The sequence below is a fragment of the Gordonia sp. YY1 genome, from assembly GCF_009872315.1.
Taxonomy (GTDB): Bacteria; Actinomycetota; Actinomycetes; order Mycobacteriales; family Mycobacteriaceae; genus Gordonia; species Gordonia amicalis.
The window spans coordinates 1-56,864 of sequence record NZ_WXYI01000015.1 but is presented as its reverse complement, the minus strand read 5'-3'; the positions used below and the strand labels follow the sequence as shown (position 1 = coordinate 56,864).

At 68.3% G+C, this 56,864-nt stretch carries 51 protein-coding genes and 1 riboswitch (1 of these 52 running past the window's edge); of the genes, 25 read left to right on the top strand and 26 right to left on the bottom strand.

The window, feature by feature from the left end; translation table 11 throughout:
- A protein-coding gene (locus tag BPODLACK_RS17785; protein WP_159405852.1) for a TrmH family RNA methyltransferase crosses the window boundary here: on the bottom strand, positions 1 to 708 show its 5' portion. 147 nt of this gene lie to the left of the window's left edge; 708 of the gene's 855 nt are visible here — the first part of the coding sequence; its start codon is at positions 706 to 708; its stop codon lies off the left edge, out of view.
- 96 nt (positions 709 to 804) lie between these two features.
- Between BPODLACK_RS17785 and BPODLACK_RS17780 the strand changes: the two genes are divergently transcribed.
- Positions 805 to 2,055, top strand: coding sequence for a GNAT family N-acetyltransferase (locus BPODLACK_RS17780; RefSeq protein ID WP_024499906.1), 1,251 nt, complete (start codon positions 805 to 807; stop codon positions 2,053 to 2,055).
- Positions 2,056 to 2,099: 44 nt separating this feature from the next.
- Here the strand turns inward: BPODLACK_RS17780 and BPODLACK_RS17775 are convergent, their stop codons facing one another.
- Entirely contained in the window at positions 2,100 to 2,564 is a 465-nt protein-coding gene (locus BPODLACK_RS17775; RefSeq protein ID WP_024499905.1) for a MarR family winged helix-turn-helix transcriptional regulator, read from the bottom strand.
- A gap of 97 nt (positions 2,565 to 2,661) precedes the next feature.
- Positions 2,662 to 4,248, bottom strand: coding sequence for an NCS2 family permease (locus BPODLACK_RS17770; protein ID WP_024499904.1), 1,587 nt, complete (start codon positions 4,246 to 4,248; stop codon positions 2,662 to 2,664).
- Between the two features lie 24 nt (positions 4,249 to 4,272).
- On the opposite strand from BPODLACK_RS17770, the gene BPODLACK_RS17765 reads away from it, so the two are divergent.
- The gene (locus BPODLACK_RS17765; RefSeq protein WP_006436051.1) at positions 4,273 to 4,521 is read left to right on the top strand and encodes a DUF2530 domain-containing protein; all 249 of its coding nucleotides are present in this window, start codon (positions 4,273 to 4,275) and stop codon (positions 4,519 to 4,521) included.
- Here BPODLACK_RS17765 and BPODLACK_RS17760 read toward each other — a convergent pair.
- From BPODLACK_RS17760 to BPODLACK_RS17735, 6 genes are all read right to left on the bottom strand, one after another.
- A complete protein-coding gene (locus BPODLACK_RS17760) occupies positions 4,518 to 5,186 on the bottom strand; it encodes a hypothetical protein (RefSeq protein WP_024499903.1) in 669 nt (222 codons plus the stop codon). The two genes, BPODLACK_RS17765 and BPODLACK_RS17760, sit on opposite strands and share 4 nt — an antisense overlap.
- Positions 5,187 to 5,265: 79 nt before the next feature.
- Positions 5,266 to 6,432, bottom strand: a complete 1,167-nt coding sequence (locus BPODLACK_RS17755; RefSeq protein ID WP_236577710.1) for an MFS transporter — start codon at positions 6,430 to 6,432, stop codon at positions 5,266 to 5,268.
- Positions 6,433 to 6,475: 43 nt separating this feature from the next.
- Positions 6,476 to 7,549: a phosphotransferase family protein gene (locus BPODLACK_RS17750; protein ID WP_024499902.1), complete on the bottom strand. Its 1,074-nt coding sequence runs from the start codon at positions 7,547 to 7,549 to the stop codon at positions 6,476 to 6,478.
- A gap of 48 nt (positions 7,550 to 7,597) precedes the next feature.
- Positions 7,598 to 8,848: an acyl-CoA dehydrogenase family protein gene (locus BPODLACK_RS17745; protein ID WP_159405850.1), complete on the bottom strand. Its 1,251-nt coding sequence runs from the start codon at positions 8,846 to 8,848 to the stop codon at positions 7,598 to 7,600.
- A 35-nt stretch (positions 8,849 to 8,883) separates the two neighbouring features.
- A complete protein-coding gene (locus tag BPODLACK_RS17740) occupies positions 8,884 to 11,559 on the bottom strand; it encodes an outer membrane protein assembly factor BamB family protein (protein WP_159405849.1) in 2,676 nt (891 codons plus the stop codon).
- A gap of 62 nt (positions 11,560 to 11,621) precedes the next feature.
- Complete coding sequence (locus BPODLACK_RS17735) at positions 11,622 to 12,203, bottom strand: phosphatase PAP2 family protein (RefSeq protein ID WP_159405848.1); 582 nt, start codon at positions 12,201 to 12,203, stop codon at positions 11,622 to 11,624.
- A gap of 218 nt (positions 12,204 to 12,421) precedes the next feature.
- Here BPODLACK_RS17735 and BPODLACK_RS17730 point away from each other — a divergent pair, with 218 nt between their 5' ends.
- Positions 12,422 to 13,141: a hemerythrin domain-containing protein gene (locus BPODLACK_RS17730; RefSeq protein ID WP_024499898.1), complete on the top strand. Its 720-nt coding sequence runs from the start codon at positions 12,422 to 12,424 to the stop codon at positions 13,139 to 13,141.
- Between the two features lie 422 nt (positions 13,142 to 13,563).
- On the opposite strand, the gene BPODLACK_RS17725 is transcribed toward BPODLACK_RS17730, so the two are convergent.
- A complete protein-coding gene (locus tag BPODLACK_RS17725; RefSeq protein ID WP_006438224.1) occupies positions 13,564 to 14,703 on the bottom strand; it encodes an acyl-CoA dehydrogenase family protein in 1,140 nt (379 codons plus the stop codon).
- Positions 14,704 to 14,814: 111 nt separating this feature from the next.
- Between BPODLACK_RS17725 and BPODLACK_RS17720 the strand changes: the two genes are divergently transcribed.
- A complete protein-coding gene (locus BPODLACK_RS17720; RefSeq protein WP_024499897.1) occupies positions 14,815 to 15,393 on the top strand; it encodes a TetR/AcrR family transcriptional regulator in 579 nt (192 codons plus the stop codon).
- 346 nt (positions 15,394 to 15,739) lie between these two features.
- Here the strand turns inward: BPODLACK_RS17720 and BPODLACK_RS17715 are convergent, their stop codons facing one another.
- The gene (locus BPODLACK_RS17715; RefSeq protein WP_159405847.1) at positions 15,740 to 18,493 is read right to left on the bottom strand and encodes a sacsin N-terminal ATP-binding-like domain-containing protein; all 2,754 of its coding nucleotides are present in this window, start codon (positions 18,491 to 18,493) and stop codon (positions 15,740 to 15,742) included.
- Between the two features lie 17 nt (positions 18,494 to 18,510).
- Positions 18,511 to 19,299 (bottom strand): DUF3027 domain-containing protein, encoded by a 789-nt coding sequence (locus BPODLACK_RS17710; protein ID WP_096273343.1) that lies wholly within the window; start codon positions 19,297 to 19,299, stop codon positions 18,511 to 18,513.
- Between the two features lie 233 nt (positions 19,300 to 19,532).
- On the opposite strand from BPODLACK_RS17710, the gene BPODLACK_RS17705 reads away from it, so the two are divergent.
- Positions 19,533 to 21,359 carry an MFS transporter gene (locus BPODLACK_RS17705; protein WP_232513074.1) on the top strand — a complete coding sequence of 609 codons (1,827 nt, stop codon included), beginning with the start codon at positions 19,533 to 19,535 and terminating at the stop codon, positions 21,357 to 21,359.
- A complete protein-coding gene (locus BPODLACK_RS17700) occupies positions 21,356 to 21,889 on the top strand; it encodes a DUF2771 family protein (RefSeq protein ID WP_024499893.1) in 534 nt (177 codons plus the stop codon). Before BPODLACK_RS17705 ends, BPODLACK_RS17700 begins: the two co-directional genes overlap by 4 nt.
- A 21-nt stretch (positions 21,890 to 21,910) precedes the next feature.
- On the opposite strand, the gene BPODLACK_RS17695 is transcribed toward BPODLACK_RS17700, so the two are convergent.
- On the bottom strand, positions 21,911 to 22,324 hold the full coding sequence (locus tag BPODLACK_RS17695) for a cold-shock protein (protein WP_006438218.1): 414 nt from the start codon (positions 22,322 to 22,324) through the stop codon (positions 21,911 to 21,913).
- Between the two features lie 236 nt (positions 22,325 to 22,560).
- Between BPODLACK_RS17695 and BPODLACK_RS17690 the strand changes: the two genes are divergently transcribed.
- From BPODLACK_RS17690 to BPODLACK_RS17670, 5 genes are all read left to right on the top strand, one after another.
- Positions 22,561 to 22,770: a hypothetical protein gene (locus BPODLACK_RS17690; RefSeq protein ID WP_024499892.1), complete on the top strand. Its 210-nt coding sequence runs from the start codon at positions 22,561 to 22,563 to the stop codon at positions 22,768 to 22,770.
- Between the two features lie 5 nt (positions 22,771 to 22,775).
- Positions 22,776 to 23,321, top strand: coding sequence for a flavin reductase family protein (locus tag BPODLACK_RS17685; protein WP_006438215.1), 546 nt, complete (start codon positions 22,776 to 22,778; stop codon positions 23,319 to 23,321).
- A gap of 13 nt (positions 23,322 to 23,334) precedes the next feature.
- The gene (gene moaA / locus BPODLACK_RS17680; protein ID WP_024499891.1) at positions 23,335 to 24,423 is read left to right on the top strand and encodes a GTP 3',8-cyclase MoaA; all 1,089 of its coding nucleotides are present in this window, start codon (positions 23,335 to 23,337) and stop codon (positions 24,421 to 24,423) included.
- 12 nt (positions 24,424 to 24,435) lie between these two features.
- Positions 24,436 to 24,684 (top strand): MoaD/ThiS family protein, encoded by a 249-nt coding sequence (locus tag BPODLACK_RS17675; RefSeq protein ID WP_024499890.1) that lies wholly within the window; start codon positions 24,436 to 24,438, stop codon positions 24,682 to 24,684.
- Between the two features lie 251 nt (positions 24,685 to 24,935).
- Positions 24,936 to 25,136, top strand: a riboswitch (cyclic di-AMP (ydaO/yuaA leader).
- Positions 25,137 to 25,141: 5 nt separating this feature from the next.
- The gene (locus BPODLACK_RS17670; RefSeq protein ID WP_024499889.1) at positions 25,142 to 25,777 is read left to right on the top strand and encodes a transglycosylase family protein; all 636 of its coding nucleotides are present in this window, start codon (positions 25,142 to 25,144) and stop codon (positions 25,775 to 25,777) included.
- A gap of 188 nt (positions 25,778 to 25,965) precedes the next feature.
- On the opposite strand, the gene BPODLACK_RS17665 is transcribed toward BPODLACK_RS17670, so the two are convergent.
- The 4 genes from BPODLACK_RS17665 to BPODLACK_RS17650 are packed head-to-tail and all read right to left on the bottom strand — an operon-like array spanning position 25,966 to position 27,700.
- On the bottom strand, positions 25,966 to 26,397 hold the full coding sequence (locus BPODLACK_RS17665) for a molybdenum cofactor biosynthesis protein MoaE (RefSeq protein WP_006438211.1): 432 nt from the start codon (positions 26,395 to 26,397) through the stop codon (positions 25,966 to 25,968).
- Between the two features lie 28 nt (positions 26,398 to 26,425).
- Complete coding sequence (locus BPODLACK_RS17660) at positions 26,426 to 26,929, bottom strand: MogA/MoaB family molybdenum cofactor biosynthesis protein (protein ID WP_024499888.1); 504 nt, start codon at positions 26,927 to 26,929, stop codon at positions 26,426 to 26,428.
- On the bottom strand, positions 26,922 to 27,464 hold the full coding sequence (gene moaC / locus BPODLACK_RS17655) for a cyclic pyranopterin monophosphate synthase MoaC (RefSeq protein WP_159405846.1): 543 nt from the start codon (positions 27,462 to 27,464) through the stop codon (positions 26,922 to 26,924). Before moaC ends, BPODLACK_RS17660 begins: the two co-directional genes overlap by 8 nt.
- Positions 27,465 to 27,469: 5 nt before the next feature.
- The gene (locus BPODLACK_RS17650; RefSeq protein ID WP_006438208.1) at positions 27,470 to 27,700 is read right to left on the bottom strand and encodes a hypothetical protein; all 231 of its coding nucleotides are present in this window, start codon (positions 27,698 to 27,700) and stop codon (positions 27,470 to 27,472) included.
- 88 nt (positions 27,701 to 27,788) lie between these two features.
- Here BPODLACK_RS17650 and BPODLACK_RS17645 point away from each other — a divergent pair, with 88 nt between their 5' ends.
- The gene (locus tag BPODLACK_RS17645) at positions 27,789 to 30,032 is read left to right on the top strand and encodes an RCC1 domain-containing protein (RefSeq protein WP_159405845.1); all 2,244 of its coding nucleotides are present in this window, start codon (positions 27,789 to 27,791) and stop codon (positions 30,030 to 30,032) included.
- A gap of 122 nt (positions 30,033 to 30,154) precedes the next feature.
- Positions 30,155 to 32,566 carry a protein kinase domain-containing protein gene (locus tag BPODLACK_RS17640; protein WP_159405844.1) on the top strand — a complete coding sequence of 804 codons (2,412 nt, stop codon included), beginning with the start codon at positions 30,155 to 30,157 and terminating at the stop codon, positions 32,564 to 32,566.
- A gap of 15 nt (positions 32,567 to 32,581) precedes the next feature.
- On the opposite strand, the gene BPODLACK_RS17635 is transcribed toward BPODLACK_RS17640, so the two are convergent.
- Positions 32,582 to 33,343 carry an IclR family transcriptional regulator gene (locus BPODLACK_RS17635; RefSeq protein WP_006438205.1) on the bottom strand — a complete coding sequence of 254 codons (762 nt, stop codon included), beginning with the start codon at positions 33,341 to 33,343 and terminating at the stop codon, positions 32,582 to 32,584.
- Positions 33,344 to 33,492: 149 nt separating this feature from the next.
- On the opposite strand from BPODLACK_RS17635, the gene BPODLACK_RS17630 reads away from it, so the two are divergent.
- The 4 genes from BPODLACK_RS17630 (at position 33,493) to BPODLACK_RS17615 (ending at position 37,357) form a co-directional block, all read left to right on the top strand.
- Positions 33,493 to 34,767, top strand: coding sequence for a DUF6986 family protein (locus BPODLACK_RS17630; RefSeq protein WP_159405843.1), 1,275 nt, complete (start codon positions 33,493 to 33,495; stop codon positions 34,765 to 34,767).
- Positions 34,768 to 34,816: 49 nt separating this feature from the next.
- Positions 34,817 to 35,629, top strand: coding sequence for a bifunctional allantoicase/(S)-ureidoglycine aminohydrolase (locus BPODLACK_RS17625; RefSeq protein ID WP_006438203.1), 813 nt, complete (start codon positions 34,817 to 34,819; stop codon positions 35,627 to 35,629).
- Positions 35,630 to 35,670: 41 nt separating this feature from the next.
- Positions 35,671 to 36,576 carry an alpha/beta hydrolase gene (locus BPODLACK_RS17620; RefSeq protein WP_081598273.1) on the top strand — a complete coding sequence of 302 codons (906 nt, stop codon included), beginning with the start codon at positions 35,671 to 35,673 and terminating at the stop codon, positions 36,574 to 36,576.
- Positions 36,577 to 36,739: 163 nt separating this feature from the next.
- Complete coding sequence (locus BPODLACK_RS17615; protein ID WP_159405842.1) at positions 36,740 to 37,357, top strand: TIGR03086 family metal-binding protein; 618 nt, start codon at positions 36,740 to 36,742, stop codon at positions 37,355 to 37,357.
- Positions 37,358 to 37,412: 55 nt separating this feature from the next.
- Here BPODLACK_RS17615 and BPODLACK_RS17610 read toward each other — a convergent pair whose 3' ends face one another.
- Both BPODLACK_RS17610 and BPODLACK_RS17605 read right to left on the bottom strand, forming a co-directional pair.
- Complete coding sequence (locus BPODLACK_RS17610) at positions 37,413 to 38,135, bottom strand: aspartate/glutamate racemase family protein (protein ID WP_159405841.1); 723 nt, start codon at positions 38,133 to 38,135, stop codon at positions 37,413 to 37,415.
- Between the two features lie 20 nt (positions 38,136 to 38,155).
- A complete protein-coding gene (locus BPODLACK_RS17605; RefSeq protein WP_159405840.1) occupies positions 38,156 to 39,709 on the bottom strand; it encodes an NCS1 family nucleobase:cation symporter-1 in 1,554 nt (517 codons plus the stop codon).
- Between the two features lie 248 nt (positions 39,710 to 39,957).
- On the opposite strand from BPODLACK_RS17605, the gene allB reads away from it, so the two are divergent.
- The 5 genes from allB to BPODLACK_RS17580 all read left to right on the top strand — a co-directional run bounded on the left by allB (position 39,958) and on the right by BPODLACK_RS17580 (position 48,197).
- Positions 39,958 to 41,352, top strand: coding sequence for an allantoinase AllB (gene allB, locus BPODLACK_RS17600; protein WP_159405839.1), 1,395 nt, complete (start codon positions 39,958 to 39,960; stop codon positions 41,350 to 41,352).
- Between the two features lie 235 nt (positions 41,353 to 41,587).
- On the top strand, positions 41,588 to 43,936 hold the full coding sequence (locus tag BPODLACK_RS17595; protein WP_159405838.1) for a helicase-associated domain-containing protein: 2,349 nt from the start codon (positions 41,588 to 41,590) through the stop codon (positions 43,934 to 43,936).
- Between the two features lie 339 nt (positions 43,937 to 44,275).
- A complete protein-coding gene (locus BPODLACK_RS17590; protein ID WP_159405873.1) occupies positions 44,276 to 45,403 on the top strand; it encodes an IS30 family transposase in 1,128 nt (375 codons plus the stop codon).
- 141 nt (positions 45,404 to 45,544) lie between these two features.
- On the top strand, positions 45,545 to 46,471 hold the full coding sequence (locus BPODLACK_RS17585; protein WP_159405837.1) for an oxygenase MpaB family protein: 927 nt from the start codon (positions 45,545 to 45,547) through the stop codon (positions 46,469 to 46,471).
- Positions 46,472 to 46,526: 55 nt separating this feature from the next.
- Positions 46,527 to 48,197, top strand: a complete 1,671-nt coding sequence (locus BPODLACK_RS17580; RefSeq protein ID WP_328511999.1) for a DNA repair helicase XPB — start codon at positions 46,527 to 46,529, stop codon at positions 48,195 to 48,197.
- A 58-nt stretch (positions 48,198 to 48,255) separates the two neighbouring features.
- Here the strand turns inward: BPODLACK_RS17580 and BPODLACK_RS17575 are convergent, their stop codons facing one another.
- Together BPODLACK_RS17575 and BPODLACK_RS17570 are read right to left on the bottom strand one after the other, a co-directional pair.
- Entirely contained in the window at positions 48,256 to 50,019 is a 1,764-nt protein-coding gene (locus BPODLACK_RS17575; protein ID WP_159405835.1) for a serine/threonine-protein kinase, read from the bottom strand.
- Positions 50,020 to 50,160: 141 nt separating this feature from the next.
- Positions 50,161 to 50,718 carry a hypothetical protein gene (locus BPODLACK_RS17570; RefSeq protein WP_040004991.1) on the bottom strand — a complete coding sequence of 186 codons (558 nt, stop codon included), beginning with the start codon at positions 50,716 to 50,718 and terminating at the stop codon, positions 50,161 to 50,163.
- Between the two features lie 101 nt (positions 50,719 to 50,819).
- On the opposite strand from BPODLACK_RS17570, the gene BPODLACK_RS17565 reads away from it, so the two are divergent.
- The gene (locus BPODLACK_RS17565) at positions 50,820 to 51,986 is read left to right on the top strand and encodes a pyridoxal phosphate-dependent aminotransferase (protein ID WP_006438192.1); all 1,167 of its coding nucleotides are present in this window, start codon (positions 50,820 to 50,822) and stop codon (positions 51,984 to 51,986) included.
- Between the two features lie 391 nt (positions 51,987 to 52,377).
- Here BPODLACK_RS17565 and BPODLACK_RS17560 read toward each other — a convergent pair whose 3' ends face one another.
- A complete protein-coding gene (locus tag BPODLACK_RS17560) occupies positions 52,378 to 53,361 on the bottom strand; it encodes an LLM class F420-dependent oxidoreductase (RefSeq protein WP_159405834.1) in 984 nt (327 codons plus the stop codon).
- A 167-nt stretch (positions 53,362 to 53,528) separates the two neighbouring features.
- Here BPODLACK_RS17560 and BPODLACK_RS17555 point away from each other — a divergent pair, with 167 nt between their 5' ends.
- Positions 53,529 to 54,161 carry a histidine phosphatase family protein gene (locus BPODLACK_RS17555; protein ID WP_159405833.1) on the top strand — a complete coding sequence of 211 codons (633 nt, stop codon included), beginning with the start codon at positions 53,529 to 53,531 and terminating at the stop codon, positions 54,159 to 54,161.
- Between the two features lie 33 nt (positions 54,162 to 54,194).
- Here BPODLACK_RS17555 and BPODLACK_RS17550 read toward each other — a convergent pair whose 3' ends face one another.
- Positions 54,195 to 55,064: a TIGR03619 family F420-dependent LLM class oxidoreductase gene (locus tag BPODLACK_RS17550; protein ID WP_159405832.1), complete on the bottom strand. Its 870-nt coding sequence runs from the start codon at positions 55,062 to 55,064 to the stop codon at positions 54,195 to 54,197.
- Positions 55,057 to 55,542 (bottom strand): nuclear transport factor 2 family protein, encoded by a 486-nt coding sequence (locus BPODLACK_RS17545; RefSeq protein WP_159405831.1) that lies wholly within the window; start codon positions 55,540 to 55,542, stop codon positions 55,057 to 55,059. The genes BPODLACK_RS17550 and BPODLACK_RS17545 overlap by 8 nt, the downstream gene beginning before the upstream one ends.
- A gap of 740 nt (positions 55,543 to 56,282) precedes the next feature.
- Between BPODLACK_RS17545 and BPODLACK_RS17540 the strand changes: the two genes are divergently transcribed.
- Positions 56,283 to 56,435, top strand: a complete 153-nt coding sequence (locus tag BPODLACK_RS17540) for a hypothetical protein (RefSeq protein WP_157228345.1) — start codon at positions 56,283 to 56,285, stop codon at positions 56,433 to 56,435.
- Between the two features lie 211 nt (positions 56,436 to 56,646).
- Here the strand turns inward: BPODLACK_RS17540 and BPODLACK_RS23620 are convergent.
- Positions 56,647 to 56,864: hypothetical protein (locus tag BPODLACK_RS23620; protein ID WP_236577709.1), on the bottom strand; the 218-nt coding region annotated here is incomplete at its 5' end.

The window sequence follows — 56,864 nt, the reverse complement described above, 5'->3', positions numbered from 1 at the left end:
TTCGGCGCCCACCAGGAATCCGATCTTCTCGGCGTCGACCGCCTCGGCGAGCGTCACCGCGTCGGGGTCCGGGGTCATCGAGACGAGACGGAAGTCGCGGGAACGCAGTTCGTCGAGACCACGGGGCCACTCGTCGAACTTGGCGAACGGCACCAGCAGGGCATGACCCATCGAGACGCGAACGCAACGCCGGTACAACGGGTCGGCGCAGCCCTGACCGAACAGGACGGCGTCGACGCCGAGGCCGGCGGCGTTGCGGAAGATCGAGCCGATGTTCTCGTGATCGTTGACGCCTTCGAGGATCGCCACGGTGCGCGCGGTCTCGACGATGTCCGGCACCGAGAGCACCTCGGGGCGTCGCGAGACGGCGAGGACGCCGCGGTTGAGGTGGAAGCCGACGATCTCCGCCATCACCTCGGCCGAGGCCCGGAAGAACGGGACACCCGACAGCGACGGGTCGCGCAGATCGTCGTCGAGTTCCTTCAGACGCTTGTCGACGCCGAGAAAGGCGTGGGCGGAGAACCTCGAGGCGATCATGCGCTGCGCGACGAGCACGCCTTCGGCGATGACCAGACCGCGTCCGGGGCGTCCGCCGGGCAGAACCGGGAGGTCGGGTCGGCGGTCCACCGAGTTGAGGTCACGGAAGTCCTCGACCCGGGGATCCTGCGGGTCGTCGATGTCGATCACTTCCACTGCGAGCCCGGGCACCGGAACAGTGTGCCACCCGGGCCGTACGTGACCTGCGACACCCGTTCGAACACCCGATGAGTACCCCGGCCTCGCCGATGTGGAAATGTTGAGCCCGTGACCAACAGCGTCTCGACCCCGACGTCACGTCTGTCCCTCCAGCGCGCCACCGACGCCGACTGGGACGACATCATCACCACCGATGCCCGTGCGTTCGCCATGCGCAATCCACTGCCCGACGACGAGCGCGCCGACCTTCGCGGCAAGGTCGCCGACGACGACATCGTCCTGGTGCGCGACACCGGCCTCCCGTCGAAGCCGCTCGTCGGGGTGTCGATGTTCTACCGGATGTCGATGTCGTTACCCGGCGCCGGTGTGGCCGACGCCGCCGGACTGTCGTGGGTGTCCGTGGCGTCGACGCATCGTCGTCGTGGAATCCTGCGCACGATGCTGACCGAGATGTTCGGGCAGTGGGAGGCCGAGAACTACACGTTCGCGATCCTGACCGCGAGTGAGGGCACCATCTACGAACGCTTCGGGTTCGGTCCGGCGTGCTTCTCCAACACCGTGTCCATCACGCCCGGGCATGCACCGATGCGCGGCGATCAGCCGAAGGACGCGACCGTGCGCTTCGCCGACGTCGACGAGATCGCCGCTGCCGTACCCGATCTCCATGCACGCTGGACGCTCACCACCCCCGGCGCGCTCACCCGGACCCCCGCCTGGTGGGCACCGATCCTCGCCGACCGGCCGTCGGAGCGTCCGCTGCCCGCGAGCGGACTGCATTACCTGCTGCACGACGACGGCTACGCCAGTTACCGCATCTACAAGAACGAGAACGGTGGCGTGCGGGGCGAGGTGAACGAGGTCTTCGCGGTCACCGACGACGCCCACTCCGACCTGTGGCGGGTACTGACCAACCTCGACCTGATCCCGTCACTGACCGCCACCATCCCGGTCGACGACCCGTTGCGGCACAAGCTGATCAACGCGCGAGATGTGTCGATCACCGGCCTGCGCGACGAGATGTGGCTACGCATCCTCGACATCCCGGCCGCGTTGGGATCGCGGAAGTACGCCGCCGACCTCGATGCCGTCATCGAGGTCACCGACGAGTTCCGTGGTCACGGAGGGGTTTTCACGGTGTCCGCGCGCGGCGGCGACGCGATCGTCGCACCGGCGGCCGAAACCGCAACGCCCACAGTGAAAATGGACACCTCGGTGCTGTCGAGCATCTACCTCGGCGGCATACGACCGTCGGCCTTCGCGGCGGCCGGCCGGCTCAGCGTCGACTCCCCGACAACGCTTCGAGCTCTGGACCAGGCCTTCACCACCGATCGGGCACCGTTCTCCGGCACGTTCTTCTGACCCCGCAAGCTCCGGGACTCATTCTGGAGCGGGCAATGACCGCGTCAGACCGCCCGGGTGTGCGGCACGTCGGTGTCCGGCTTACCGAGGATCTTGTTGAAGATGATCACACCCTCGCGCAGGGCGTCCCGTTCGTCCGGCGACAGTTCGCGCAGCCGGTCGCTCAGCCAGGCCTCGCGGGCCGCCAGCTCTTCCTTGATGACCTCCACCCCGTCCTGCGAGAGCGTCACGATGGCCTGACGCCCGTCAGTCGGATGAGGTTCGCGCTTGATCATGCCCAGATCCGACAGCGACGCGATCACCCTCGTCATCGACGGCGGGCGCACCCGCTCAGCCGCGGCGAGGGCACCAGGGGTCATCGGACCTTCGTGATGGAGCGTGTAGAGGGCGGAGAGCTGCGTCAGCGAGACCAGCTTGTTCTCGCGCCGCCCCCTCAGGCGTCGCGCGAGACGTACGACGGCGAGGGACAGGTCGCCGGATAGACTTCCGTAACCATACGGTGAATGCATTACCCCAGAGTAGGACAGCTAACGACCTCCAGATCTCTAAGCAAAGCAAATTGACCCGGGTGGATGACAAACCGGTCGCAAAATTTGACTACAGGCGTTAGCTGATGAGGTCGGAGATCGGTCCACGCGCGAAGTAGGCGACGAAGACCGCGGCCACCAGCCACAGCAGCGGATGAACCGTGCGGGCCTTGCCGGCCGCGGTGGCCATGACCACCCAGCTGATGAAGCCGATCCCGATGCCGTTGGCGATCGAGTACGTGAACGGCATCGACACGACGGTCAGGAAGGCCGGCAACGCGAAGTCGAAGCGACGGAAGTCGACGGCCGTCAGCTGGCCGATCATCATCGCACCGACCACCACGAGGGCCGGCGCCACCGCCTCGAGCGGGATCACCTCGTAGATCGGCGTCAGGAACATCGCGACCAGGAACAGCACGCCGGTGACCACATTGGCCAGGCCGGTGCGGGCACCTTCGGCGATGCCCGACGCCGACTCGACGAAGACCGTGTTCGACGATGCCGAGCCGACGCCGCCGGCGATGGCGCCCGTCCCCTCGACCACCAGCGCGCGGCCGATACCGGGCAGGTTGCCCTTCTCGTCGGCCAGGCCGGCCTCCTTGCCGAGGCCGGTCATCGTTCCCATGGCGTCGAAGAAGTTGGAGAGCACGAGCGCGAACACCAGCACCGACGCCGCCAGCACACCGATCCGGGTGAACGCGCCGAACAGGTCGACATCTCCGACGAGGCTCAGGTCGGGCAACCCGCCCAGCGCGGTAGGGATGTCGGGCACGGTCAGTCCCCAACCGGACGGGTCGTCGACGCTGGAGCCGTAGTCGAAGATGCGCTCGAGCACGACCGACAGGACGGTGGTGATCGCGATGCCGATCAGCAGACCGCCCGGGACCTTCCGTACCACCAGGACACCCATGATCAGGACACCGAGGGCGAAGATCAGCGTCGGGATGGTGGCGATCGAGTTGTCGCTGCCCAGCTGGACCGGAACGGTGGTTCCGGCGGCGTCCGGGATGCGTTTGACGAAGCCGGCGTCGACGAAGCCGATGAACGCGATGAACGCGCCGATGCCGGCGGCGATGGCCGCCTTGAGTTCGGCCGGCACCGCGTTGAACACCGCCGTGCGGAATCCCGTCACCGCCAGCAGCACGATGATGATGCCGTCGACCACGACGAGACCCATCGCCTCCGGCCAGGTCACCTCGGGCGCGATCGAGACCGCGAGAAGACTGTTGATCCCGAGACCGGCGGCGATCGCGAACGGATAGTTGGCGATGAGACCGAAGATGATCGACATCACGCCCGCTACCAGTGCGGTGACCGCGGCGACCTGCGCCAGCGGCAGCACGTTGCCGAGCACGTCGGCGTTCTTGTCGCCGCCGGGGATGCCGCCGATGATGATCGGGTTGAGCACCACGATGTAGGCCATCGTGAAGAACGTGACCAGGCCGCCGCGGAACTCGCGGTTGATCGTCGATCCGCGCTCGGAGATCTTGAAGAAGCGGTCGAGTCGACCGTTGGGCGTCGTGGACGCAGGGCCTGCGGTGGTCGCGGGGCCGATGTCGACCGTTGCCGGGTCGGCAACACCTGCGTCGGCCGCTTCGGTCGCCTCCGCGGTCGAGGTGTCGGCGGGTGTCAGGTCGCGGGCCTCACTCGGGACATCTTTGGGCACCTGTGGAAAGCTACCCTTTGTCTCATGGCCGATACAGTCGACGTCCCCGAAATACCGCGCGTGCTGCGTGCTCCCGAGCCGGTGATCGTGGTCGGGATGGTGGCCTGGCTGGTGGCGACGGTGGTCGTCGCGGTCAACGATGTGGGCGGCGGCAATGCACTCCGGATCTGTCTGGTCGGGCTCGGCGTCGGCCTTCTCGGCACCACGATCGTGCTGGTCCAGCGGGCCGGCGTCCGCCGAGGCGCCCGCGGCGCGCAGGAGGGTCTGGACTAGATCGGGTCCTCGATTCCCGACGCGCGGCCGCGGTTCTCCCCTGCGCTCGGACGCCGGAACGGCTTGAGCCGGAGGACGTGACGCAGGACAAATCCGAGCACCGGCCGGATGAACGGCACACCCCATCGCCAGGGCAGCCAACCGACCCACCGCGGCGATCCGGCGATCTCCCACGTCACCGTGACGGTGTCGAGCCGAGCGCCGTCGGTGATGGTGAATCGCTCGGCGAAGTTCTTGATGGCGAACGGCAGCGAGATGCCGGTGCCGACCAGGACGAGTTGCTCGCGCTCGGTGACCGCGGCGACCCGCTGCTCGACCGACAGGATGGTGCCCGACATCGTCCGCCGCGATCCGACGCCGACGACACCGGACCCGCGCGTCGTCCACTGCGGCCCGGTGAGGAACGGCAAGCTCGAGAGGTACTCGGCCTCGGTGAGCCGCTCCCACACCTCACGGCGTGACAGCGGCGTCGTCTCCTGCAGGGTGATCGCGAACGACGCCCGACGGTCGATGTAGTCATCGACCTCGTCGAGCGACATGTCCCGCACCGCGAATCGGCTGGGGTTGCCCGCGAGCCCGTGGAGCACGAACAGCGCGATGATCCCGAGCACGCCGAGCACCACCAACACCCCGAGAACGATCAGCAGGATCGTCGTTGCACTCACCCAGGCCCCCAATCAGGTTTCATATATGAGTATCAGAGCGCACGGTGTCGACACGAGCGAATCCGGGGACGAGTGAAACCTACGTGGCCTCGCCGACCGGGCGCAGGGCTTGTCGCCCGGTCGCCCCGACGCCGAGGGCCACCACCGCGAGGGCGAGCAGCGCGATGGGCAGGGTCGCGAAGGTGGCGATGGCCCCGACCATCAGCGGCCCGCCCGCGTCACCCACCTCGCGTCCGAGTTCGGCGTTGCCCATCGTGCGACCCATCCGTTCGTCGGGCGTCGAGTCGGCCAGATGGGCGAAGGCCAACGGCGTGACGCTCCCGACCATCACCCCGATCGCCGCGGACGCGATCAGCAGCGTCACGGCGTGCGGCACGAACGCAACGAGTATCAGTGCGGCCGCGCCGACGGTCATCCCCGCCAGGGCTCCGGTTCGGATGGTCAACCGACCTTCGTCCCGGTACCGGCCGACCAACGGCTGGACGACGGCGGACACCAGGGCGAGAACCGCTACCGACGCCGCGCCGACGAACGACGGCAGACCCTCGCGCGAGGCCAGTAGCGGCAGGAAGCCCACGGCGACACCGAGAATCGCGGTCGTGGTCGCGAGCAGCATCGTGGGGACGAGGAAGCCGCGTTCGGTCGTCTGACGGGCCAGGTCGGCGAGGGTGTATCGCTGCCGGGGCAGCACGGGCGGTGCGGGCAGTGCGACCGCCACCCAGATGGCGGCGGCAAGGCCGAGGACCGCGAGTGCCGCGTACAGCGACCGAATCCCACCCAGGTACACGAGTCCGACGCCGAGCAGGGGTCCGAACACATAGCCCAGGCTCTTCCAAGCGCCGTAGCGACCGAAGTAGTGCCCCAACCGTTCTCGTCCCGCCAGGCGGGCCACCGCCGCCGACGAAGCGGGCGAGAACGCGGACGCTGCGGCGCCCTGACCGAACCGGGCGAGCGCGAGAGCCAGCGGCGTCGCGGTCGCCACGCCGATCAACGACGCCACCGCGAAGGCGACCAGCCCGCCGAGGATCACCGGTTTGGCCCCGATGCGATCACTCAACGCCCCGAACAGCGGTTTGAGAACCACCTCGGCGAGGTCGTACAACGCGAGCACGAGGCCCAGGCCCAGCAGCGACAGTCCGATGTCGTCGCTCTCGGAACCGAGAACCGTCGCGACGCCGTGCGCGCCGAACGCCGTGGTGAAACCGGCGAGATACAGGGGCGCGATCGAACGCGGCGAGGCCGTCACGTCATCACTGTAGAAGCCCGCGACGGCGGGTCGTCCCGGCCGGTCAGACGGCGACGATCTCATTCAGCCGGTTGCCGATGATCCCCACCGCGAAACCCAGCCGTTCGAACTCCTTGTTGGTGGTCTGCCCGTGGTAGTAGCGGTAGTAGATCTGCTGGGCGATGACCACGGCCCGGAAGAGTCCGAACGCCTCGTACCACCGCCACCGCTCCGGCGACATCTCGAAACCCATACGCTCGCAGTATCGTTCGACGAACTCCGCCCGCGTGATCATCCCCGGCAGGTTCGTCGGGACGCGGCGCATGAGCTGCAGCTCGTCGGAGTCGTCGGCTTGGATCCAATAGGCCATCGATCCTGCGAGATCCATCAGCGGGTCACCGAGCGTGGCCATCTCCCAGTCCAGGATGCCGATCACCTTGGTCGGGTCGTCCTTGTCGAGCACCACGTTGTCGAGCTTGAAGTCGTTGTGGATGATGCAGTTCGCCACGTCCTCGGGCTGGTTGTCGGCCAGCCACGCCATCGCCGTCTCGAAATCGGGCACGTCGTCGGTGTGCGCGTTGCGGAACCGGGCGGTCCAGCCGTCGACCTGGCGCCGGACGTAGCCGAGTCCCTTCCCGAGGTCGCCGAGACCGGTCTTCGCCGGGTCGACCGAATGCACCTCGACGAGCGTGTCGATGAAGTTGAAGCAGAGTTGCCGTGCCTGATCGGCGTCGAGCGGGACGTCGGCGGGCCACTCCTTGCGCGGGATGACGCCGTCGATGCGACCCATGACGTAGAAGTCGGCGCCGAGGACCGAATCGTCGTCGCAGAAGGCGATCATCGGTGCGATGTACCGGATCACCCCCGAGAGTTCGGACTGGATGCGGTACTCGCGGCGCATGTCATGCGCGCCGCGCGCCTTGGTACCGCGCGGGGCCCGGCGCAGGATCAGGTCCCGCGTCGGGTACCGCAGCAGGTAGGTGAGATTGGAAGCGCCACCGGCGAATTGCCGCACCTCGGGCACCGCGTCGAGGCCCTCGACGTCCGGCGCCGCGGTCCGCAGCCACGTTGCCACCGCCTCGACGTCGAACGCGTCCTCGTCCCGCACCTCGCGCGCCTCGGTCACCTGGTCAGCCATTGTGGGAGTTCACCCTTCTCGTTCGTGGATGTGTGTGGACGGGCGCGGTCAGCGGTACTTACCGAGTTCCAGGCGGGCAACGACGTTGCGGTGCACCTCATCCGGGCCGTCGGCCAGACGGAGCGAACGTGCACCGACCCAGGCCTGTGCGAGCGGGAAGTCGTCGGTGAGGCCGGCGCCGCCGTGGAGCTGGATGGCCATGTCGACGACGGACAAGGCCATGTTCGGCACCTCGACCTTGATCTCGCTGACCGCGGACAACGCCTCCCGCGACATGCCCTGATCGAGCAGCCACGCCGCATGGTGGACCAGGAGTCGCGACCTGTTGATCGCGATGCGGGCGTCGGCGATCCGTTCGCTGTTACCACCGAGCCGGGCCAGTTGCTTGCCGAATGCCTCACGCGAGAGTGCGCGGCGGACACCGAGTTCCAGCGCGCGTTCGGCCAGGCCGATGGCACGCATGCAGTGATGGACGCGTCCCGGACCGAGACGACCCTGGGCGATCTCGAAGGCGCGGCCCGGTCCCAGGAGGATGTTCGACGCCGGGACCCGGACGTCGGTGAAGGACACCTCGCCGTGGCCGAACGGCTCGTCGAAATATCCCATGGTGGTGAGCATCCGGTCGATCTTGACGCCGGGCGTGTCGATCGGGATGAGGACCATGGTGTGGCGCGACTTGCGGTCGGCCTCGGCGTCGGTGACGCCCATGAAGATCAGGACCTTGCAGTCGGGGTGCCCGACACCGGTGGAGAACCACTTGGTGCCGTTGATGACCACATCGTCACCGTCGAGAACAGCCGACGCAGCCATGTTGGTGGCATCCGAGGAGGCGACGGCGGGTTCGGTCATGCAGAAGGCGCTGCGGATGTCGGCCCGCAGCAGCGGCTCCAGCCAGCGCTCGCGCTGCTCCTCAGAGCCGTAACGGAGCAGGACTTCCATGTTCCCGGTGTCGGGGGCGTTGCAGTTGAAGATAACCGGCGACAGCGCCGACGATCCCGTCGCCTCGGCGATCGGGGCGTAGTCGACGTTGGACAGGCCCGCTCCCCCGTCGGTCCCGAAGTCGGCGGCGTAGCGGCCGGCGTGGGCAGCCGGGAGGAAGAGATTCCACAGACCCTCGGAACGTGCTTTCGCCTGCAGTTCGGCGATGATCGGCGACGGCGTCCAAGGATTGCCGTCCCCCTCGCGACGTTCCTTGATGTCCTGGTGGATCCGGGATTCGACGGGTTCGATCTCGTTGGTGACGAACGCCCGCACTCGCTCGGTGAGGTCGGCGGACCGTGGTGACGGAGAGAAATCCATTCCCCGACCGTATCGCGGAGGCCCCTTCCCGGTGGCTACTTCCAGTACAGCGTCGAGCCGTCCGGTCCGGCCGTGGTGCTCACGAGTTTGGCGAAGCAGTGGTCGGGGTCGAAGCCCTGGGTTCGGCACCAGCTGTTCGCCTCCACCGGGCCGGGGAACGTCGCCGCCGCGACCGTCACCCACCAGCCCTGGTACGAGAACACCGGCCACTCATCACTCCACAGCAACCGAACATCGTTGAACCGCAGGCGAAGTGCGAGGAACTCGTCGAGGATGGCCTGATCGTCCCAGGTACGACCGTCGGCCACGAGACCCGGACGTTTCGAGCTGAGCTGGGCGACCCAGCGGTTGTTCAGGTTGGCGAGGATGAACGCACGGTCGGCGTCGGCTTGCAGGCGAAGGGCGTCGACGCTGGTCGCGGTCACATCCGTGCCGGCCGGGAACGCGGCGTCCGTGGCGACCGACGACGCCGCCGGCATGCCCGAGTCCGGCGTGGTCACCGACGGTGGCGGCCCCGGCGTCGGGCCCTTGTCACAGTCGACGAGATACTGTCCCCCAGCCGAACCCGAGCCGGAGCCACCGGCAGACCCCGAACTCGGTCCGCTCCCGTTCAGAGTGTCGGGCAACCGGAAGAAACTGCCCGGCGGGTAGGTCAGCTCGAGATCGAGGGCGCCTCCACCATCGGGCGCCGGGACGGCGACCGGGGATCGCTGGAAGTCGAAGATGCCCGACGCGACCAGACCTCCGGCGTCGGAGATGGTGATCCGGGTCTGCGGACCGAACAGGACGTCCCCGCCGGGACACTCCGCGGTGACCCTCATCGTGATGACGAGGCCACCGGTTGCGGTGCGGAACGACTGCGGTGTGAAGACCGGCGGCGACCCGCACGGTGTCACGTACTCCGTTCCCCCACCGTCGGAGCCGCTGTCGCTCGCCCGGGTGGTGCCCGGGACGATCGCGCGCGGACCCGTCGGGGCGAAGCCGGTGATCGTGGTCGAGGTCAGCGTGACCAGACGGTCGCCGATGGCGAAGGTGCGTGCGGGCCCGGGCGCCCCACCATTCGTTCCGGTGTTGCCGACCGACGCTGCCGGCAACGACCACTGCGAAGAACCGTCGGCCAGGTCGATCGCGACCACGCCATCATCAGCCGACGGGAAGATCAGGCGTTCGCCGTCGGTGACTCCGTAGCCCGTGCGCCCGGCGTACCCGGCTGCCTCGGCGGTCCACCGCTGTTCCCCGGTGGCGACGTCCGCTGCCACCACATCCCCACTCCGCACGTAGACGAACTCGCGGTCATCCGCGACGAGTGCGGCGACCGCAAGGTTTCCCGTACCCGGCACCGACCACAGTGACCGCCCATCACCGAGGTCGACGTAGGTGCCGCCGATCATCGTCCGGTCGCGCTGATCGGGCATCGCCACCACGGGGACCTGGACGTCGACACCCGCGTACCGGGCGGTGGTGCCGTCAGCGCGCAGGTGCACGACGGGCCCGTTCTGCGGCTGCTCGTCGTTCATGCTGCCGCTCAACAACATCAGCGAGCCGTCCGCGAGGCGTCCGATGCCGGTCCGGCCGGGGCTCGTATAGACCACACGTCCGTCGTCGGCGGACACCACCCCGATGACGCCGTCAGCGCTTGCGACGAACTTGTCCGTCGCCGTGAACTGCGACGAGTCCCCGCTCGGTAATGCCTCGGGAAGGGTCACCGTCTTCTGCCACTCGGTGCCCCGTGGCGTCAGCTTGATCAGCGTCATCTGGCCTTGCCCGCCACCGAACTGCCGCACGAATGCCGCGCTGCCGTTGAACGCGATGCCGAAGGCCGACCCCGGGACCGGCACACTGCCGGCCGAGCGTCCGGTTCGCGTGTCGATGAAGTGAGCGCTCCCGTTGCCGAGACAGGCAATGGTGTGATCGACGATCGCGTCGGAACATGACGACACCGGCTCGTCGAACATCCACCGGTTTCCCGATGCGACATCGATCCCCAGCACACGGTGTCCGGAGGACGAGCTCCCACGGTCCGCTCGGAGCAGGGTCACGAGTGTCTGGTCGTCGTGTACCGCGCCCAGGGTCTCGTATGACGATTCCATCGTCAGCGGTGACACATACGAATCCGCCCCGAACGATCCCGACTCGACGGTCCACGCCGCACTCGGCGCCGTGGGATACGACCCCGTCAACTGTCCGGCGAGCAGGTCGGGCTCCTCCGCGGACTGCGTCGTCTTCCACCACACGACGCCACCCACGACGAGGGCGAGCACGCATGCCAATGCGATCCCGGTGATGACATACGCCTTGGTGTTCGACCGGCGCGGAGGCGGCGGCTGCCAACCGGGCGGTGGATACCCGGGAGGTGGATACCCCGGCGGCGGCCGCCAGCCGGGTGGCGGCGGATAGCCCGGCGGTGGATACCCGGGCGGGCCCATCGGGGGCGCCATGCCGATCGACGGGTGGGGACTCTGGCCGAACTGCGTCGACGCGTACGGGTCGGGTTGCGCCGGCCCGGTGCCGGAGGGCGTCGACGCGTACGGGTCGGGTTGCGCCGGCCCGGTGCCGGAGGGCGTCGTCGCGTGCGGGTCCGGGCGACTGTCCTTGTTCAGCGAGACCCCGGGTACAACCGTGGGACGGGCCGGCTGGATGGTCGTCGGCGACTCGTCGGGTGGTCGGGGCGCGTCGGCATCCCCATCGGACGGCGGACCCGGATGCGACATCTTCACAGTCAATCCCAGTCGCACGCGCCCGAACTATCCCCTGCCCGGACGATTTCCCGGCGTCAGCCCGCGCGGCCGGTGGGAACGTCTGCACGCCTCCGCGTTTCGTACCGTGCGAGCACCCAGGTGCACAGCGCCACCCACAGCACCCCGAAGATCCAGCCGGACACCACATCTGTCGTCCAGTGCACGCCGAGCTCAATTCGGGTGAGTCCCACCAGGATCGACAGCAGCGGTGCGAGCAGAAGAATCCAGCGATGTCCGCGCACCCACGCGAAACAGCGGTACGCGACGACCGCGCAGAGACCGAACACGATCATCGTCATCATCGCGTGGCCCGACGGATAGGAGAACGAGTCGATGTTCAGCAACCGGTCCTCGATCGGCGGCCGGTTGCGCGCGAACCCGAATTTGAGTCCCTGCATCAGCGCGTAACCGAGGAGGGTTCCGACGCCGACGTACACGGCGTCGACGCGCCGACCGGCGGCCGCCGCAAAGACCACCGCCAGGACGGTGAGGGTGGTCAGGATCAACGTGTTGCCGAGAAGCGTGACGAATTCGGCGATCGTGTTCCACGGCTCGGAGCGATTCGAGACGACCCAGTCCCATACGTTCTCGTCGATCGTCGTCGGCGACAGGAACATCGGTCCGACCTTCCTCTCCTCCGGCGTGCCGGTAGCACGACCGACCCTGACTGCACCGACCCTAGCCCGACACCGCAACCGTTCGACCGACCGACGCCGCGCACCTCGTGACCTCGCGAAACCCGACGCTCAAGCCGTCTTCAAGTGCGCCACAAGAGGCGAGACCGACAGTGGTCACCGTCAGCCGAACCCCGACACACCAGATGAGGACCCACCCGATGACGACCCACCCCGCCACCACATTCCCGATCCAGCTCCGCCTCCCCGGCCAGGCCGCCGCGCCCAACGGGCCGATCGACCCGTTCATGATGTACGTCCTCCACCACGCGTTCCGACGCGACCTCGCCGACTTCGCCGCGGCCGTACCCCGCACCAAGCTCGACGACGCCGGTACCTGGCGCGCTCTCGCCGACCGCTGGACGATGTTCGCCACGGCGCTTCATCACCATCACAACGGCGAGGACGTCGAGCTGTGGCCGCTACTCGAGGAGCGCTGCGACGACGCCGAGAAGCGGGTCCTCGAGGCGATGGATGCCGAACACGACCAGATCGACCCGATCCTCGAGGAGTGCGACGCCGGGTTCACGACGATGGCCGCCCACGCCGACGAGCAGACCCGTTCCGAGTTGGTCGACGCACTCGTCCGCGCCCAGCCGATCCTCGGCGAGCACCTCGCCCACGAGGAGACGGACGCGATCGCCATCGTGCAGCGCCGGATGACGATGCACGACTGGGAGGAGTTCGAGGCCAAGATGGGCAAGCAGTCGGGCCTGGGCGAGATGCTCAAGATGAGCCCGATGATGGTCAAGGGTCTGTCCGACGCCGACCGCCAGGCGGTGTTCGCCCGTCTCCCCGGCATCCTCAAGCTGCTCATCAAGCTCGGTGGACCGCGTTTCCGTCGGCTCGACGGCCGCGCCTTCTACTACCTGAACCGGTGAGCGCATGTCGGCCGGCCGGCCCCGGCCGCTCGCATGAGCGCGAGCCCGACCCCCATGCGCTCGCCGGGCGTGGCCCACGCGCATCTGCTGGTTGCGCCGGGTTTCGACACGACGCCTCGCTTCGCTCGGTGTCGGCTCAACCGACGTGGGCACTGCTGGTTGAGCCGGTAGCGAGCGGAGCGAGCCACCGCGTCGAAACCTCGCGCCATGCTGGTTAAGCCGGTCGGTGGGGTGTGGCAACCGGGTTTCGACGCGACGCCTCGCTTCGCTCGGTGTCGGCTCAACCGGACGTGGGGACGCGACGCCTCGCTTCGCTCGGTGTCGGCTCAACCGGCGGGGGTGGGTCCGCTCGGTGTCGGCTCAACCGGCGGGGGTGGGTCCGCTCGGTGTCGGCTCAACCGGCGTCGGGGTTCGCCGAGACGTCACTTCGCGAGCGCACGCCCGATCACGAGACGCTGGATCTGGTTGGTGCCCTCGAAGATCTGCGTGATCTTCGCCTCGCGCATGTAGCGCTCGACCGGGAAGTCGCGGGTGTAGCCGTAGCCGCCGAAGACCTGCACCGCATCGGTGGTGACCTTCATGGCGGCGTCGGTCGCGACGAGCTTCGCGGTGGCCGCCGCCCGCGAGTACTCCATTCCCGCATCACGACGACGCGCCGCATCGAGGTAGGTGGCACGCGCCGAATCGACGGCGGCGGCCATGTCGGCCAGCACGAACGACAAACCCTGATGGTCGATGATCTTGCGGCCGAACGCGGCTCGCTCCTGCGCGTAGTCGACCGCCGCGTCGAGAGCGGCCTGCGCCAGCCCGGTCGCCACCGCCGCGATGCCGAGCCGCCCGGAGTCCAACGCGGAGAACGCGATCTGCAGACCCTGTCCCTCGGCACCGAGACGACGATCCTCGTCGATGAACGCGTTGTCGTACGACGCCCCGGTGGTCGGGACCGCGTGCAGACCCATCTTGTCCTCGGGCTTGCCGAAGGTCAGACCCTCGGTGTCGCGGGCGACGAAGAGGCAGGAGATGCCCTTCGATCCTTCGCCGGTCCGCGCGAAGACGTTGTAGACGTCGGCGATACCGCCGTGGGTGATCCATGCCTTGGAGCCGGTCATCGTGTAACCACCCTCGGCGGGGGTGGCGCGGCACGCGAGCGCCGCGGCGTCGGACCCGGCCTGCGGCTCACTCAGGCTGTAGGCGCCGATCAGCTTGCCGTTCAACAGATCCGGGAGCCAGCGCTGCTTCTGATCCTCGGTACCGAAGTTGAACAGCGGATGGCACGCGAGGCCGTGGACGCTGACGGCCACCGCGACCGACGCCCAGCGCGCGCCGAGTTCTTCGAGCACCTGCAGGTAGACCTCGTACGGTTGACCGCCGCCGTCCCACTCGGTCGGGTACGGCAGTCCGAGGAGGCCGGCCTCGCCCAGTTCGGCGAACAGCCCCTCCGGATACTGCCGATCCTTCTCGTGCTGGTCGACGATCGGCTTCATCCGCTTGTCGGCGATGTCGCGGACCAGCGCGATCAGGTCGCGAGCCTCGTCGTTGGGGAGCAGACGGTCGACCGGCATCGGTACCTCCATGTCAGAGAGCTCAGGTAATCAAACTAGTACTCCAGTCCTTTGCACAGTACTATTCCGGGAGCGGCAGGTACAGCAGACGCAGTCGGGAGGAGGAGTCGTATGCCACGCGAGGGGTTCGCGACGCGGCGTCGTGCCGCCCTGTTCGACGCCCTGCTCGAGCTGATCCTGCGCGACGGTTTCGCCCACCTGTCCATCGCCGACATCGCCGCCGAGCTCCGGTGCTCCAAGTCGACGCTCTACACCCTCGCGGCGAGCAAGGAACAGCTGGTCACGGCAACCGTCACCCACTTCTTCCGTACCGCGACCGAGCAGGTCGAGGCGAGGGTCGCGGCGTCGAACAGCCCACGCGAGCGGGTCATCGCATACCTGGTCGCCGTCGGTGAGGCGCTGTCACCGGCGTCGGAGGCGTTCATGCGCGACCTCGACGCCTTCACCCCGACCCGCTCGCTCTACGAACTCAACACCGCCGCGGCCGCGACCCGGGTACAGAAGCTGATCGCCGACGGTGTCGCCGCGGGCGACTTCCGCAACATCGACGCCGCCTTCGCCGCCGACCTCGCCGCCTCGATGATGAGTCGCATCCAGCGCCGCGAGGTCTGGGCCGCCACCGGCCTCGACGACGCCGCCGCATACCGCCAGCTCGCGAGCATCCTCACGACCGGGATCGACGCGGGGTAGGTACAGCTACAGCGACCGTCCGGTCCGAGCGTCCGTTGCCTCCCCAGTCGACCGCCGGCGACCGCCGAACCGGCAATGTCGTTGCACGGCAGAAGATCGCGTCCACCTCATGAGTACTCAAGGGCAGATTGCCCTCGGACGGTGCTCATGGGGACGAGATATTCACCAGAACCCAGCCCGCCGCGCATTCGCGCGCCGTTGCACCAGAGATTGCGTCGCGAGGCCGCGTCACAGCCCTTCGAGGCTCGTCGCTGTCGCTTCTCGCACCGCTGGGCGGGTTGCGTATCAGGAAGCGAATTTGATTGCGCCGCTCGCAGACTGAATCCTGATCGAAGTCAGTCCGCCTTCAGGACGTGGAGGTGGCGCGGAGCTCGAGGTGCGTCACCCCGTCCTCGACCCACCATCGCACGCGGATGTCCCGCCGGGAATCCGCAGAGCGCAACGAGATCCACAACTCGTCATGCAACCGCACCTGGCCACGCGGCACCTCGACCCCGCGTTCGGCACCGAAACGCACCGCCTCGGGGTGGGCCCAGGTCGCGGTGTCGCCGGGGTCGCGGACGGTCGCGGTGTACTCCTCGGAACCGAGCGGCAGGTCGAGCAGCGTCGCCAGGACCTCGGCGTCGGCGGGAGTGATCGTCGGTCCGGCGAGAACCGCCTCCAGGTCCGGCACGGCCTGGAGGAACCACGGCTGGTCGACGACGACCGCGCGTTCGGTGACGATGCCGGCGATCGTCCGAACCCGTTCGGGCACCTCGACATCCGCGGGATCGATGACGCCGCGACGGCACGCCGCGACCACGGCGGCGTGCACCATCACCGCGGCACCGGCGGAGATGTCCCGCTCCGGATCGCCGAGGCGGGTCAGCAGGAGGTCGGCATCGACGGCGGTGTCGGGTTCCAGGCGTGCGAGCGCACCGACCAGCGCGTCGGCGTGCGGATGGTCGAGGGGGTCGATGATCCCGGCGAGGATCTCGTCCGACGGTGCGCGGTACTCCCCCAGCAGCAACCCGTCGACCTCGGCGTGCCGACGCAACCACCAGGAGGTGTACCCGTCCCGGTCGGCGAGCAGCGGCGCGATGTCCTCGTCTGTCGCCATCATGGTCAGCGCCTCGGACCAGGACCGGTCGTCGATCAGGTCGAGATCGCGTACCGCGGTGAGCCTTTCGGGCGCGTCGGGCAGCGTGTCCCACCAGTCCTCCTCATCGGGGAGGTCGTGGTCGGGAGCGACCGGCAGCTCGTCGTCGACGGTGAGGAAACCCCACCCGACGCCAAGCCGTCGCAGTTCGCCTGCGCCACACTCGGAGACGACCTCGTCGTCGACGACGCCGAACGGATGATCGTCGACGAGGACCGAGAGGAGCGGACTGTCGGGAAGCAGGAGTTCATCGGCGGGACGGAGTTCGCCGTCCGTGTCGAGCAGCGGCAGGGTGGCCAGCCACGTCGGTACCGCCGCGTCCGGGTCGGCGCGCAGTACCGCACAGATCTCGGCGGCCAACCCGTCGTCACCGGCGCCCTCGGGGTCGATGTCCTCGATCAGCACCCGCAGCGCCGGGTCGGCCAGCGCATCGGTGACGGAAAGTTCCTGCACGCCCAGACGTTCCAGCAGCGAGTGGCGGGCGTCGGTGTGGACGGTGGGAATCCACCGCATCGGGGTCGCGATGCGATCGCTGACGAAAAGGCCGCGAACCCCGACCGACATCCGGCCGTCCGACCGCGGAAGCGGCAGCGCACCCAGTTCCTCGACCTCGCGTCCCGTGGACACGAGCGGCGCGAGCGCCTCGTACAGGTCGTGCCACCAGGACGGTTCATGCTGCAGACCGCCGAGTCGCTCGGCCAGCGCCGCCAGCCCCAACTCCTCGACCCCCAGCCGACCCATCGTCGGAAGGTGTTGCGCGAGAGAGATGTCGGGATGCACGAGGTCGGCGAAGTGTTCGGCGAGGATCTCGGCCAGGCGATCGGTGAGCCCGATGAGGACGACGGAACGCGAGGGCAACAACGCCTCGCCGTCGGCACCCGGCAACCACGCCGTGTCGCGGAGCTGCTCACGCACCGCCTCTATCAGCCTGACGTCGTCGCGATTCCGGGCGAGGTGCAGTTCCGGGACGAGTTGCAGTCGACGCACCGGGTCGAGGAGTAGCAGCAGGTCGACGTAACCGGCTGCGGCGTAACGGATCTCGGCCCGGGGGTGCAGGTGCCGACGGTCCGGGGTGAGCGCGAGGTCGGTGATACACCGACACGGCAGGCTCAGTTCGATGTCGGTGGGCGTGGGTGCGCGCAGGACATCGTGATCGGGTGTGCGACCGCCGTCGGCATCGACGAGCCAGCGTGTACCGCCACGCGTGACCTCCAGCCAGCGCTGCGTCGACGACGACCCGGCGCCGCTTACGGACACCGTGACGATCGCCGACGAGGCCTCGTCGTCGGCGACCCCTGGCCCGGCGGACCGCTCGGCCTCGATCTCCACACCGCCGACGGTGATCCGTTGCAGTGCAGCAAGTTCGACCACGAGATCGGGAGCCTGGGCCAGCATCGCCTCGATCAGCGGACCGGAGGGCTCACGCAGGCTCAGGACCACCTCGGTGTCGAAACCCTCAGCGGGTTCGACCTTCGACGGCCACACGAGCCGCAGGACCGGAACGGTGTCAACCGAAAGTCCGGCTTCCCGAACGGCTTCCACGGTTTCGGCACGGTCGAAGACGATCGATCCGGTGCGCGAGCGGACCTCGACACGGTCCGCGACCGTTGCGGTGGCGGTGAATCCGACGCCGAACCGTCCGATCTGACCGCCGGTGGGTGTCTTCGCCGACACCCGCAGCGCGGCGAGCGACCGGACGCCTTCGACAGTCAGCGGCTCACCGGTGTTCGCGACATGCAGCTCGTCACCATCCACCCAGATCGAGAGCTCGCCGACGACCCCCGCCGCAGCCGCGGCGTCGGCGGCGTTGGCCGCCAGTTCGGTGAGCAGACGGTCGCGGTATCCGACCGTCACCAGATCAGCCTCGGCGGCGGCATCCTCGGCGAGGCGTGTCGGCGAGGCCACCCACCCGTCGAGCGTCGACGACCGCAGCGCGGCGGTGCCGAACGGATCGGCGCTCATGGGTGAGGGCGTGTCGCTCAGGAGTTCGCCGGTTCGGCGTCCCGGGTGATCGAGATGATCTCGAGGGCACCGTCGTCGTAGGCGTCGTACGCGGGTGAACCGTCACCCTTCGGAGCCTGGACGTCGGAGTGTGCGCCGCAGCCGTACTCGGCGGAGACCACCCGACCATCGGCCGCGTACTCGTTGGTGCAGGCACCGAACCCGGCGCGCAACGCGCCCGCGAGCGGCACGTAGAAACCACAGGTGCAGCACGAGAACGGGGCCGCCTGCGCCATCTCCGACGACGGACCGAAGTCGCCGTCGTACCAGCGCTGCGCGGCGTCGGCGCGGCCGTCGTAGCTCAGCAGCCGGCGGCGGCCGAGGCCGACCTCGCCGGCCACCTGGCCGATGTCGTCAGGGTCCTCGGACTCGGAGTCAAAGCGGAACTCGTCGCCGGTGTCGATCTGATTGGGCACCAGACGCGGGTCGTCGGGCTCGGCGGCCAGCAGATCGCCGGGCGCGAGATCGCCGGACGAGACGCGCTCGGCCCACGGCACCCACGGGGGCGCAAGGAGCGAACCGTCGCCCGGCAGCAGCACGACCTCACTGAGGGTGATCTCGTCGCTGCCCGGCGATCCGGCCAGCACGACACACCACTGCCACCCGCGATAGCCTGCGAGCTCGGCGTCGAAATAGTGTGCGGCAGCCCACTCGCCCTCGGCCACGCTGCGCCGATGTGCCCCGGGCTGCTGTCCGTCGTCGACCAGCGCGGCTCGTGCGATGTCGACGGCAGCCAGCAGTCGTCCGCCCTCACTTACGTCAGTCACGGTTCCAGTGTGCAATATCGCCGACGTGTGCCACACAACGACCCGCTTCAAGCGGCACCGGCACGATATGAGGAACAATCGTGTGCGTGATCCCACGGAGTTCCCGACACGACGATGGGCGCGGGGCCCCCAGGGGTCCGGCGAGCCAGCCTCAACCGCCGACCGATGATCGCGGCCGACGTGCCGCGCAGCACCCCGGGTCGGCGAACTACCCGGCCGACGAGACCCGCCAGATGAGGGCAGGCCGGCCGGCACCCGGCTGGGGACCGCCGCCCGGCCCGGGCCCCGGCCGCAACGCTTACCTGCCCCCGCCCACACACAATCCGCATCTACCGCCGCTCGACGATCGAGGTCAGCCGTTCCACGACGAGACGGCGACCCGCGCGATGCCCACCGAGCACGGGCCCCGAACGCCCGAGAAGCTCACCGTGATGCGCGTCGCCGCGATGCGCAGCCGCGAGCTGACGAGCAAGGGCATCGGCAAGATCCATCAGGCCGCGACCGCCGACGGTGCCGACCAGTCCGGCCTCACCGCGCTCACCCTCCCGGTGATCGCGAACTTCGCCGCCGACGCCGCGATGGCCGTCGCGCTGGCCAACACCCTGTTCTTCGCCGCCGCATCGGGTGAATCCAAGACCAACGTCGCGCTGTATCTGGCGCTGACGATCGCCCCGTTCGCGCTCATCGCTCCCCTGATCGGTCCGCTGCTCGACCGGCTCCAGCGCGGACGTCGCATCGCGATGGCCACGACCTTCGGCCTGCGCGTCGTGCTGGCCCTGCTGATCATGACCAACGTCCAGTGGAACGACGCCACCCAGCAACTCGAATACGACCCGTGGGTGCTCTATCCCTGCGCTCTGGGGTTGCTGGTCCTGTCGAAATCCTTCGGCGTGCTCAAATCGGCGGTCACCCCGCGCGTGGTGCCACCGACCATCGACCTGCCGCGCGTCAACTCCCGCCTGACCACGTTCGGACTGATCGGCGGCACCATCGTCGGCGGTGCGTTCGCCGCGCTCGTCGAGATGCTGCTCGGCAAATTGCTGCCGCTGCATCTGCCGGGAGCCATGGTGTGGCTGGCGATCGTCGCCGCGGCCGGGGCGTACCTGTGCATGCGCATCCCGTCGTGGGTCGAGTCGACCGAGGGCGAGATCCCCACGACCCTGACCTACCACGGTGAACCGGCCCGTTCGAGCACCCCCGAACACGAGCCGACCAGCGCTCGCGAGGGTGCGAAGATGCTGGCCGCCAAGATGCGTCAGCCGCTGGGCCGCACCGTCGTGGCCGGCCTCTGGGGCAACGGCACCATCCGGATCCTCACCGGCTTCCTGACGCTGTTCGTGGCGTTCTACGCCAAGTCCCAGCAGGGCGATGCGTCGGACTGGACGCAGTTGCTGCTGCTCGGCGCGGTCGGTGCCGCGGCGGGCGTGGGCAACATGATCGGCAACGGCGTCGGCACCAGGCTGGAACTGAAGAATCCGCCGAACATCATCGTGTGGTCGACCGCCGCCTGCTTCGTCGTCGCGGTCCTCGCGGCCGTCTTCGGCAACATCGCCGCGGCCGCTGTCGCCGCGCTCGTCGCCTCGGGCACCAGTGCAATCGGCAAGGTGTGCCTCGACTCATCGATCCAGGACGACCTGCCCGACGAGTCGCGCGCATCGGCGTTCGGCCGCTCGGAGACGGTTCTGCAGCTGTCGTGGGTGTTCGGCGCGTCGCTGGGTGTGCTGCTGCCCCCGACCCTGTGGATCGGGTTCACCGTCGTCTCGGTGCTACTGGGCCTCGGGCTGCTCCAGACGGTGCTGACGACCCGCGGTTCGTCGCTGGTGCCCGGTCTGGGTGGTCGACGCCCCGACCATGCCGCACCGACCGTCGCGTTCCGGGCGGCCGGCGCGGACGACGCCGCGCAGTCCCGCCGGACCAGCCCGGGATCGGCGCCGACCCGGCCGCACACCCAGCGGCCGTCCACCACGCGGATGCCGTCGACGGCACCCTTCCCGAACTCCGGTGACCGGCCCCACGGTGACCGCCAGGCCCCCGACCAGACAGGACATCGCAGACAGTGATCAGCAGTGGAGAGAAGAAGGCACTCGCGATCATCGCGATCGTGGTGGTCGCGTTCGTCGCGGTGGTCGGCACCTCGGTGTTCCTGTTGACTCGCAACTCCACGCACGACGACAAGCCCTACCTGCACATCGCCGTCGGGAAGAACCTCTACACCGTCGAACCGGTGCGCTGGTGCGACCTGATGCTCGACGAATGCGACCCGCCGCTCGGCACGTCGCAGCGCGAGGCGCCCCGGGTTCCGGTGGCGGTCGGCGACACGGTGATGCTGTCGGTCTCCGGTGACATCTCGCAGGGTCCGTGGAACCTGGCCGCCGTCTACTGGACGCCGAGGGGACTCGTCGAGGACGAGCAACCCCAGGCGTCGGGCGAGACCTACACGGTCACGTTGAAGACAGCACCGGAATACGTCCTGCTGGGGATCACCGTCTACCCGGCGTCGGCCAGGCTGACGCGGAACGACGAGATCATCCCGCGCGGCGTGCTGGCAGCAGAGACCGCACCGCAGGAGTTCCAGAAGTACCTCGGCTGAGGAACGGGCGGCTCGTCGAACTCAGTGCTCGAGTTCGCGGGCCACCGCGCGCACGACCTCGGAGATCCGCTGCGCGGTCTTGCGATCGGGGTAGCGCCCCTTGCGCAGGTCCGGCTGCACCTTGCCCTCGAGCAGGGTGATCAGATCTGCGACCATGCCGTGAAGTTCGTCGGGGGTGTGCCGCTTGACGTCCTTACGAGCGGCCTCGCGCACGTTCTTGGACACGCTCGGCGCGGGTTCGAGGACCTTGACGCTCAGCGCCTGCGGCCCGCGGCGACCGGCGGCCATGCCGAACTCCACGCGCTGCCCGGGTTTGAGGGCCTCCACCCCGTCGGGCAGGGCAGACGCACGGACATAGACGTCCTCGCCGTCCTCCTGCGCGAGGAAGCCGAAGCCCTTGTCCGCGTCGTACCACTTCACCTTGCCGGTCGGCACTGTGCTCACCCTCATCTGTACGTCGTGATCTCGTCAAAGATCTGCCTGTCACAACAAAAGACGCCGTGACCCATCTCTACAGCCCCCGGGAAGTCCGTAAGGGCCCAGACGGATGCAAGGCGCCTGCTGCCCCATGGTAGCCAACACCCCACCGCCGGTCACACCATTACCTCCGCGCACCCCGTTCCACCCATCACTCGGCGTCGTCTGCCGACGAGTGCACTACCGTGGATGGCATGCAGAAGACGACGTCCCCACGGTTGCTGCAGGTGGCCATGGTGATCTTCGCGATCGGACTCATCGCTCTCGTGGCGCTGTTCGTGACCCCGCTCCTCACCGACGGCGACACCGCCCCGACCTTCGTCTACCTGCTGACCATGTGCGCACCTCTGGGTTTTCTCCTCGGCCTGGTGTACGCACTCCGTGCCGGACGCCGAGCCAGGTGAGGACCGTGACAGCGACCATCGACACCACTCCAGACCTTGCCCCCGTCTCCGACGCCAAGGCCCTCCGGGAGGCGTTCAGCTGCTTCCCGAGCGGCGTCGTGGCGGTGTGTTGCCTACGGGGTGAGGGAGATTCGACCACGCTGATCGGAATGGCGGCGAGTTCCTTCACGACCGTCTCCCTCGACCCGCCGCTGGTGTCGGTGTGCGTCCAGAACACGTCGACGACGTGGCCGCAGATCCGTACCGCGCCGGCCATCGGGGTCAGTGTCTTCGCCGGCGACCAGACCGACGTCTGCAAGCAGCTCGCCGGTCCGGCGGAGCGCCGGTTCGACGGCATCACGCCGCTGAGCACCGACGCCGGGGCGGTGTTCGTCCCCGATGCGGCCGCCCACCTGTCGTGCAGCATCCACAACGAGATCCAGGCGGGCGACCACACCGTGGTGCTGCTGGAGATCAACACCCTGCGTGCCGATCCCGGTGTCGAGCCACTCGTGTTCCACGCCAGCACCTTCCGCGCTCTCGAAGCCCGCAAGGGTCCGAACGCCACGTGATCCGCAGGTCAGCATGAGCACGGTCGGCCTCGGGATTCCGATGCCACGGCCGCACTCGGCCGGGGCATCCGCCGACGCTCCCACGCAGGGCCCCCTGCGTGACACGTTCGGGCGGGTGGCGAAGGACCTTCGCGTCTCGGTGACCGACCGGTGCAACCTGCGCTGTACCTATTGCATGCCCGCCGAGGGCCTCGACTGGATGCCGACCGAGGCGGTGCTGAGCGCTGACGAGCTGATCCGGGTGCTGACCGTCGCGGTCCGCGACCTGGGGATCGAACGCATCCGGTTCACCGGCGGCGAGCCGCTGCTGCGGGGCGACCTCGAGCAGATCATCGGTGCCGTCTCCGCACTGCCGCAACGCCCGGAGATCGCGATGACCACCAACGGTCTCGGACTCTCCCGGCGGATCGACGGGCTCGTGGCGGCCGGCCTCAACCGCATCAACATCTCCCTCGACACCGTCGACCGGGAACGATTCGCCGAGATCACCCGACGCGACCGGCTCGACGACGTGCTGACGGGTCTGGCGGCCGCCAGACGCGCGGGACTCGACCCCGTCAAGGTCAACGCCGTGATCCCCGACCGCGCCGACCTCGACGCCGTACCGGATCTCCTCGCCTACTGCCTGGAGCACGGCTACGAGCTGCGCATCATCGAACAGATGCCACTCGACGCCGATCACGCCTGGCAGCGATCCCGGATGGTGACCGCCGACGAGATCCTGGCGACCCTGCGCACACGGTTCACCCTGCTGCCCGATCCGGCACCGCGCGGCAGCGCGCCGGCGGCCACGTGGCTCGTCGACGGCCATCGGACGTCCCGGGGCCCGGCAAAGGTCGGGGTGATCGCGTCGGTCACCCGCCCGTTCTGCGGCGACTGCGACCGCACCCGGCTGACCGCCGACGGCTCGCTGCGCAACTGCCTGTTCGCGTCCTCGGAAACAGATCTGCGCACCACCCTGCGAACCCTGCCCGACGACGAGGTCGACGCGGCCGTGGCGGCGCTGTGGCGCACCGACATGTGGCAGAAGGCGCCCGGGCACGAGGTGAACGCCGCCGGCTTCCAGCAGCCGTCGCGGCCCATGTCCGCCATCGGTGGATAGGCTCGGGTTCCGATGAACCTCACCGTCCGCTTCTTCGCCGCCGCGCGCGCCGCCGCCGGCACCGAGTCGCGGGTCGTCGACATCGACCCGGCGACCACCCTCGGAGACCTCGAGTCGACACTGTCCGCCGGCAACCCCGGATTGGCGACGGTTCTCGAGCGTTGCTCCTACCTCCGCGACGAGATCGCGCTCACTGACCGTTCACAGCCGCTCGGCATCTGCTCGACACTGGACGTCCTCCCGCCGTTTGCCGGTGGTTGATACCACTTCGGGCATGTGACCTTTGTCACATAACGGAGTGGTAACGAGCAGGCCACGGGAGCGCATCCGGCCCGATGAACTGGGATGACGCCGAAAGTGGGTCGGGAGACCAGGATCTGGCGCGAAAATCAGTTGCGAACTAGCAGGTGAATCACTCCATCGAACGACGTACTGTACGAAGCGACCTTCTCGAAGGTCACGGTAAGGAAACAGAACATACGTCCTGCCGGCCGCGCCGAGCCTCGCTCCGCCGGTGGGAACGACCGAACGAATCTAGGAGCGAGGACGGGGGACCCAACCTCATCCCCTGAGACCGGGCACCACACCAGGTGTCCTCGGGGTTAAGTCCCAGGCGCAGAACCGTGATTAACATTCACGGGGACGCACTGGGGCCGAGCAACCTCTCGCTCGAACCCGACAGCTGACTTCGTAGGCGCGTGGAGAGAGGAATCGATCTATGACCGGACGTCACCGCAAGCAGACGACCAGCTCGACCACCAAGACCATCACCAAGGTCGCCCTCACCGGCGCCGCCCTCGGTGGCGGAGCCGCCCTCATGGGCACCGGTACCGCGAACGCCGCGACCGACGCCGAATGGAACAAGGTCGCCCAGTGTGAGTCCGGCGGTAACTGGGCCATCAACACCGGCAACGGCTACCACGGCGGCCTGCAGTTCTCGCCGAGCACCTGGAGCGGCCACGGCGGCGGCGAGTTCGCCCCGACCGCCGAGCAGGCCACCCGCGAGGAGCAGATCGTCGTCGCCGAGCGCGTGCTCGCTTCGCAGGGCAAGGGCGCATGGCCCACCTGCGGCGTCGGCCTCTCGGGTCACACCCCGCGCACCGCGCCGAGCGATGTCCCGGCCCCGATCGTCAAGCAGCTCCAGGACGGCAACGGCAGCTTCAGCCTCGTCAAGGCCCCTGAGGCCAAGACCACCGACGACGTCGCCAACCAGGTCACCTCGGTCCTCACCGACTCCGGCGTGAGCCCCGAGGTCAAGAACCTCTGGAACGCCGCCAAGAGCAGCGGTGTCTCGCTGAGTCCCGAACAGATCAAGCTCTTCAACGACAACAAGCACCTGCTGCCCAACCCCTGATCTGCAGGTAGCCCGGACACCGATTCGGAGCAACGCAGAGGGCCACAGACAAAGGGCCCCGCACGATGAGCGATCCGTGCGGGGCCCTTTTCCAATTCTTCACGCTCCCTGAGGTGCGAAGAGCGATAGCGACGAGCCATCTCCTGCTCCCTGAGGTGCGAGGAGCGATAGCGACGAGCCTCGAAGGGCTAGGCCGAGTTGATCCACTCCTCGGTGCCGTCGTCGTAGTACTGGTGCTTCCAGACCGGCAGACGCGCCTTCACCTCGTCGACGAGCCGCGCGCACGTCTCGAATGCGGCGCGGCGATGGTCGGCGGCCACGGTCACCACGAAGGCGACATCCCCGATCTCGAGTTCTCCGACGCGGTGCGAGACCGCGACCGCGCGCACACCGTCGACCGACGAGACCTCCTCGACGACCTCGGTCAGCACCCTGGACGCCGTCGGATGGGCGGAATAGTCGAGAGCGGCGACGTTCCGGCCGCCGTCGTGGTCGCGGACCGCGCCCACGAAGCCGACGATCGCGCCGGCCTTCCCGTCGGCGGCGTCGGCGACCATCGCCTCGTGGTCGGCGAGCCCGATCGGCTCCTCCGACACCGCGGTGTGTACGACTACGGTCATTCGCGAATCCTGTCCTGTCGCGGGACGATCAGTGATCCCCGCCGCGGATCTGATCGAGTGCGTGGTGCACGACGTCCGTGAGGACGGTCAGGCCGTCCCGTACGCCCCCGGTCGAGCCGGGCAGGTTCACCACCAGTGTCGTCCCGGCGACGCCGGCGAGGCCGCGTGAGAGCACGGCGGTCGGGACCGTGGGCAGTCCGGCCGCACGGATGGCGTCGGCCAGGCCGGGGATCTCGACGTCGAGCAGCGGTCGCGTCTCCTCGGGGGTGCGGTCGGTGGGTGAGAGACCTGTTCCGCCGGTGGTGATCACGAGGTCGACGCCGGCGTACACGGCGGCACGGATCGCGGCGCCCACGGGCGGCCCGTCGGCCACCACATCGCGTTCGGCGACGCGGAAACCCTGCTCGACGAGCCAGCCCTCGATGATCGGACCGGTGCGGTCCGGGTAGATCCCGGTACTCGCGCGCGTCGACGCGACGACGATCTGCGCGACGCGTCGTCGTGCGGGGTCGGGCGGCGTGTTCTCAGCCATCGGCCGGGTCGTCCCGGTACCAGTCGCCGGATTTGCCGCCGGTCTTCTCGAGCAGGCGGATCCCGTCCATGCGCGCCCGCTTGTCCACGGCCTTGACCATGTCGTGCAGCGTCAACCCGGTGACGGCCACCGCGGTCAGTGCCTCCATCTCGACGCCCGTCTGGCCGGACGTGGCGACGGTCGCGGTCACGTCGATGGAGTCGGTGCCGATGGTGAAGTCGACCTCCACCGACGACAACGCCAGCTGATGGCAGAGCGGGATCAGCTCGTCGGTGCGTTTGGCCGCCATGATCCCGGCGATGCGCGCGGTCGCGAGAACATCGCCCTTGGGCAGCTTCGACTCACTGAGCAGACCGATCACCTCGGCCGTGGTGTGAAAGGTGCCGCCGGCGATCGCACGACGCTTCGTCGGGGCCTTGTGTCCCACGTCGACCATGCGCGCCGTCCCGGCGTCGTCGATGTGCGTCAGGCGACCGGCGTCGGCACCCTCACCCGAAAAGACCGACCCGCCGCCGTCATCTCCGGTGGTCGGCATCGGTATCAGCGGTTGACGACCGTCTTCGACTGCACGAAGGGCAGATCGTCGACCGGGAGCGGGAACTCGACTTCACCGAACGGGGACAGTGCACCCGAGATGTGCGTCGCGAGTTCGGAGACCGCATGGTCGGCGGCGTCACCGTTGTCATCCTGGGGCCAGCCGTTGTCGACGTAGCGCTTCTTGCCGGCCTTCTCACCACTGTTGTTTGCCACGGGAGCATTGTGCCACGCCATTCGAATGAAGAAGTGCCGTGTCCGGGGCATGGCGGCCGGAGCGGGGCTATCGTCGTCGCATCACCGGTCACGCCACCAGGAGGCGCTGATGGCCCACCACCCTGAACAGGTCGCCGGCTACCGGGTGATCAGCCGCCTGGGCACGGGCGGCATGGGGACCGTCTACCTGGTGGAGAACCCCCAACTGCGGCGGCGTGAGGCGCTCAAGGTCATCTCGATCGCCGAGACCGTCGACGAGGAGTTCGTCCGTCGGTTCAGCCGGGAGGCCCAGACCGCTGCTGCCCTCGACCACCCCAACATCGTCACCATCTATCACTACGGCGTCACCGACGACGACCCGTGGTTCACGATGACCTACCTCGACGGACAGGACCTGCGTCGTAGTTCGTTCCGGCCCGACGAGATCCTCACGGTCGTCGACCGCGTCGCCGACGCCCTCGATTACGCCCACGCGCACGGTGTCGTGCACCGCGACATCAAGCCGGGCAACATCCTCGTCACCAGGCGGGCGATGGACGGCGCCCTCGACCGGGTAGTCGTCCTCGACTTCGGGATCGCGAAACTCGCCACCGCCACCACGCTGACCGCACCGTCGTCGTTCGTCGGCACGCTGGTCTATGCGGCCCCGGAGATCCTCGACGGCAAGCCCGCGGGCCCGGCGTCGGATCAGTACGCGCTCGCCTGCACCGCCTACGAGCTGCTCTCCGGAACCACCCCGTTCGACGCCGACACCCAGACCCGGCACATCGTCGCGAAGCTGACGTCGCCGCCGGAACGGATCAGCCGGTATCGCCCCGACCTCGCCGCGCTCGACCCGGTCTTCGACCGTGCCCTGGCCCGCGGCCCGCTGGACCGCTACCCCACGTGCCGCGATTTCGCCGCGGACCTGCGTGCGGCGCTCGGCCGGTCGGGACCCGACGCCCGATCCGGCACCTCGGCGACTCACTTCGTCCCGCCACTGGCACCGGAGACCTTGCCGCCGCCCGCCCAGCAGCCGCGGTATCCGGGTCCGTCCCAGCAGAGTCCGCCCCAACAGAGTCCCCCGCTGTACGCGCAGAGCCCGTCCGGGCGGCAGCCTCCTTCCGAGACACAGCACCGGTCGTCGCCCGGCTTCACTCCCCCGCTCCCCGCGCACTCGGCCCCCACGCAGGCCGCGCCGCCGGGTCGTCGACGCCGATGGCCGTGGATCGCCGGTGCGGCTGCGATCGTCGCGGTGCTGGCGGCGGTCGCGGCCGTCGCACTGGTCACCCAAGGTGGTGATGACGACGGCGGCGCTGCGTCGGGCCCGCAGGCCGCCGAGGCGTCCGAGGTCCCGCTCAGCGCGGGCCTGGGCACCACCTGTTCGATCCGCGACGGCACCGCCTACTGCTGGGGCGACAACCAGGCCGGGCAGCTCGGCGACGGCACCACGACCAACCGCTGGAAACCCACGCGCGTCGCCGACCTGTCCGGCGTCACCTCCATCACCACCGGCGGTCCCAACAGCTGCGCGATCGCCGCCGGCGTCGCCTACTGCTGGGGCAACAACGACTACGGGCAGATCGGTGACGGCACCACGACCAGTCGGTGGAAGCCCACGCGGGTGGCCGATCTCACCGACGTCACCGCGATCTCGACCGCCAACTGGGCGACCTGCGCGATCTCCGCGGGACTCGCCTACTGTTGGGGCACCAACGATTTCGACCAATTGGGTGACGGTTCGACGGCCAACCAGTACCGCCCGGTGCGCGTCGCCGGACTCGAGGACGTGACCTCGATCAGTGTCGGCGTCAACTTCACGTGCGCGGTCGCGGGCGGCGACGCCTACTGCTGGGGCCTCAACGACAACGGTCAGGTCGGCGACGGCACCACCTACAACCAGTCGAAGCCCACCCGGGTGGCCGACCTCGACGCCGCGACGTCGGTGTCGGCCGGCGCCCAGGCCGCCTGCGCCATCGCCGGCGGCAGCGCATATTGCTGGGGCAACAACGCTTTCGGGCAGCTGGGCGACGGCACGAAGGAGTCGCGCACCACCGCGACGCAGGTGTCCGGCGTCGACGGCGTGACCGGCATCAGCACCGGAACGGGGCACACGACCTGTGCGATCGCCGGCGCCGCCGGCTACTGCTGGGGCGCCAACGCCTGGGGATCGGTCGGCTACGGCACCCTCACCGACCGTCCGAATCCCACCCGGCTCAACGGATTGTCCGATGTCACCGCGATCTCGGCGGGCGAACGAACGACGTGCGCCCTCGCGTCGTCGTATGTCTATTGCTGGGGTTTCAACGCGACCGGTCAGCTCGGCGTCGGCAACACCGACGACCGCCTGACACCCACTCAGGTCGCGTACTAGGCACGGTCGCGTACAGCCGGGGGTCATCCGGTTGAAGGGTGCCCCAGACGGAGGTGCCTTCGGTATCGTCCCAGCGTACGTCCGCCAGGAGTCCGAGTTCATCGTCAGAAAGAGGTGTCGCCGTGCCGTTGAGTCCGGGCACCCACATCGCCGGCTACCGCGTGATCTCCCAGCTCGGTGCCGGTGGCATGGGCGAGGTGTATCTCGTCGAGAACCTGCAACTCGAGCGGCGGGAGGCGTTGAAGGTCATCTCGACGGCGGTCAGTGCGCAGCCCGGGTTCAACCAGCGCTTCACCAACGAGGCACGTACCACCGCGAAGCTCGACCACCGCAGCATCATCACGATCCACCAGTACGGCATCGAGGACGGTTCGCCGTGGTTCTCGATGAGCTACGTGGAGGGGAAGGACCTCACCGAGGAGCGGTTGAAGCCGGCCGAGGTCTCGACGGTCGTCACCCAGGTCGCCGACGCCCTCGACTACGCCCACCGGCACCAGGTGGTGCACCGGGACATCAAGCCCGCCAACATCCTCGTGACCCGCGACCCCGCGACCGGCCAGATCGATCGTGCACTCGTGCTCGACTTCGGTATCGCCAAGCTCGCCGGCTCGGCCAACCTCACCGGCACCCACTCGTTCATCGGGACCGTCGCGTTCTCGGCACCGGAAACCCTTGAAGGTGCCGACGCCACAGCACGTTCCGACCAGTACTCGCTGGCCTGCACCGCCTACGCCCTCCTCGCCGGGCAGCCGCCGTTCGTCGGCCAGTCCGAGCCGTCGGTGATGCTCGGCCACATCCAGCGCCCGGTCCCCCACATCGGCCAGCTACGCGGCGACCTCGCACAGCTCGACCCGGTCTTCCAGCGTGCACTCGCCAAGGACCCGGCGGCCCGCTATCCCGACTGCCGCAGCTTCGCCGCCGCACTGACATCGGCGATCGAAGCACCTGCGGCGCAGGGCAATACGATCGCGGCCGCAGCGGTTCCCCCGCCGACCCTCGTGGGCGGCAGCACCGGCGCACCGTCGGCACCGCAGCAACCGTACGGCCAGACCTACGGCCAGTACACCCCGCCGCCGCAGCCGACGATGACCGGACCGTCGGGTCCACAGCCGTTGATGAACCATCCCTCCGGTCCCGGCATGGCCGGCCCGAACATCTCCGGGTCGAATATGTCTGGGCCGAATATGTCTGGGCCGAACATGTCTGGGCCGCAGCCGCTTTACGGCACGCAGCCGCCGGCCGCCGCGCAGGCGGGATACCCGGGCGCACCAGCCACCCCGCCGAAGAAGAAGCGCACCGGCTTGATCATCGCCGGCGTCCTCGGCGCCGTGCTGGTGGTTGTCATCGGTGCGATCGCCGGCCTGGTCCTCCTCGGCAGCACCGTCGACGACCCGGAGAAGGCCACCGTGGCACAACCGTTGGTGAGCACCAACTTCGGCACCAGCTGCGCGATCGTCAACGGCGCCGTGAACTGCTGGGGCGACAACACCACCGGACAGCTCGGCGACGGGACGACCACTCCGCACAGTCGGCCGGCCACGGTCGGCGGGGTCACCGACGCGACGTCGGTCTCCGTCGGCGGCTACCTCACCGGCGACAACAAGTACGTGGGCACGGCCTGTGCGGTCGCCGCCGGCGCGGCGTGGTGCTGGGGCAACAACCACTACGGCGAGGTCGGCAACGACTCCGACGGCAACACGGTCGACGCCGCGACGAAGATCGGCACGATCTCCGACGTCAAGGCGGTCAGCACCGGCTGGGGCACCAGCTGCGCGGTCGCGGGCACCGACGCCTACTGCTGGGGCAACAACGAGTACGGCCAGCTGGGCACCGGCGGCACCGACCCCGTCTCGGTCCCCACCAAGGTCCCCGGCCTCGGCGTCGTCACCGACATCACCACCGCCTACGGCACCACCTGTGCCGTGTCCGACGGGTCGGCGTTCTGCTGGGGCAACAACGACAACGGGCAGATCGGCGACGGCAGCACCACCGAGCGGTCGGCGCCGGTGAAGATCGGCGGCCTGAGCGACGTCGCCGACATCACCCTCGGCGGCTACCACGAGTCCGATCCCGACGACGACAACGACCCGAGCACCAACACCAGCACCTACTACCAGACGGCGTGTGCGATCGCCGGCGGCGGAGATGCGTACTGCTGGGGCGCGAACGCCTACGGACAGATCGGCAACGGCACCGCCGAACCGCGGAACACACCGACCAAGGTGAACGGCATCTCCAAGGCGTCGGCCATCTCCACCGACTGGGGAACCACCTGCGCGGTCGCCGACAAGAAGGCGTACTGCTGGGGCGACGACGACCGCAGCCAGCTCGGCTCCGGCGGAGGCTCGGTGAAGATCCCCCGCGAGGTCAGCAGTCTGACGGATGTCACCTCGATCTCGACCGGCAACGGTACGTCGTGCGCGATGGCTTCCGGTTCGGTCTGGTGCTGGGGCTTCAACAACGACGGGCAGATCGGTGACGGCTCGAGCGGCGAATCGGCCAATCGCACGACGCCGACGAAGCTGACGATCTGAGGCGGAGCGCCTGGTCTACGACTCCCGCGCGCCGATGAGCGCCTCGGAGATGATCCCGGCCGCCGCTCGAAGGGCCCCGACCGCGCGGGCGCGCAGGTCCTCGTCGAATCGGGCGACCGGCCCGGAGATGCCGACCGCCATGGGTGTCGGGGCACCGGGCACCGCGACGGCGATGCCGCAGACCCCGACCTCGTACTCCTGTTCGTCGGTGGCGACGCCCTCCGCCCGCACCTGCTCGACAGCGGCGAACACGCCGGACAACGACGTGATGCTCCGCTCGGTGGCGGCGGTGAGACCGGCCTGGGTGACGTGTTTCAGGATTCGTGCGTCGTCGAGTTCGGCGAGGACCGCCTTGCCGACGGCGGTGTTGTGCATCGTCACCCGACGCCCGACCTCGTTGTTGGTGCGCATGCTGTGCGGTGACGGGACCTGGGCGACGTAGATGACCATGTCGCCGTCGAGTACGGCGAGGCTCGCGGTCTCGCTCAGCTCGGCGACCAGGGACGTGAGCACGGGTGCGGCCACTGCCCCGAGCTGGCGGTTGGCCACCTCACCGAGTCGGATGAGCCGGGGACCCAGAGCATACGAGCGATTGGGCAGTTGCCGGACGTATCCGATGCCGACGAGGGTCCGCAGCAGCCGGTGGATGGTCGGCGGCGGCAGCGGCGACTCTGCCGACAGATGGCTCAGGGAACACTCGCCGCCGGCGCGTCCGATGAGTTCGAGCAGCTCGAACGCGCGCTCGACCGACTGGACACCGCCCGAGTTCCCCGCCATCGCCACCTCCGTAGTCCGGCGCAACTTTACGTTCCATCATGTGAAACCACAATCAGAGTCCACGCGAACATGAAGCTGCCGACGTGGAGATATTCAGCTAAACTCCACTCTGCGGAATTACTTTTCCATCGAATCGACGAAGGGTCTTCATGAGCGTGCAGTCCGGTCGCCTCGGTGCGGCCTTTCTCGCCCAGGTCGAGGCAGCCCTCGCCCCCGCGGACACTCTGCTGTCCGACCGGTATCCGGGCGAGGACGGAAGCCGTCAGCCGGTCCACACGGTTTACGTCCCTGCCGACCGCTTCTCAGCGGACCTCTCGCAGGAGTGGGGACGTGCGGCACTGAACACCGCCGCAGATCACGGCGGACTCGCGGCGATCGCCCGCGCGACCGACGCCGGGACCGACTCGGCCGCAACCGAACTCGCGGACCTCGTGGAGAACAAGCTGCGTACCGAGCCGATCGAGGATCTGCGCATCGACTTCGAGGACGGCTACGGCGTCCGCTCCGATGACGAGGAGGACGAGGCCGTGGCGGCTGCCGTCGCGGCAGTCCGCGACGCCGGCGCCACCTCCCCGCCGTTCATCGGCATCCGTTTCAAGTGCTTCGAGGCCGACGTCCGGGCCCGCGGACTGCGCACCCTCGACCTGTTCGTCTCCGGCTTGGCAGAGACGGGCGACCTACCCGCCGGGTTGACGCTGACCCTGCCGAAAGTCACCTCGGTCGACCAGGTGGCCGCGATGGTGACCGTCGCCCACGAGCTCGAACGGGTCCACGGGCTCCCCCACGGACGCATCGGGTTCGAGATCCAGGTGGAGACCCCGCAGGCGGTCATGGGGGTCGACGGCACGGCCGCCGTCGCCAAGATGATCCACGCCGGCAATGGTCGGGTGACTTCGCTGCACTACGGGACCTACGACTATTCGGCGTCCCTCGGTATCGCCGCCGCCTATCAGTCGATGGAACATCCGGCGGCCGACCACGCGAAGGCCGTCATGCAGCTCGCCGCGGCCGGCACCGGTGTGCGCCTGTCGGACGGATCGACGAACATCCTCCCGGTCGGCGACCGCGAGACCGTCGAGGCCGGCTGGGCGTTGCACTCACGTCTGGTCCGCCGTCACCTCGAGCGCGGTATCTACCAGGGCTGGGATCTCCATCCGGCCCAGCTGGTCACCAGGTTCCTGGCGACGTATGCCTTCTACCGCGACGGATTCGATTCCGCCGCAACGCGGTTACGCAACTACGCGCACCAGATCTCCTCGTCGGTGCTCGACGAACCGGCGACGGCTCGCGCGCTCGCCGGCTTCATCCGGCGCGGCGAGGTGTGCGGTGCGTTGACCGTCGACGAGGTCGAGTCCGCGACCGACCTGCCCATCTCGAAGGTTCGCGACCTCGCCCTGCACCGACCACCGGTCTCGGGTGCCTGAACCGAACCCCAAGCCCACCATGACCATTTCCGACTCGAAGGATTTCTCGATGACCGCGTCGCCGTACTACACACCCGCCGGCGGACTTCCGCCGCAGACCGATCTGCTCTCCGACCGCGCGGTGGTCACCGAGGCCTACACGGTGATCCCGCGTGGCGTGCTCCGCGACATCGTCACGTCGGTCTTCCCCGAGTGGACCGACACCCGCGCCTGGGTGATCAACAGCCCGGTTCCCGGTGGCGCGCAGACCTTCTCCCAGGCGATTGTCGAGGTCGCCCCCGGTGGCGGATCGCCGGCGCCGGAACCACAGCCGGAGGTCGAGGGATTTCTCTTCGTCACCGCCGGCGCGCTGACCGTCACGGTCGCGGGTGAGGAGCACGTACTGACCGAGGGCGGTTTCGGCTTCCTGCCGGCGGGCACCGAGTGGTCGGCGCACAACGCCGGCGACGCCCCCACGTCCTTCCACTGGATCCGCAAGCGCTACCAGCCGATTGCGGGTCACACGCCGGCGCCGAAGTTCGGCAACGAACGCGACATCGAGCCCTCCCCCATGCCCGACACCGACGCGTGGAGCACCACGCGGATGCTGGATCCACAGGATCTCGCGTACGACATGCACGTCAACGTCGTCACCTTCAAGCCGGGCGGGTCGATCCCGTTCGCCGAGACCCACGTGATGGAGCACGGGCTGTACGTCCTGGAGGGCAAGGCCGTCTACCGCCTCAACGAGGACTGGGTCGAGGTGCAGGCCGGGGACTACATGTCGCTGCGCGCCTTCTGCCCGCAGGCCTGCTACGCCGGTGGACCGTCGAATTTCCGGTACCTGCTCTACAAGGACGTGAATCGGCAGATCGTGCTCTGACACAGGCACTCCGGCGAGACGTGTTCCATACACTCTCGATCATGACCCGAACCGACATCCACGTCCCTTCCGGTGAAGGCTTCTGCGCGGCATGGCTCTATCAGCCGACCCCGCCCCGGCAGGAGGGCACATCACGGCCGGTCATCGTGATGGCTCACGGGCTGGGCGGCGTCAAGGAGATGCGCCTCGACGCCTTCGCCGACCGCTTCACCGCGATGGACTACGCATGCCTGGTCTTCGACTACCGCCATTTCGGTGGGAGTTCGGGCGAGCCACGCCAACTGCTCGACATCAACGAGCAACTGCAGGACTGGGAATCGGCCGTCGCGTACGCGCGCACCCTCGACGGCGTCGACCCCGACCGAGTCGTGTTGTGGGGAACATCCTTCGCCGGCGGCCACGTGATCATCACCGCCGCTCGCGACACTCGTGTCGCCGCCGTGATCGCGCAATGCCCGTTCACCGACGGCATCGCCTCTGCGTGGGCGATCCCGACACTGAGCTCGATCAAGATCACCGGCCGCGCTCTACGCGATGCCATCGGGGCCAGGTTCGGCCGGCCTCCGGTCATGATCCCGACCTACGGTCCGCCCGGATCGACGTCGCTGATGTCCACCCCGGACAGCATCGCCGGCATCACCGCGCTCATCCCGGAGGGCAGCGACATTCCCGAGGAGGTGGCCGCACGGTTCGGTCTCGACATCGTGCGCCACTTCCCGGGCCGGCAGGCACGCAACGTGACCTGCCCGATCTTCTTCGCCATCTGCGAGCGCGACAGCGTGGCGCCACCTCGACCGACCCTGAGGTACGCAGCCCAGGCGCCACGCAGCGAGATCAAGCTCTACGACGCCGGCCACTTCGACATCTACGTCGGCGACGACTTCGAGCGCAACGTCTCCGACCAGCTCGATTTCCTCAGCCGACACGTCCCCGTGAACCCGGGATGACTGCGGTGGCGCATTTGGGTGCACGCCTGGAGCACCACGTCAACGTCGCGCGTTCTGCCCGAAGGCCGGCTACGCCGAGGCCGCACGACGTCGCCGGCCGATGAGAAGTCCGCTGTTGGTCGGTCAGTCCCGGTGAGTACCCGGAGACGACGAGAGGGAGCGCATGTCCACCGACAACCCCAAGGCGCGATCGATATCGGCAGCTGCCGATCACGTGGTCGCCATGACTGCCACGATCGCCGATACGGAACTGGCCCGTCCGACCCCGTGTCGCGACCTGAACCTCGCCGCCCTGCTGACCCATGTTGACGGCCTGTCGCAGGCGTTCTCGGCTGCGGCACGCAAAGAGTTCGGCCCGCTGACGTCGACGCCGCCAGACCCGACGCAGAACCAGCAGACCCAACTGCCGTCGGAGTGGCGGGACGATATGCGACGTCACGTGCACGACCTCGCGGATTCGTGGGACGACGATGCCGCCTGGGAGGGGATGACCCAGGCCGGCGGTGTCGAGTTGCCCGCCGAGATCATGGGGATGGTGGCACTATCGGAATTGGTGCTACACGGCTGGGATATCGCGCGCGCCGCGGGCATCTCGTTCGATGTGCCCGATGAGATCCTTCAGGTCGTCTTCGACTTCCACTTCCCACCGCAACCGCAGGACGAGCGCGACGGCATGTTCGGACCGGTGGTCGAGGTGCCCGACGATGCACCCCTCGCCGACCGGCTCGCCGGCTTGACCGGTCGGGACCCGCGGTGGTCTCGGACAACCGCACAGAACTAGCCGTTGTGCGGGCCTCATCTCCGGACGCCCCTCGGACGGAACGGATACCCGTCGATCAGATCGTGAACGGCCAGCCGGTGATCTTCTTCTCCCGCGGCTGGGCGTAGGTCCGGACCTTCGACGTCGAGAGTCCCATCCGGACAAGACCTTCGGCGATCATGATGGCCGAGCGCACACCGTCGACGATCGGCACGCCGGTCGCGGCGCGGACCTGTTCCTCGAGTTCGGCCATCCCGCCGCAGCCGAGGCAGATCACCTCGGCGTGGTCGTCGGCAACCGCCTGCCGGGACTGTTCGACGATCGCCTTGACCGCCCGTTCCGGATCCGACTCGAGTTCCAGCACACCGAGACCCGAGGCCCGGACCGATGCGCAGCGCTGGTCGAGTCCGGCGAGCTTGAGCCGGTCCTCGATCAGCGGGACCGTGCGGTCCAGCGTCGTCACGACCGAGAACCGGTGTCCCAGATACATCGCCGTCGACGCCGCGGCCTCGGTGATGTCGACGACCGGGACCTCGAGGAGTTCCTGCAGTCCCTCGCGTCCGTGTTCGCCGTACCCGGCCTGGATGACGGCGTCATACGGCTCGGGGTAGGCGAGGATCGCGTCCATCACCGCGATCGCGGCGAGGTAGGACTCGAAGTTGCCCTCGCACGAGTCGGCACCGAACCGTGGTGTGATGCCGACGATCTCGGTGCCGGGCGAGGCGACCGAGCGTGCCGAGGAGGCGATGGCCTCGGTCATCGACTCGGTCGTGTTGACGTTGGCGACGAGGATGCGCATCGGATCTTCCTCCGGGGTTGTCAGTGGGTGCTGGGGACGGAGATCGGCTCACCCGACACCTCGGCGAACGGTCCCCGGCGGTCGGCCACCAGCAGGTAGACGACCGCGCCGAGACCGGCACCTATGAACCAGGAGAACTCCGAGACCACCTCGAAAGCCGAGACGAAGGCCATCACCAGGGCGATGGCGGCCGTCGGGACCAGGGCGACGATGGCCCGCATGTTCACGCCGTTGCGGTAATGGTAAGCGGCATCCGGGGCTTCGCTGAACAACGCGGGGACGTCGATCCGCGAGCGTCGGACGAGCCAGTAGTCGGCCATGACGATGCCGAACAGCGGCCCGAGGAGCGCACCGAGTCCACCGAGGAAGTAGTTGATCACCGCGGGCGAGTTGTAGAGATTCCACGGCAGGATGACCAGGCCGATGACCGCGGCGACGAATGCTGCACGCCGGAAGTCGAGGTGGCGCGGAAACAGGTTGGACAGCGCGTAGATCGGGGCGACGAAGTTGGCCATCAGGTTGACCGCCACGGTCAGGATCAACAGCGCCAGGCAGGCCAGCACCAGCAGGAAGGTGTTGGGCACGGTCTGGACGATGTCCGACGGCGACTCGATGACGCGGCCGTCGATCCGGAACTGGGCGCCGGCCAGGACGACCACGATGCCGCCGAACAGCAGCATGTTGAGCGGGATGCCCCAGAAGTTGCCGCGCACGATCGCCTTTCGCGATTCGGCGTTGCGGGTGAAGTCGCAGAAGTTCAGGACGAAGGTGCCGTAGATGGCGACCCACAGGCTGGCGCCGCCGATGATCTTGAGCCACATGTCTACACCGGTGAGCGAGTCGGGTGTCGACCACGCGATGGTCCAGTCGGCGTTGCTCAGCATCCAGATGGCCAGCGCGACCATCGTGATCAGGATGACCGGACCGGCGAAGGCCTCGTAGCGACGGATCATCTCCATGCCGTAGCTGACGATGATCACCTGGATGACCCACAACGACACGAAGGAGTTCCAGCCGAGGGTCGAGAGCCCGAGGAACCGGTTGGTGTCCAGATCGGCCGCACCCGGGAACAGCGCGACCAGCATGATCCGGAGGACGACGGACGCGAGGTAGGTCTGGATGCCGAACCACGCGATGGCGACTCCACCGCGGATGAGGGCCGGGATCTGCGCGCCGCGGATGCCGAACGAGATTCGGCTCATGACCGGGAACGGCACACCGGTCTTCTCGCCCATGAAACCGGAGAGGTTCAGAAGCAGGAAGAGGAAGACGCCGCCGAGCACCAGCGCCGTCAGGATCTGCCAGCCGCCCAGTCCGAGCGCGAAGAGGCCGATCGCGAACGCGTAGTTGCCGAGGCTGTGAACGTCGTTGGCCCACAACGTGAAGATGTTGTAGCTGCTCCAGCGTCGGCCGACGCGGCTGGTGGGCGCCAGGTCGTCGTTGTACAGCTTGGGACTCAGCCCGGCCGGGACGGTTCCGGTCACACCGTGCGCGTCCTCGGCGACGGGGATGCCGGTCCGGGACGTCGTCGACGTCGCCTCGTCGCGCTGGATCGTGGGCGGTTCAGTGCTCATCTCTGCACTTTCGGTCGGACGGTCGATGACCGCGCTCGTACACTCGCGAAGTTTCCGTGATGTGGAATTGGTGTTCCGCGTGCGTGAAGGTTATCCGCATCGTCAGGGGCGTTGTCAATAGCACCTCCCAGCACTACTCGCGAGTCGCGTTTCCGAAATAGCGTCGCAAGATTCCACGATGAGGAATCTGCTGGGTTAGTCTCTGGACCGACCCCCGGACACGGCGACCACCCAAGGAGTCCCGCCTCATGACCGCAGAAATCGGTGCCCCGACCCCTCTCTCCGATTCCGCCTCCGACGTGACCGATGCGCCGTTCGACTTGGTCGTGCGGGGCCGCCAGACGCTGACGACGGCCGGTATCGTGGCGCGGGAGATCGGCATCCGCGGCGGGCGCGTCGTCGCCATCGAACCGCTCGGGAGCGGACTGGCCGGCCGCGAGGTCATCGAGCTGGCCGACGACCAGGTGATGATCCCCGGACTGGTGGACACCCATGTGCACGTCAACGAGCCCGGCCGCACCGAATGGGAGGGCTTCGACTCGGCCACCCGTGCGGCGGCCGCCGGCGGCGTCACCACGCTCATCGACATGCCGCTCAACTCGATCCCGCCCACCGTGAACGTCGACGCGCTGGTCGAGAAGCGCGCGGCCGCCCAGGGCAAGACGCACATCGACGTCGGTTTCTGGGGCGGCGCCATTCCCGGCAACGAAGACGATCTACGCGGACTGCACGACGCGGGCGTGTTCGGCTTCAAGTGCTTCCTGCTGCACTCGGGGGTCGACGAGTTCCCGCACCTGACGGCCGACGAGATGCAAGCCGACATGGCGAAGCTCGCCGAGTTCGACTCGCTGATGATCGTCCACGCCGAGGACTCGCGCGCCATCGACAACGCCCCGTCACCGGAAGGCGACGACTACGCCCGCTTCCTCGCGTCGCGCCCGCGCGGCGCCGAGAACCTGGCGATCGCCGAGGTCATCGAGCGTGCGCGATGGACGGGCGTGCGTGCACACGTGCTGCACCTGTCGTCGTCGGACGCCCTGCCGATGCTGGCCAGCGCGAAGAACGACGGTGTGAAGATCACGGTCGAGACCTGCCCGCACTACCTCACCCTGCTGGCCGAGGAGGTGCCCAACGGCGCGACGGCCTTCAAGTGCTGTCCGCCCATCCGCGAGGCCGGCAACCGCGAGTTGCTCTGGGAGGGACTGCTCGACGGCACGATCGACTGCATCGTCTCCGACCACTCGCCGTCGACCATCGACCTCAAGGACCCCGAGAACGGCGACTTCGGCGTCGCGTGGGGCGGCGTCGCCTCGCTGCAGCTCGGGCTGTCGCTCATCTGGTCGGAGGCCAAGAAGCGCGGCATCGACCTTCCGCAGGTCATCGAGTGGATGGCGTCGAAGCCCGCGGATCTCGCCGGCCTGCCGACCAAGGGCCGCATCGCCCTCGGCTGCGATGCCGACTTCGCGATCTTCGAGCCAGAATCCGCCCATATCGTCGACGTCAACCGGCTCCACCACAAGAATCCGGTGAGCCCGTACGACGGCCGCGCGTTGGCCGGGGTGGTCACGGGGACCTGGGTTCGCGGACAGCGGGTCGACTTCGAGACCCCGCGGGGTCGGATGCTCCGCCGCGGCGACGTCTGAGTACGCCCGAGGCGTCGCGTCATGCCGGTTGAGCCGACACCGAGCGTAGCGAGGCGTCGCGTCGAAACCCCGCCCGCCACCGAGCGTAGCGAGGCGTCGCGTCATGCCGGTTGAGCCGCCACCGAGCGTAGCGAGGCGTCGCGTCGAAACCCCGCCCGCCACCGAACGTAGCGAGGCGTTACCACCGCCCACAGCCAGAACAGTGCCGGAAGCCCCACCCGGTAAGCTCGATCGAATGAGTTCGGATGACCAGCACGCCGGCCTGGCCGATGAGTTGGCCGCGCGTTCCGACGACGAGCTCACCGAACTGCTGATCGAACGCCCCGACCTCGCCTCCCCAACTCCGCAGGGCACCCGGGTCCTGGCGCAGCGTGCTCTCTCGGCGGCGTCGTTGGCGCTGGCCGGGGAGGATCTCGACGTCCTGGCGGTGGCGGTCCTGGAGCAGGCGATCGCGCTGGGCAGCCGTAGTACCGCGAAGACCAAGCGCCCATCGGTCGCCAAGATCGTCAAGGCGCTGTCCGGGCGCGCCGACGCCGATGCCATCCGCGCCCGCATCGACCTTCTCCGACGCCGCGCGATCCTCTGGGGCGACAAGACCTCTCTCTGCGCCGGCGAGCACGTGGAGTCGGCGATGCCGTGGCGGTCATCGCATCTCACCGGCCCGATGGCAGGGCGGACCGGCGAGGAGATCGCCGCGATGATCGCCGACCTCGACGAGCGACCGAGAGAGCTCCTGGAGACCCTCGCTCGCGGTCCGGCCCTGGGTCGCAGCCGCGACGCGGCCCCCGACGCCGACCCGTCCACGCCGGTCGCACAGCTGATCTCGTCGGGACTACTGGCCCGCGTCGACAATCAGACCGTCGAACTCCCACCCATGGTCGGAGCGGTGATCCGCGACGAACCAGCCTGGCGCACCGATGATCTCACTCCCCCTCCGTTGCACGAACCGGGTTTCAAGCCCCGCTTCCCGGCCAAGGCGGTCGACGCCGCGGCGGGCGGCGAGGCACTCGAACTCATCCGCCACCTCACCTCGCTGATCAACGTCCTCGGCGCCACCCCCGCCGCGGTCCTGCGGTCCGGAGCGCTGGGCGTCCGCGAACTCCGACGCCTCGCCAAGCTCACCGGCATCGAGACCGGGCGCGTCGCCTTCCTGATCGAACTCGCCGGTTACCTCCGGATCATCGACGCCGGGTTCCCGGAACCTCCGCCGCCCAACGACTCCGGCGAGCAGGCCTTCGCCGCGACCTCCACCGCGGACACCTGGATGCACCAGCCGCGCGAACGCCAGTGGCTGTCCCTGGCCGACGCCTGGCTGCACATGCCCCGCCGCGCCTGGCAGGTCGGCGACCCCGACCGCGACGGCAACGCGATGGCCACCCTGTCCGCCGAACTCCACGACGCCTACGCCCCCATCCAGCGGCAGCTCATCCTGTCGACGCTCGCCCACGCCGATCCGGCGGTCGCGGTGTCGCCCGACGCCGTGCTGGCGAACCTGCACTGGCATCGGCCGCGCCAGATCCGACGCTTCAGCCGACGCCTCGTCGCCGAAACCCTGCGTGAGGCACGCGAAATCGGCCTCGTCGCGCACGATGCGCTGACCACCGTCGGCCGGGCCTACACCGTCGAACCGCCGGCCGACGCCGATCCCGCCGACGCCGACGCCGCGGTCCTGGCGGCGATGCGGGCCGTACTGCCCGAGCCGGTGGACCACTTCCTCACCCAGGCCGACCTCACGCTCACCGTGCCGGGCCCGATGACACCGGAACTCGCCGAGCAGGTCGAACTCGTCGCCGACCTCGAATCCGGTGGCGCGGCGTCGGTGTACCGGATCACCCCGGAGAGCGTGCGCCGCGCGCTCGACGCCGGACGCAGCAGCAACGAGCTGCTGTCGATGTTCACCACCCATTCGAGAACTCCGGTGCCACAATCTCTTTCGTATCTGATCGAGGACGTCGCCCGTAAGCACGGACAGTTGCGGGTCGGCGTCGCGTCGGCCTTCATCCGCTGCGAGGACTCGACGGTCCTGGCCGCGGTGCTGCGCAGTCCGGCCGCCGAACCCCTTGCGCTGCGGGCGCTCGCCCCGACCGTGGCGATCTCGCCGTCGGAGGTGCGTGAGGTGATCGATCAGCTGCGCGCCGCGGGATTCGCTCCGGCAGGCGAGGATTCGTCGGGCGCCTTCGTCGACCTCCGCGAACGCGGCAGTCGCGTCACCGTGTCGCGGGCACGTCGCCAGAGCCAGCCGCGCCGCAGCGCGCCGTCGGCGGAGCAGCTGCGTTCGGTGGTCGGACGGATCCGCTCGACCGACCGCGCCGCGGCGGCCACCCCGGTACGCACCACCTCGACCTCGACACCCGTGCGGGCGACCGGCGGCGGCGAGTCGGCCACCGCGCTGATCCAGCTCGCACTGCGCGCCCACCGGCGTCTCCGCGTCGGATATGTCGACGCCCAGGGGTCGGCCAGCCGCCACGTCGTGACCCCGAAGGTCCTCGGCGCCGGCCAACTGGTGGCCGTCGAAGACGGCAGCGACACCGAGCAGCGGTTCTCCCTGCACCGCCTCACCAGCGTCGAGCTGCTCGACGCCTAGTCTGCGCCGGTCCGGCGAAATTCTCGTCCCCCTGAGCACCACCCGAGGGCATATTGCCCCGCGGGTTCAAGTGGTGCGTGCAACGTCCTGTGAGGATGTTGGGAGACCCGTGTGGGCAGGCGTGGTGGTCGGATTGTGGGCCGGGAGTCGGTGGAGAAAAGGTTCTTCGCGGCGTTTGATCGGGGAGAGTCGGTGGCTTCGGCCGCTCATGAGGCGGGGATCGGCTACAACGCCGCGTATCGGTGGATCCACCGGTCGGGTAGGAAGCTGCCGAAGCGGTCATCCAAGTGGCGATCGGACGAGGTCAAAGAGCAGTTCTGGGCCGAACTCGGGTCTGGCATGCCGGTGGCTGCTGCTGCGCGGGCGGTCGGCGTGTCGAAAGCGGCGGGTCGGGACTGGTTCAGCAAGGGTGGAGGGGTGCGCCCCGCTACCGAGCGCCGTGATCTCGAGGCCTCGGCCTCGGTGGGTCGTGGCCGGTTGACTTTCACTGATCGCTGCCGGATCGAAGAACTGATGCTCGCCCACTATCGGCCGGCTCGAATCGCGGCGTTGTTGGGGCGGCCGCGGTCGACCATTACTCGCGAATTGGACCGAGGCAGAACGAATCCGGGCCAACGGTACCGCGCGGTGATCGCCCAAGCTGCGGTCGAGAACAAGGCACGACGACCCAAGGTGATGAAACTGCAGCCGGGTACGGCGTTGTGGAACGAGGTGGCCTCGCGGTTACGGAAACGGCATAGTCCTGAACAGATCAGCAACTGCTTGCGGATCGATTTCCCCAGCGAACCGGAGATGTGGGTGTCACACGAAACGATCTACCAAGCGCTCTACGTCCAAGGGCGTGGCAGCCTGCGTGAGGAGATCAAACGTGCGTTGCGCAGCGGCCGCGTCCGCCGGATACCCCAGGGACGCACGACACGGCCTGGACCGGTCAGGAACATGGTCAACATCAGCGAACGGCCAGCCGAGGCGAACGATCGTGCGGTCCCTGGGCACTGGGAAGGCGACCTGATCATGGGTGCGGGAAACAGATCGGCGATCGGCACTTTGGTCGAGCGCACCACCGGCTTCGTGATGCTGCTACACCTGCCTGACGACCACTCCGCTGCCACTGTGGCAGAGGCGATGACTGCCGCGATTCCCAAGATTCCCGAGGTCATGCAGCGTTCGCTGACCTGGGACCAAGGATCCGAGATGGCGCTGCACACCAAGATCACCGAAGCGACCGGTTTGCCGATCTACTTCTGCGATCCACACAGTCCCTGGCAACGAGGCACCAACGAGAACACCAACGGGCTACTGCGCCAATACTTTCCGAAAGGCACGGACCTCTCAGTGCATGGGCCCGGAATCCTGGCCAACGTCGCAGCCGAACTCAACGGTCGGCCACGTAAACGCCACAACTGGAAGACACCCACCGAAGAACTCGACCGGTTACTACAATCCGACGAGTCATCTGTTGCATAGACCCCTTGAAAGCGCCCCCTTGGACACCCTTCAGGGGGACGAATTTCTCAGCCGTCCGGCCGCCCAATGGAACGACCTGTGACATCCGTCTCAGAATCTTGGTAGGCTCACGGGTACTCAGCCGAGGAAAGTTGGCCCGTCATGACCGCTGTGCGCCCTCTCGCCGACGCTACCGCCGACGTCCCGGACACCTACCAGCACGACCTGGTATCGAGGATCAAACCGCCGTCACGACGCCGGCGTCCGGTGACACGCCCCGCCGACCTCGTCACCGTCATCGGTCCGACGCTCTCCGTCGCGAACGTGATCATGCAGCTGTCCAACCCGAAGGTCGGGTACGGCGTCCACGAGAGCCGCGTCCCGCGGGGCAACGCCATCAAGCGCCCGATCAAACGGGCCCGCACTACCGGCACCTTCCTGGCCGTCGCGCTGATGGGCAGCGACGAGGACAAGGCCTACATCCACGAGTTCGTCGGCCGTGTCCACGACCAGGTCTACTCCACCGAGACCAGCCCCGTCCGCTACAGCGCCAACGATTCGCGTCTGCAGCTGTGGGTCGCGGTGTGCCTGCTCAAGTACTTCATCGACCAGTACGAACTGATCTACGGACCGCTCACCGAGGCCGAGAAGCAGATGGTCCTCACCGAGGCGCATCCGCTCGGCACCGCGCTCAACGTCCCCCGCGACAAGTGGCCGGCCACCTACGACGAGCTCCTCGTCTACTGGAACAGCCAGCTGGCCGAACTGCGGATCGACGAGCCGGTGCGCCAGGAACTACGCAATCTCGCCGACCTCTCGTTCCTCGAGTTCCGCGCCGGCGTCGTGGGCACCGTCGCCCACAAGACCCTCGGCGGTTTCCTCACCTACGCCATCAACGCAGGCCTCCCCCCGGAGTTCCGCGCGATGATGGGCTGGACCTGGACCGAGGACGACGCCCGCCGCTACCAGTCGATTCTCGCCGCGATGCGCGTCGTCGACCCGGTCGTGGCACCGCTTCTGCGGGGTATTTTCCGGCTGAACATCGTCGACCTGCGGGTGCGCCGACGGCTCGGCATCCCCGTGTTCTGACCCACAAAGAGGCCCGTCGCTGACAATCGGTGCTCCCATCTGGACAATGGAGCGGGTGACCGATGGACCCCTGATCGTGCAATCCGACAAAACGCTGCTGCTCGAGGTCGACCACCCCGACGCGCCGGCGGCCCGTGCGGCGATCGCACCCTTCGCCGAGCTCGAACGTGCCCCCGAGCACGTGCACACCTACCGGGTCACGCCTCTCGCCCTGTGGAATGCGCGCGCCGCGGGTCACGACGCCGAACAGGTCGTCGACGCGCTGGTCACCTACTCGCGCTATGCCGTGCCGCAGCCGCTGCTGATGGACGTCGTCGACACGATGGGCCGCTTCGGCCGCCTGCAGCTGGTGAAGCACCCGGCGCACGGACTGACCCTCGTCAGCCTCGACCGTGCGGTGCTGCTCGAGGTCATGCGCAACAAGAAGGTCGCCCCGATGCTGGGTGCGCAGATCGACGACGACACCGTCATCGTCCATCCGTCCGAGCGCGGCCGCCTCAAGCAGGTGCTGCTGAAGGTCGGGTGGCCGGCCGAGGACCTCGCGGGTTATGTCGACGGCGAGGCGCATCCCATCGCCCTCGCCCAGGACGACTGGCACCTGCGCGACTATCAGGAGATGGCGGCCGACTCGTTCTGGGCCGGCGGCTCCGGTGTGGTCGTGCTGCCGTGTGGTGCGGGCAAGACGATGGTCGGCGCGGCCGCGATGGCCAAGGCCGGCGCCACCACACTGATCCTGGTGACCAACACCGTCGCCGGCCGGCAGTGGAAGCGCGAGCTGATCGCCCGCACCACGCTGACCGAGGAGGAGATCGGCGAGTACTCCGGCGAGCGCAAGGAGATCCGTCCGGTCACCATTGCGACCTATCAGGTGATGACGCGAAAGTCGAAGGGCGAGTACAGGAATCTCGACCTCTTCGACTCCCGCGACTGGGGCCTGATCATCTACGACGAGGTGCACCTGCTGCCCGCCCCGGTCTTCCGCATGACCGCCGACCTGCAGTCGCGCCGACGCCTCGGCCTCACCGCGACCCTGGTCCGCGAGGACGGCCGCGAAGGTGACGTCTTCTCCCTCATCGGCCCCAAGCGTTACGACGCCCCGTGGAAGGACATCGAGGCCCAGGGCTGGATCGCACCCGCCGAGTGCATCGAGGTCCGCGTGACGCTCACCGACGAGGAGCGCCTGCAGTACGCGGTCGCCGAGCCAGAGGAGAAGTACAAGCTCTGCTCCACCGCGCACACCAAGGTCAATGTGGTGAAGGCGATCCTGAACAAGCACCAGGGGGCGCCGACGCTGGTGATCGGCGCCTATATCGACCAGCTGGAGGAGCTCGGCCGCGAACTCGACTGCCCGGTCATCCAGGGGTCGACGAAGAACAAGGAGCGCGAGATCCTGTTCGACCGCTTCCGTTCCGGCGAGTTGCAGACGCTCGTCGTGTCCAAGGTGGCGAACTTCTCCATCGACCTCCCGGAGGCGTCGGTAGCCGTCCAGGTGTCGGGCACCTTCGGGTCACGCCAGGAAGAGGCCCAGCGCCTCGGTCGCCTGCTGCGACCGAAACACGATGGCGGACAAGCCCACTTCTACTCGGTGGTGTCCCGCGACACCCTCGACGCCGATTACGCCGCACACCGGCAGCGGTTCCTCGCCGAGCAGGGTTACGCGTACCGCATCACCGACGCCGACGACCTCCTCGGCCCGACCATCGGGGACACCACCTCCGCGGACTGAGTCAGGCCCCGACCCCGGCGGCGAGACCCGCCGGGGTCGACCACGCCCCTGTCCCCCGTCAGATCTCGACGAGGCAATATCCGATCGACTCCGGCTGGAAGAACGTCCAGCGGGCTTCGCCCGTGGCGCAGGTGACCGACGAGGTGGCCCGTGTGCTGACGCGCGCGAGTACCGTCCGCAACGCGGGCGCACTCGTGCACGGAACCTCGCGATAGTCCGACAGCGACCCGCCCTCCTTCGGGATCAGATAGCAGAGCCCCTGGTAGAAATTCGGTGTGAGGCACAGCTTCCGGGTGCTGTTCGGGAAGGTCAGCGTCGAATTCTGTTCGCTGGCACAGGACGTGGATGCGGGGATGATCGACGCGGTGTAGAAGTTCATGCCCGACGAGTCGCAGTCGACCTTCGACGCCAGCACCGTCGTCGACGACCCCGCCTGCATGGCGATGCTGACGCATTCGCCGAGTTGCACGTCGTCGGGTCCGGTGACCGACAGTGGCGTGGTGTCGGTGGTGCGGGCCGCGGGACTCTGGCCCGGGGTGGTCCCGGCGGACTCCGTGGGGCCGGCTGCGTTCGTCGTCGATGTCCCCGACGCCTCGGGTGGGCTCGACACCTTGGTCGCCACGTAGACGATGCCACCGACGATGGCGAGGACCAGCACGAGCGCGAGCGCACCGAGCGCGATCAGTACCCCCGACCCCTTCTTCCCGGGCGGCGGCGTCGGGTATCCGGGTTGCGACGGATACCCCTGGTAGCCGCCGGGATACGAACCCGGTGGCGGTTGTCCGGGCGAATACCCCGGCGACCCGGTGCCGGGCGAAGCCCCGGCATACGACGGTTGACCCCCGTAGGGCGGCTGCGCGGCCCGAGGCGGTTGCTGCGGCCCATGGCTCCCCGGCCGCTGATACGGAGCACCGATTCCCGGTCCGGGCGTCGAACCGGGGGCTGGCAGCGGCGGCCCCTTGGACAGCTTCGGCGGGTCCGGTGTGGTGAGTGCTCGTTCGAGTTCGACGCCGAACTCACGGCACGAGCGATAGCGGCGTTCGGGTTCCTTGGCCAGTGCGCGACTGAACACCGCGTCGGCCGCGGGCGAGATCCCGGGACGCAGGCTCGACAGTCGTGGCGGCATCGACTGCAGATGGTGGGCGATGATCGACGCCGTGCCGGAGCCCTGGAACGGTGGCCGGCCGGTGAGGAGTTCGAAGACGGTGGCGGCGAGCGCGTACTGGTCGGCGCGGCCGTCGACGGTGTCGCCGAGCAGTTGCTCCGGCGCCGCGTAGGCCACGGTGCCGAGGAAGACGTTGGTCGACGTCAGATGGCTGACGTCCTGTTCCGACTTGGCAATCCCGAAGTCCGCGAGCAACACTCGCGGTTCTGGACTGTCGAGGCCCTGGAGCAGGATGTTGGCGGGTTTGACGTCGCGGTGCAGCAGGCCGGTGGCGTGGGCACGGTCGAGGGCGGCGCCGACGGACCGGACGATGGCGATGACGGTCTGCGGATCGAGTCCCTGCGGAGTCTTCCGCAACAGTTTGAGGGCGTCGATGCCGTCGATGAACTCCATCGCGATCCACAGATGACCGTCGTACTCACCGGAGTTGAAGATGGTGACGATCGACGGATGCACGACACTCGAGGCGTGTTCGGCCTCCTTGACGAACCGCTGCCGGTACATCGGGTCACGGCTGAGTTCGGCAGGCAGGACCTTCAGCGCCTCGTTGCGCGGCAGGTGCGGGTGTCGGGCCAGATAGATCTCGCCCATTCCGCCCCGACCGATGAGTCGGATGATCGTGTATCCGGCGAAGTGCTCCCCGGGGTTCCGCGGCATCGCCCCTCCTCATCCTTTTCGGCAGGGTGTCCAAGTCTGTCACCTCCAGATCGTGTGCGGCGACCACAACGTGTCCCGGCGTCGCTCAACCGGACCACCCCGGAACGATGCGGCGGTGGCCCGGTCGAGGGGCGATGAGGGTCAGGCGCCGGACAGCGACGCCAGGCAGTAGACGCGCGGTTCCGGCTTCTCGTAGGTGGCCTTGACCTGGCCTTCGGCGCATTCGAGCGAGCCGTCGCCGGTGGTCTCGACGCGATAGATCACGGAGTCGGGGCCGGCGTCGGCGTCGCAGTCGACCTCCTTGAAGTCGACCAGCGACCCACCCGCGGACTGCGGGATCGAGTAGCACTCACTCTGAGCGAAGTTCGGCATCAGACACAGACGGTCGGAGGTCTCGGGGAAGGTCAGGTAGTTCTCGAACTCGCCGCACTCGCCGGACACGATCTGCGACGCGATGAAGGTCATCGCGTCGGCGTCGCAATCCGACTTCGTCGCCTCGACCGTTGCATCGTCGCCGCCGGCCGTCCTGACCTGCACACATTGACCGATCGCCACATCCGACGGCTTGGAGACGTTGTTCGTCACACGCTCGACCGACGAACATCCGCCCAGCACCACCAGCGCGGCGCACGCCACGATCGCGATGATGCCCGCGGGTCGCACGCGACCAGACGTTCGAACCTTCGCCGGCGCTGTCATGCGAGGATCGTACGCTGCAATGACGTTGCAAAGCCCGGGAATCAGGCAGGTCAAACGCGGTCCGGACGCTGCACGGCCCGGCGATGTGCCACCCTGGACGCATGTCATTCGAGAGCAGGACCGCGACCCGTCTGCGGCCGTTCATGACCACGATCTTCGCCGAGATGTCGGCGCTGGCCGTCGAGCACGACGCCATCAACCTGGGGCAGGGTTTCCCCGACACCGACGGTCCGGAAGCGATGCTCGAAGCCGCCCGGCGCGCCATCACCGACGGCCACAACCAGTACCCGCCCGGGATCGGGGTCCTGGAACTGCGGCATGCGGTCGCGCGCCACCAGCGCGAGCACTACGACCTCGACTACGACCCCGACCGCGAGGTTCTGATCACGGTCGGCGCGACGGAAGCGGTCGCGGGTGCCATCGTCGGGATCATCGAGCCGGGCGACGAGGTCATCATGATCGAGCCGTACTACGACGCCTACGCCGCGACCGTCGCGATGGCCGGTGGTGTCCGACGCGTCGTACCGCTCGTCCCCGACGGCGACGGTTTCCGCCTCGACCGCGAACGTCTCGCGGACGCCTTCGGCCCGAAGAGTGCCGTGTTCATGCTGAACACGCCGCACAATCCGACGGGCACCGTGCTCTCCGAGGACGACCTCGCCGAAATCGCCCGCCTGTGCATCGAATTCGACGTCATCGCGGTGACCGACGAGGTGTACGAACACCTGCTCTTCGACGGACGCACCCACACCCCGCTGGCGACCCTGCCCGAGATGCGCGAGCGTACGCTCCGGATCTCCAGCGCCGGTAAGACTTTCAACTGCACGGGCTGGAAGGTCGGCTGGATCAGTGGACCACCTGAACTGGTCGCCGCGGCCAAGACGGCCAAGCAGTACATGTCCTACGTCGGTTCCGGACCGTTCCAACCGGCCGTCGCGCACGCACTCGACAACGAGATCGGTTGGGTCCGTGGATCGGCCGCCGCGCTGCAGGAGAAGCGGGATATGATCACCGACGCGCTACTCGACGCCGGCTTCGACGTACATCGCAGCGAGGCAACCTATTTCGTCTGCGCCGATCCCCGCCCCCTCGGCATCGACGACGGCATCGAGTTCTGCCGGTCGTTGCCGGAACGGATCGGCGTCGCCGCGGTCCCGGTCAGCGTCTTCGCCGACGACCGTGAACCCTGGCACCACCTCGTACGCTTCGCCTTCGCCAAACGCGACGACGTTATCGCCGAAGCCGCGGAACGGTTGCGAAACCTCTGAGCTCCGCCCCCATGCCGGTTCAGCCGACACCGAGCCCACGCCGGTTGAGCCGACACCGAGCGAAGCGAGGCGTCGCGTCGAAACCCGCGCCCAACCCCACGCCGGTTGAGCCGACACCGAGCGAAGCGAGGCGTCGCGTCGAAACCCGCCCGCCGCCACACCCCATGCCGGTTGAGCCGACACCGAGCACAGCGAGGCGTCGCGTCGAAACCCGCCCGCCGCCACACCCCATGCCGGTTGAGCCGACACCGAGCACAGCGAGGCGTCGCGTCGAAACCCGCCCGCCATCACACCCACCGACCCGCTCAACCAGCATGGCGCGAGGTTTCGACGCGGTGGGTCGCTCCGCTCGCCACCGGCTCAACCAGCAATCCCGCTGCCTCAGATCCACTCAGCGCAGCGCGGGCACCACCTGCTGCTCGAAGAGTTCGAGATCCTCACGGTCGTGGGCGATGTTCGGGAAGTAGAAGATCCCGTAGGACATCCCGGCTTCCTCGAGCCCACGCAGGTTCTCCGCGACCTTGTCCGGCGTCCCGACCGCGGGCATCCCGCGGAACGCCCCCATGCTGCCCGACGCCGCGTCGGGTCCGACGATCTTCGCGAGCCGCGTCTCGAGGTCGGCGAGCTTGCGCTCCACGTCGGCGTCGGTCGCACCGAGCATGACGTTGTAGTTCGACGACCGGACGATCGAATCGAAGTCGCGTCCGAGGTCGGCGCAATGCTGTCGGAGCACCGACGATTTGTGGGCGAACCCTTCGGGGGTGCCGTCGAAGTTGGTGTAGTCGGCATACTGCGCCGCGATCCGGAGCGTCTTCTTCTCTCCACCGCCGGCGATCCACAGCGGCAGCTTCCCGGCAGTCGGCTGCGGCCGGCAGATGGCGTCGTTGACGGTGTAGTGCTTGCCGTCGAGGGTCGCGCGGCCGGTCTCCCACGCCTGCTTCATGATCTGCACGCCCTCGTCGAGCCGGGCGAGTCGCTCTCCTGCCGAGGGAAATCCGTATCCGTAGGCGCGCCACTCGTGTTCGTACCAACCGCCGCCGATGCCCATCTGCACGCGCCCTCCGGAGATGAGGTCGGCGGTGGCGGCGACCTTCGCCAGGTACATGGGGTTGCGGTAGCTCATCGCGGTGCACATCTGTCCGATGTCGACGCGACCGGTGGTCGCGGCCAGCGCCGACACCAGCGTCCAGGCCTCGTGCGTGGCCTCGTCGGTCGGCAGCGGGACGGTGTGGAAGTGGTCGTAGACCCAGACCGAGTCCCAGCCGGCGGACTCGGCGCGGTTCGCCACCGACGACATGACCTCCCACTGGTTCGCCGGGTCGATACCCACGAGATCAAGCCGCCAGCCCTGGGGAATGAAGAGTCCGAATCGCATGATGTCCAACCTACGCACTGACCGCGGCACCGACACACCGCCGCGTCTGCCCGTCGCCACGATAGTCTGATACTGGATATTCCATCCATAGATTAGTTCGTCGACTCGCCGCCGGCTGCCACGACATCGCCGCTGGTCGATCCATCGACAATTCGGGAGAAGGACACATGACAGCAGGCGACCGGCCTGAATACGATACGAACATCCTGCACCAGGAGCGGTCCCGGCTTCGGCGGGAGATGCTGATCGACCGGCCGTGGACCGAGGTGATCCTGGTCCGCCATGCGCAGCAGTCCTTCGATCCCGATGATCTGGAAGCCGGCGGTGCGGCCGGGCCGGGGCTCTCCGCGATCGGGTCCAGGCAGGCGCGGCTGACCGGCGAACTCCTCGCGGACGAGCCGCTGACGGCCGTCTACTCGAGTCGGTTGACCCGCGCGGTGTCGACCGCGGACGCCGTCGCCGCCCTGGCCGCAGCACCTCTGACGACGCAGATCCGGAACGACCTGCGGGAGATCGAGATGCACGGCGAGCAAGCCGAAGACGGGGCGTCCGTGCGCGACCGGCTCCGCAGAGCGCTCACCGCGATCGCCGAGGAGCATTCCGGGCAGACCGTCGCGGCGGTGAGCCACGGCGGTGCGATCAGCACGTTCCTCGCCTCCCTGCTGGGGGTCGAACGGGACATCTTCTTCTTCGCCGCTCACGCCTCGGTGACCCGGGTTCGCCACCACGACGGGGCATGGGCCGTGCAGTCCGTCAACGAGACCGGCCACCTTCGCAGCCACGATCTCATCAGTCACTGAGCGGTCGACGCGCCATCGGCGTCCGGCCTGCCGCTATTCGCTACGCGGCCGGATGTGCTCCCGCGCAAACCGCCGGAGACCGTCGATCGCCTCACCGGACCGGCTCCACGGCGCGACGATGACACGGTCGATCCCGCTCGCGGACCAGCCCTCGGCGTCGACCTCGCCCTGATGCGCGGCGACGGTGGTCTGCAGCGGCCGCGACCGGCCGGAATCCCGCTCTGCGGCACGCAGTCTGGCGAGCGGGGCGGCCACGGACGCCGGAGTGTGGTGCATACCGATCCACCCGTCACCCCGGGCCACGGCCCGCCGCAACGCCGGGGCCGACTCGCCGCCGATGTGCAGCGGCGGTCGCGGCTGCTGGACCGGCTTGGGCTCGAAGCCGACGCTCGGGAATTCGTGGTGCGCACCCTGGTAGGCGAAACTCTTCTGGGTCCAGAGGCCGTCGAGCACATCCAGGGTTTCGTCCAGCAGTTCGCCTCGCCGCGCGAAATCGACTCCGACGAGGTCCCATTCGGCCTCCGACCACCCGGCGCCGACGCCCAGTTCGACGCGACCTCCGGACACCACGTCCAGCGTCGCCACCGCGCGTGCCGCCACGAACGGATGACGCAGCGCGGGTTGGTACACGTAGGTGCCCAACCTCAGCGTGGTGGTGACCGCCGCCAGTGCAGCGAGGTGAACCATGACGTCGAAGATCGGCGAATGCGAGGAGATCGGGAGCTCGCCGTCGGGGTACTTCTCGCGATCCACCTCCTCGGGCAGCATGAGATGGTCCGACATCCAGATCGATTCGTACCCGGCGCGCTCGGCTTCGATCGCGACATCTCGCCACAACGCGGGGTGGACCCGGAGCAACGACACCCCGTACCGCGGACCGTCCGACCGTTCCGCCTCAGCCATGGACCTCACCGCGCACATCTCCGTTCGGGCCGACCTCGCCCTCGCGGGTGACCCGTCGGTACGAGAAGCGCCAGCCGCTGTCGGTGAGCGTGTATTCGTCGGTGTACCGGCCCCATTCCGCCAGCCCGAAGTGCCTGATCAGCGCCACATAGGCGGTACCGCGTGCGGTGCGCGGCCCCGTCATGTCGATGACATGGGTTGTCAGGTGGTGGAATACGCGGGCACTGACACCGGTGTCGCGGATCTCCGCCAGCCAGGCCGACTTCACGCCCTCGAAGAATCCCTGGATGTCCTCGTGCCCGGTGTACCTGCGTGGTGCGGCGTCGAGGTCGACGAACTCGAGGGTGCCGTCGGCGGTGAACAGTCGGGCTTCCTGTTCGGTGCGGCCGGTGTCGCCGTAGAGGTTGTAGCGGGCGGCGAGATCCCGGATCTCCTCGCGGGCGGCTGCTTCGTCCGGCTGCATCTTCACTTCTCCCATCAGCTGATCCCGCGATGCGGCAGCGAGCCGCGCGCCATGACCGTGCAGTATCCGGTGGTGGTGACACCGTCGACGACGATCTTCGCGAACTGTTCGCGGTGGCCGCTCGGGGTTGGATCACCGTCGAGCAGTACGGCTTCGGGTGGAACCAGCTCGTAGACTCGTGTTCGACGAGGTCGCCGCGCGGCACCCCGAGGCCGCGGCCGTCCCGGTAACCTCCGTCGTACCCGGTGCCGGCATAGGCCCACGGCTCCAGCAGCGGAGTGGCCACGATCTCGTGGCGGGCACCGGCATCGGTCTCCACCTCGATCCGCACCGACCGATAGGTTCTCGTCCCCGGCACGAACTCCGTTGTCACATCGGCGATCACGACAGTCGAGTGCCGGCCGTCGACGCCGATGACCTCGCCGTCGAGGTAGGTCACCGTGCCGCGCTGGTTCTCTCGTCTGGACACACAGACACAGAAGTCGGCGGTCGCCGCGTACAGCACCGTGTGCATCATCGGCGCCGAGCTACGGGCCGCCGGATCGGCCACCGAACGGTCGATACCGCCGACCCCCGGACGCACGCCCCACGAATGATCGCGCACCGCCCACCAGTCGTCGACGCTGATGCGGGCACCGTCGATCGACAGCCATCCGTCCCAGCGGCCGATCTGGTTGTAGCGGGTGATCTCCTGGGTGACCCGACCGGTACTCGCGTCGAGGTAATGCTCTTCGGTGTACGGGTCGAATCCGGAGGTGAACACCAGGTCGGCGGCCAGTGGGGTGCTGTCACCGGACCACGCGACCCGCACCGTGCGATACGGCTCGAGGATCTCCACCGCGAGGTCACCGACGGCGGACTGCGCGGTCGCGGTGGTCAGCGGCCGCGACCATCGCGAGTTGAACTGACGACCGCCGCGCTGGACCGCTCCGTACCCGTCGCAGACCCCGATGTTCTTGTACAGGGCCATGCCGGAGATGAACCCGGCGTCCCCGGCGGGATCGACGCCGGCAAACCAGTACCGGTCGTAGAACCGCGGGTCGGAGGTGCCGGCGAACCCGAACGGCCACGGCACCTGATGCATCAGGGTCTCGTCGAGCGGGTGCAGGGCGCGCGTGTTCACCGGTCCACCTCGAATGCCTTGTCCAGCGCGCCGAGCAGATAGCGGGGCGCATAGTCCAATCCCAGAAGCGCGTCGAGCAGGGTGCGCGGCTCGTTGACCAGGCGGCCGAGCCCGCAACTCGACGTGGGCCACGAGCTTCGCTGTTTTTGGGCGCTTGGCGGCCTGCTGGGCTTTCCACTGCGCCACCAACGCCCGATACTCGAGCTTCCCGCTC

Excerpts from the sequence above, each read along its gene's own strand:
- BPODLACK_RS17650 (WP_006438208.1), bottom strand. The coding sequence starts at position 27,700 with ATGGCGTGGCACAATGCTCCCGTGGCAAACAACAGTGGTGAGAAGGCC.
- BPODLACK_RS17615 (WP_159405842.1), top strand. The coding sequence starts at position 36,740 with ATGTCCACCGACAACCCCAAGGCGCGATCGATATCGGCAGCTGCCGAT.
- BPODLACK_RS17555 (WP_159405833.1), top strand. The coding sequence starts at position 53,529 with ATGACAGCAGGCGACCGGCCTGAATACGATACGAACATCCTGCACCAG.
- BPODLACK_RS17610 (WP_159405841.1), bottom strand. The coding sequence starts at position 38,135 with ATGCGCATCCTCGTCGCCAACGTCAACACGACCGAGTCGATGACCGAG.
- BPODLACK_RS17745 (WP_159405850.1), bottom strand. The coding sequence starts at position 8,848 with ATGGATTTCTCTCCGTCACCACGGTCCGCCGACCTCACCGAGCGAGTG.
- moaC (WP_159405846.1), bottom strand. The coding sequence starts at position 27,464 with ATGCCGACCACCGGAGATGACGGCGGCGGGTCGGTCTTTTCGGGTGAG.
- BPODLACK_RS17765 (WP_006436051.1), top strand. The coding sequence starts at position 4,273 with ATGGCCGATACAGTCGACGTCCCCGAAATACCGCGCGTGCTGCGTGCT.
- BPODLACK_RS17750 (WP_024499902.1), bottom strand. The coding sequence starts at position 7,549 with ATGGCTGACCAGGTGACCGAGGCGCGCGAGGTGCGGGACGAGGACGCG.
- BPODLACK_RS17595 (WP_159405838.1), top strand. The coding sequence starts at position 41,588 with ATGAGTTCGGATGACCAGCACGCCGGCCTGGCCGATGAGTTGGCCGCG.
- BPODLACK_RS17620 (WP_081598273.1), top strand. The coding sequence starts at position 35,671 with ATGACCCGAACCGACATCCACGTCCCTTCCGGTGAAGGCTTCTGCGCG.
- BPODLACK_RS17720 (WP_024499897.1), top strand. The coding sequence starts at position 14,815 with ATGCCACGCGAGGGGTTCGCGACGCGGCGTCGTGCCGCCCTGTTCGAC.
- BPODLACK_RS17675 (WP_024499890.1), top strand. The coding sequence starts at position 24,436 with ATGAACCTCACCGTCCGCTTCTTCGCCGCCGCGCGCGCCGCCGCCGGC.
- BPODLACK_RS17570 (WP_040004991.1), bottom strand. The coding sequence starts at position 50,718 with ATGACAGCGCCGGCGAAGGTTCGAACGTCTGGTCGCGTGCGACCCGCG.
- BPODLACK_RS17630 (WP_159405843.1), top strand. The coding sequence starts at position 33,493 with ATGAGCGTGCAGTCCGGTCGCCTCGGTGCGGCCTTTCTCGCCCAGGTC.
- BPODLACK_RS17735 (WP_159405848.1), bottom strand. The coding sequence starts at position 12,203 with ATGTTCCTGTCGCCGACGACGATCGACGAGAACGTATGGGACTGGGTC.
- BPODLACK_RS17660 (WP_024499888.1), bottom strand. The coding sequence starts at position 26,929 with ATGGCTGAGAACACGCCGCCCGACCCCGCACGACGACGCGTCGCGCAG.
- BPODLACK_RS17590 (WP_159405873.1), top strand. The coding sequence starts at position 44,276 with ATGCCGGTGGCTGCTGCTGCGCGGGCGGTCGGCGTGTCGAAAGCGGCG.
- BPODLACK_RS17690 (WP_024499892.1), top strand. The coding sequence starts at position 22,561 with ATGCAGAAGACGACGTCCCCACGGTTGCTGCAGGTGGCCATGGTGATC.
- BPODLACK_RS17545 (WP_159405831.1), bottom strand. The coding sequence starts at position 55,542 with ATGGGAGAAGTGAAGATGCAGCCGGACGAAGCAGCCGCCCGCGAGGAG.
- BPODLACK_RS17565 (WP_006438192.1), top strand. The coding sequence starts at position 50,820 with ATGTCATTCGAGAGCAGGACCGCGACCCGTCTGCGGCCGTTCATGACC.
- BPODLACK_RS17670 (WP_024499889.1), top strand. The coding sequence starts at position 25,142 with ATGACCGGACGTCACCGCAAGCAGACGACCAGCTCGACCACCAAGACC.
- BPODLACK_RS17575 (WP_159405835.1), bottom strand. The coding sequence starts at position 50,019 with ATGCCGCGGAACCCCGGGGAGCACTTCGCCGGATACACGATCATCCGA.
- BPODLACK_RS17625 (WP_006438203.1), top strand. The coding sequence starts at position 34,817 with ATGACCGCGTCGCCGTACTACACACCCGCCGGCGGACTTCCGCCGCAG.
- BPODLACK_RS17635 (WP_006438205.1), bottom strand. The coding sequence starts at position 33,343 with ATGGCGGGGAACTCGGGCGGTGTCCAGTCGGTCGAGCGCGCGTTCGAG.
- BPODLACK_RS17645 (WP_159405845.1), top strand. The coding sequence starts at position 27,789 with ATGGCCCACCACCCTGAACAGGTCGCCGGCTACCGGGTGATCAGCCGC.
- allB (WP_159405839.1), top strand. The coding sequence starts at position 39,958 with ATGACCGCAGAAATCGGTGCCCCGACCCCTCTCTCCGATTCCGCCTCC.
- BPODLACK_RS17560 (WP_159405834.1), bottom strand. The coding sequence starts at position 53,361 with ATGCGATTCGGACTCTTCATTCCCCAGGGCTGGCGGCTTGATCTCGTG.
- BPODLACK_RS17730 (WP_024499898.1), top strand. The coding sequence starts at position 12,422 with ATGACGACCCACCCCGCCACCACATTCCCGATCCAGCTCCGCCTCCCC.
- BPODLACK_RS17775 (WP_024499905.1), bottom strand. The coding sequence starts at position 2,564 with ATGCATTCACCGTATGGTTACGGAAGTCTATCCGGCGACCTGTCCCTC.
- BPODLACK_RS17725 (WP_006438224.1), bottom strand. The coding sequence starts at position 14,703 with ATGCCGGTCGACCGTCTGCTCCCCAACGACGAGGCTCGCGACCTGATC.
- BPODLACK_RS17605 (WP_159405840.1), bottom strand. The coding sequence starts at position 39,709 with ATGAGCACTGAACCGCCCACGATCCAGCGCGACGAGGCGACGTCGACG.
- BPODLACK_RS17665 (WP_006438211.1), bottom strand. The coding sequence starts at position 26,397 with ATGACCGTAGTCGTACACACCGCGGTGTCGGAGGAGCCGATCGGGCTC.
- moaA (WP_024499891.1), top strand. The coding sequence starts at position 23,335 with ATGAGCACGGTCGGCCTCGGGATTCCGATGCCACGGCCGCACTCGGCC.
- BPODLACK_RS17705 (WP_232513074.1), top strand. The coding sequence starts at position 19,533 with ATGAGGGCAGGCCGGCCGGCACCCGGCTGGGGACCGCCGCCCGGCCCG.
- BPODLACK_RS17585 (WP_159405837.1), top strand. The coding sequence starts at position 45,545 with ATGACCGCTGTGCGCCCTCTCGCCGACGCTACCGCCGACGTCCCGGAC.
- BPODLACK_RS17550 (WP_159405832.1), bottom strand. The coding sequence starts at position 55,064 with ATGGCTGAGGCGGAACGGTCGGACGGTCCGCGGTACGGGGTGTCGTTG.
- BPODLACK_RS17740 (WP_159405849.1), bottom strand. The coding sequence starts at position 11,559 with ATGTCGCATCCGGGTCCGCCGTCCGATGGGGATGCCGACGCGCCCCGA.
- BPODLACK_RS17715 (WP_159405847.1), bottom strand. The coding sequence starts at position 18,493 with ATGAGCGCCGATCCGTTCGGCACCGCCGCGCTGCGGTCGTCGACGCTC.